This window comes from Pseudoalteromonas sp. MEBiC 03485, assembly GCF_004195145.1.
Classification (GTDB): domain Bacteria; phylum Pseudomonadota; class Gammaproteobacteria; order Enterobacterales; family Alteromonadaceae; genus Pseudoalteromonas; species Pseudoalteromonas apostichopi.
Window position 1 is genome coordinate 2,966,052 of sequence record NZ_SGBT01000001.1, and the last position, 57,671, is coordinate 3,023,722.

The 57,671-nt window shown below is 41.1% G+C and carries 48 protein-coding genes and 11 tRNA genes (2 of these 59 cut by a window edge); 11 read left to right on the forward strand and 48 right to left on the reverse strand.

From position 1 onward, the window contains the following. The 5 genes from EVU92_RS13645 to EVU92_RS13665 all read right to left on the reverse strand — a co-directional run. Positions 1-920 carry the 5' portion of a branched-chain amino acid aminotransferase gene (locus EVU92_RS13645; protein ID WP_256854557.1) on the reverse strand. The gene continues 82 nt to the left of window position 1, outside the view, so the window shows 920 of its 1,002 coding nt (coding positions 1-920); it begins with the start codon at positions 918-920; the stop codon falls past the left edge of the window. 178 nt (positions 921-1,098) lie between these two features. Further along, positions 1,099-1,887, reverse strand: coding sequence for an SDR family oxidoreductase (locus EVU92_RS13650; protein WP_130051683.1), 789 nt, complete (start codon positions 1,885-1,887; stop codon positions 1,099-1,101). Between the two features lie 21 nt (positions 1,888-1,908). Next, on the reverse strand, positions 1,909-2,412 hold the full coding sequence (locus tag EVU92_RS13655) for an Mpo1-like protein (RefSeq protein ID WP_130051684.1): 504 nt from the start codon (positions 2,410-2,412) through the stop codon (positions 1,909-1,911). A 105-nt stretch (positions 2,413-2,517) separates the two neighbouring features. After that, complete coding sequence (locus tag EVU92_RS13660; RefSeq protein ID WP_130051685.1) at positions 2,518-2,922, reverse strand: hypothetical protein; 405 nt, start codon at positions 2,920-2,922, stop codon at positions 2,518-2,520. 54 nt (positions 2,923-2,976) lie between these two features. Continuing rightward, positions 2,977-3,639 (reverse strand): Crp/Fnr family transcriptional regulator, encoded by a 663-nt coding sequence (locus tag EVU92_RS13665; protein WP_130051686.1) that lies wholly within the window; start codon positions 3,637-3,639, stop codon positions 2,977-2,979. Between the two features lie 317 nt (positions 3,640-3,956). Between EVU92_RS13665 and EVU92_RS13675 the strand changes: the two genes are divergently transcribed. Both EVU92_RS13675 and EVU92_RS13680 read left to right on the forward strand, forming a co-directional pair. After that, on the forward strand, positions 3,957-5,246 hold the full coding sequence (locus EVU92_RS13675) for an amidohydrolase (RefSeq protein WP_130051688.1): 1,290 nt from the start codon (positions 3,957-3,959) through the stop codon (positions 5,244-5,246). Positions 5,247-5,363: 117 nt separating this feature from the next. Next, positions 5,364-5,993 carry a trimeric intracellular cation channel family protein gene (locus EVU92_RS13680; RefSeq protein WP_130051689.1) on the forward strand — a complete coding sequence of 210 codons (630 nt, stop codon included), beginning with the start codon at positions 5,364-5,366 and terminating at the stop codon, positions 5,991-5,993. On the opposite strand, the gene EVU92_RS13685 is transcribed toward EVU92_RS13680, so the two are convergent. The 8 genes from EVU92_RS13685 to EVU92_RS13720 all read right to left on the reverse strand — a co-directional run bounded on the left by EVU92_RS13685 (position 5,990) and on the right by EVU92_RS13720 (position 21,411). Next, entirely contained in the window at positions 5,990-6,445 is a 456-nt protein-coding gene (locus tag EVU92_RS13685; RefSeq protein WP_130051690.1) for a GNAT family N-acetyltransferase, read from the reverse strand. The two genes, EVU92_RS13680 and EVU92_RS13685, sit on opposite strands and share 4 nt — an antisense overlap. Next, the gene (gene recD / locus EVU92_RS13690; RefSeq protein ID WP_240701319.1) at positions 6,432-8,534 is read right to left on the reverse strand and encodes an exodeoxyribonuclease V subunit alpha; all 2,103 of its coding nucleotides are present in this window, start codon (positions 8,532-8,534) and stop codon (positions 6,432-6,434) included. Before recD ends, EVU92_RS13685 begins: the two co-directional genes overlap by 14 nt. Then, on the reverse strand, positions 8,531-12,106 hold the full coding sequence (gene recB, locus EVU92_RS13695) for an exodeoxyribonuclease V subunit beta (protein WP_130051691.1): 3,576 nt from the start codon (positions 12,104-12,106) through the stop codon (positions 8,531-8,533). The genes recD and recB overlap by 4 nt, the downstream gene beginning before the upstream one ends. After that, on the reverse strand, positions 12,093-15,416 hold the full coding sequence (gene recC, locus EVU92_RS13700) for an exodeoxyribonuclease V subunit gamma (RefSeq protein WP_130051692.1): 3,324 nt from the start codon (positions 15,414-15,416) through the stop codon (positions 12,093-12,095). The genes recB and recC overlap by 14 nt, the downstream gene beginning before the upstream one ends. A gap of 140 nt (positions 15,417-15,556) precedes the next feature. Next, on the reverse strand, positions 15,557-16,573 hold the full coding sequence (locus tag EVU92_RS13705; protein ID WP_233786805.1) for an alkaline phosphatase D family protein: 1,017 nt from the start codon (positions 16,571-16,573) through the stop codon (positions 15,557-15,559). A gap of 41 nt (positions 16,574-16,614) precedes the next feature. Beyond that, the gene (locus tag EVU92_RS13710; RefSeq protein ID WP_130051694.1) at positions 16,615-17,742 is read right to left on the reverse strand and encodes an alkaline phosphatase family protein; all 1,128 of its coding nucleotides are present in this window, start codon (positions 17,740-17,742) and stop codon (positions 16,615-16,617) included. A gap of 57 nt (positions 17,743-17,799) precedes the next feature. Further along, complete coding sequence (locus tag EVU92_RS13715) at positions 17,800-20,157, reverse strand: TonB-dependent receptor (protein ID WP_130051695.1); 2,358 nt, start codon at positions 20,155-20,157, stop codon at positions 17,800-17,802. 210 nt (positions 20,158-20,367) lie between these two features. Then, positions 20,368-21,411, reverse strand: a complete 1,044-nt coding sequence (locus EVU92_RS13720; protein ID WP_130051696.1) for an alkene reductase — start codon at positions 21,409-21,411, stop codon at positions 20,368-20,370. Between the two features lie 120 nt (positions 21,412-21,531). Between EVU92_RS13720 and EVU92_RS13725 the strand changes: the two genes are divergently transcribed. Both EVU92_RS13725 and EVU92_RS13730 read left to right on the forward strand, forming a co-directional pair. Then, on the forward strand, positions 21,532-22,113 hold the full coding sequence (locus EVU92_RS13725) for a TetR/AcrR family transcriptional regulator (RefSeq protein WP_130051697.1): 582 nt from the start codon (positions 21,532-21,534) through the stop codon (positions 22,111-22,113). A gap of 85 nt (positions 22,114-22,198) precedes the next feature. Then, on the forward strand, positions 22,199-22,597 hold the full coding sequence (locus EVU92_RS13730) for a DUF2750 domain-containing protein (protein WP_130051698.1): 399 nt from the start codon (positions 22,199-22,201) through the stop codon (positions 22,595-22,597). Between the two features lie 27 nt (positions 22,598-22,624). Here EVU92_RS13730 and EVU92_RS13735 read toward each other — a convergent pair whose 3' ends face one another. Further along, positions 22,625-23,509, reverse strand: coding sequence for an AraC family transcriptional regulator (locus EVU92_RS13735; protein WP_130051699.1), 885 nt, complete (start codon positions 23,507-23,509; stop codon positions 22,625-22,627). 229 nt (positions 23,510-23,738) lie between these two features. Between EVU92_RS13735 and EVU92_RS13740 the strand changes: the two genes are divergently transcribed. Continuing rightward, entirely contained in the window at positions 23,739-24,263 is a 525-nt protein-coding gene (locus EVU92_RS13740) for a hypothetical protein (protein ID WP_130051700.1), read from the forward strand. Positions 24,264-24,273: 10 nt separating this feature from the next. On the opposite strand, the gene EVU92_RS21620 is transcribed toward EVU92_RS13740, so the two are convergent. Continuing rightward, a tRNA-Ser gene (locus EVU92_RS21620) sits at positions 24,274-24,357 on the reverse strand. 113 nt (positions 24,358-24,470) lie between these two features. On the opposite strand from EVU92_RS21620, the gene EVU92_RS13745 reads away from it, so the two are divergent. Continuing rightward, positions 24,471-25,979 carry a P-loop NTPase fold protein gene (locus tag EVU92_RS13745; protein WP_130051701.1) on the forward strand — a complete coding sequence of 503 codons (1,509 nt, stop codon included), beginning with the start codon at positions 24,471-24,473 and terminating at the stop codon, positions 25,977-25,979. 38 nt (positions 25,980-26,017) lie between these two features. Here EVU92_RS13745 and EVU92_RS21725 read toward each other — a convergent pair whose 3' ends face one another. The 22 genes from EVU92_RS21725 to EVU92_RS13855 form a co-directional block, all read right to left on the reverse strand. After that, positions 26,018-26,494, reverse strand: a complete 477-nt coding sequence (locus EVU92_RS21725) for a DUF6538 domain-containing protein (protein ID WP_205987933.1) — start codon at positions 26,492-26,494, stop codon at positions 26,018-26,020. A 94-nt stretch (positions 26,495-26,588) separates the two neighbouring features. Continuing rightward, positions 26,589-26,676, reverse strand: a tRNA-Ser gene (locus EVU92_RS13755). 150 nt (positions 26,677-26,826) lie between these two features. Beyond that, positions 26,827-27,867: a quinolinate synthase NadA gene (gene nadA, locus EVU92_RS13760; protein WP_054561293.1), complete on the reverse strand. Its 1,041-nt coding sequence runs from the start codon at positions 27,865-27,867 to the stop codon at positions 26,827-26,829. A 129-nt stretch (positions 27,868-27,996) separates the two neighbouring features. Beyond that, a tRNA-Lys gene (locus EVU92_RS13765) sits at positions 27,997-28,072 on the reverse strand. Between the two features lie 53 nt (positions 28,073-28,125). After that, positions 28,126-28,201: transfer RNA gene (locus EVU92_RS13770), tRNA-Lys, on the reverse strand. A 51-nt stretch (positions 28,202-28,252) separates the two neighbouring features. Next, positions 28,253-28,328: transfer RNA gene (locus tag EVU92_RS13775), tRNA-Lys, on the reverse strand. 58 nt (positions 28,329-28,386) lie between these two features. Then, positions 28,387-28,462: transfer RNA gene (locus EVU92_RS13780), tRNA-Lys, on the reverse strand. Between the two features lie 57 nt (positions 28,463-28,519). Further along, positions 28,520-28,595, reverse strand: a tRNA-Lys gene (locus EVU92_RS13785). A gap of 56 nt (positions 28,596-28,651) precedes the next feature. Continuing rightward, positions 28,652-28,727, reverse strand: a tRNA-Lys gene (locus tag EVU92_RS13790). Between the two features lie 55 nt (positions 28,728-28,782). After that, a tRNA-Lys gene (locus tag EVU92_RS13795) sits at positions 28,783-28,858 on the reverse strand. 62 nt (positions 28,859-28,920) lie between these two features. Then, a tRNA-Lys gene (locus tag EVU92_RS13800) sits at positions 28,921-28,996 on the reverse strand. A gap of 168 nt (positions 28,997-29,164) precedes the next feature. Next, positions 29,165-29,926, reverse strand: coding sequence for a tol-pal system protein YbgF (gene ybgF, locus EVU92_RS13805; RefSeq protein ID WP_130051702.1), 762 nt, complete (start codon positions 29,924-29,926; stop codon positions 29,165-29,167). Positions 29,927-29,938: 12 nt separating this feature from the next. After that, positions 29,939-30,478, reverse strand: a complete 540-nt coding sequence (pal, locus tag EVU92_RS13810) for a peptidoglycan-associated lipoprotein Pal (protein ID WP_130051703.1) — start codon at positions 30,476-30,478, stop codon at positions 29,939-29,941. Positions 30,479-30,512: 34 nt separating this feature from the next. Next, positions 30,513-31,871 carry a Tol-Pal system beta propeller repeat protein TolB gene (gene tolB / locus EVU92_RS13815; protein ID WP_130051704.1) on the reverse strand — a complete coding sequence of 453 codons (1,359 nt, stop codon included), beginning with the start codon at positions 31,869-31,871 and terminating at the stop codon, positions 30,513-30,515. Between the two features lie 9 nt (positions 31,872-31,880). Further along, positions 31,881-32,819, reverse strand: a complete 939-nt coding sequence (gene tolA / locus EVU92_RS13820) for a cell envelope integrity protein TolA (RefSeq protein WP_130051705.1) — start codon at positions 32,817-32,819, stop codon at positions 31,881-31,883. A 1-nt stretch (position 32,820) separates the two neighbouring features. Continuing rightward, positions 32,821-33,246 carry a protein TolR gene (tolR, locus tag EVU92_RS13825; RefSeq protein ID WP_130051706.1) on the reverse strand — a complete coding sequence of 142 codons (426 nt, stop codon included), beginning with the start codon at positions 33,244-33,246 and terminating at the stop codon, positions 32,821-32,823. Further along, on the reverse strand, positions 33,233-33,937 hold the full coding sequence (gene tolQ, locus EVU92_RS13830; protein ID WP_130051707.1) for a protein TolQ: 705 nt from the start codon (positions 33,935-33,937) through the stop codon (positions 33,233-33,235). The genes tolR and tolQ overlap by 14 nt, the downstream gene beginning before the upstream one ends. A 939-nt stretch (positions 33,938-34,876) precedes the next feature. Beyond that, complete coding sequence (gene ruvB / locus EVU92_RS13835) at positions 34,877-35,881, reverse strand: Holliday junction branch migration DNA helicase RuvB (RefSeq protein ID WP_130051708.1); 1,005 nt, start codon at positions 35,879-35,881, stop codon at positions 34,877-34,879. Positions 35,882-35,888: 7 nt separating this feature from the next. Then, positions 35,889-36,509, reverse strand: a complete 621-nt coding sequence (ruvA, locus tag EVU92_RS13840; protein ID WP_130051709.1) for a Holliday junction branch migration protein RuvA — start codon at positions 36,507-36,509, stop codon at positions 35,889-35,891. A 1-nt stretch (position 36,510) separates the two neighbouring features. Then, entirely contained in the window at positions 36,511-37,035 is a 525-nt protein-coding gene (gene ruvC / locus EVU92_RS13845; protein ID WP_054561285.1) for a crossover junction endodeoxyribonuclease RuvC, read from the reverse strand. 137 nt (positions 37,036-37,172) lie between these two features. Further along, the gene (locus EVU92_RS13850) at positions 37,173-39,674 is read right to left on the reverse strand and encodes an FtsX-like permease family protein (protein WP_130051710.1); all 2,502 of its coding nucleotides are present in this window, start codon (positions 39,672-39,674) and stop codon (positions 37,173-37,175) included. After that, positions 39,664-40,383, reverse strand: a complete 720-nt coding sequence (locus EVU92_RS13855) for an ABC transporter ATP-binding protein (RefSeq protein ID WP_130051711.1) — start codon at positions 40,381-40,383, stop codon at positions 39,664-39,666. Before EVU92_RS13855 ends, EVU92_RS13850 begins: the two co-directional genes overlap by 11 nt. Between EVU92_RS13855 and EVU92_RS13860 the strand changes: the two genes are divergently transcribed. The 4 genes from EVU92_RS13860 (at position 40,384) to EVU92_RS13875 (ending at position 45,507) form a co-directional block, all read left to right on the forward strand. Continuing rightward, positions 40,384-41,001: an arylesterase gene (locus tag EVU92_RS13860; RefSeq protein WP_130051712.1), complete on the forward strand. Its 618-nt coding sequence runs from the start codon at positions 40,384-40,386 to the stop codon at positions 40,999-41,001. 105 nt (positions 41,002-41,106) lie between these two features. After that, positions 41,107-41,183, forward strand: a tRNA-Pro gene (locus tag EVU92_RS13865). Between the two features lie 706 nt (positions 41,184-41,889). Then, a complete protein-coding gene (locus tag EVU92_RS13870) occupies positions 41,890-43,122 on the forward strand; it encodes an anaerobic sulfatase maturase (RefSeq protein ID WP_130051713.1) in 1,233 nt (410 codons plus the stop codon). Positions 43,123-43,137: 15 nt separating this feature from the next. Continuing rightward, entirely contained in the window at positions 43,138-45,507 is a 2,370-nt protein-coding gene (locus EVU92_RS13875) for an arylsulfatase (protein WP_130051714.1), read from the forward strand. Positions 45,508-45,587: 80 nt separating this feature from the next. Here the strand turns inward: EVU92_RS13875 and EVU92_RS13880 are convergent, their stop codons facing one another. The 7 genes from EVU92_RS13880 to lrp form a co-directional block, all read right to left on the reverse strand. Next, positions 45,588-46,910 (reverse strand): AarF/ABC1/UbiB kinase family protein, encoded by a 1,323-nt coding sequence (locus EVU92_RS13880; RefSeq protein ID WP_130051715.1) that lies wholly within the window; start codon positions 46,908-46,910, stop codon positions 45,588-45,590. 160 nt (positions 46,911-47,070) lie between these two features. Beyond that, on the reverse strand, positions 47,071-48,375 hold the full coding sequence (serS, locus tag EVU92_RS13885) for a serine--tRNA ligase (RefSeq protein WP_130051716.1): 1,305 nt from the start codon (positions 48,373-48,375) through the stop codon (positions 47,071-47,073). Positions 48,376-48,384: 9 nt separating this feature from the next. Then, complete coding sequence (crcB, locus tag EVU92_RS13890; RefSeq protein ID WP_130051717.1) at positions 48,385-48,771, reverse strand: fluoride efflux transporter CrcB; 387 nt, start codon at positions 48,769-48,771, stop codon at positions 48,385-48,387. After that, complete coding sequence (locus EVU92_RS13895; RefSeq protein WP_130051718.1) at positions 48,764-50,101, reverse strand: replication-associated recombination protein A; 1,338 nt, start codon at positions 50,099-50,101, stop codon at positions 48,764-48,766. The genes crcB and EVU92_RS13895 overlap by 8 nt, the downstream gene beginning before the upstream one ends. A 3-nt stretch (positions 50,102-50,104) precedes the next feature. After that, complete coding sequence (lolA, locus tag EVU92_RS13900; protein ID WP_130051719.1) at positions 50,105-50,731, reverse strand: outer membrane lipoprotein chaperone LolA; 627 nt, start codon at positions 50,729-50,731, stop codon at positions 50,105-50,107. Continuing rightward, a complete protein-coding gene (locus tag EVU92_RS13905; protein WP_130051720.1) occupies positions 50,731-53,223 on the reverse strand; it encodes a DNA translocase FtsK 4TM domain-containing protein in 2,493 nt (830 codons plus the stop codon). The genes lolA and EVU92_RS13905 overlap by 1 nt, the downstream gene beginning before the upstream one ends. 141 nt (positions 53,224-53,364) lie before the next feature. Further along, the gene (gene lrp, locus EVU92_RS13910; protein WP_130051721.1) at positions 53,365-53,844 is read right to left on the reverse strand and encodes a leucine-responsive transcriptional regulator Lrp; all 480 of its coding nucleotides are present in this window, start codon (positions 53,842-53,844) and stop codon (positions 53,365-53,367) included. A gap of 142 nt (positions 53,845-53,986) precedes the next feature. Here lrp and ald point away from each other — a divergent pair, with 142 nt between their 5' ends. Further along, positions 53,987-55,108, forward strand: a complete 1,122-nt coding sequence (gene ald, locus EVU92_RS13915; RefSeq protein ID WP_130051722.1) for an alanine dehydrogenase — start codon at positions 53,987-53,989, stop codon at positions 55,106-55,108. A 94-nt stretch (positions 55,109-55,202) separates the two neighbouring features. Here the strand turns inward: ald and rluB are convergent, their stop codons facing one another. The 4 genes from rluB to EVU92_RS13935 form a co-directional block, all read right to left on the reverse strand. After that, positions 55,203-56,075, reverse strand: a complete 873-nt coding sequence (rluB, locus tag EVU92_RS13920) for a 23S rRNA pseudouridine(2605) synthase RluB (RefSeq protein ID WP_130051723.1) — start codon at positions 56,073-56,075, stop codon at positions 55,203-55,205. Further along, positions 56,072-56,662, reverse strand: a complete 591-nt coding sequence (gene scpB / locus EVU92_RS13925; RefSeq protein WP_130051724.1) for an SMC-Scp complex subunit ScpB — start codon at positions 56,660-56,662, stop codon at positions 56,072-56,074. Before scpB ends, rluB begins: the two co-directional genes overlap by 4 nt. 131 nt (positions 56,663-56,793) lie before the next feature. After that, positions 56,794-57,315 (reverse strand): EF-hand domain-containing protein, encoded by a 522-nt coding sequence (locus EVU92_RS13930; protein WP_130051725.1) that lies wholly within the window; start codon positions 57,313-57,315, stop codon positions 56,794-56,796. A 205-nt stretch (positions 57,316-57,520) separates the two neighbouring features. Further along, positions 57,521-57,671, reverse strand: the 3' portion of a protein-coding gene (locus EVU92_RS13935; RefSeq protein WP_130051726.1) for an exonuclease III. The gene runs 284 nt beyond the window's last position; the window shows 151 of its 435 coding nt (coding positions 285-435); its start codon lies beyond the right edge, outside the window; it ends in the stop codon at positions 57,521-57,523.

Below are 57,671 nucleotides of genomic sequence, written 5' to 3' on the forward strand. Positions count from 1 at the left end.
TTCTCACCCGGCTCACCCGAACCTACTTTAAACTCTTGGTCGTTATGAATAAGCGTACCAACCGAAGTAAGTACCGCAGCAGTACCCGATAACGCTGCTTCAGTTCCTGGCTTAGCAGCTCTTTCAAGCAACTCAGAAACGGTAAAATTACGCTCAGATACCGTCATACCTAAATCTTTCGCAATCGTTAAAATACTATTACGCGTCACGCCGTGTAAGAATGTGCTATCAAGCGCTTTTGTGATGATTTCATCACCATCAATTAGAATAAAGTTTGCAGCACCAGTCTCTTGAACATCGCCACCTGGGCAGAACAAAATTTGGTCTGCTTGATGTTCTGAACGAGCCTCTAAGATTGGGCCTAATGCACTTGCGTAGTTACCACCACTTTTAACCATACCCATGTGTGGAGCACAGCGCATGCCGTCTTCTTCAAGTAATACGCGTAATGCCGTTGCACCACCTGAAAAATAATCACCCACTGGCGAAAGTAATACATAAAGAAGTGAGCTCATTGACGGTGCAGCGGCTTTACCAATTGCTGCTTCTGTACCAATGTGAGTTGGGCGAATATACATAGAACCCGGAGGTGTTGGTGTTTCGTCTGCGTACTCTTTTACAATGTCTTTGATCATTTGCTCGAGCATGCTTTCTTCAAAGTCAGGTAAGTTTAGTAACTTAGAGCTTTGTTTCATACGAGCAATGTTAGCATCCATACGAAAGATATAGACCGAGCCATCTTCGTGACGAAATGCTTTTAATCCTTCAAAACAGGTGCTTGAGTAATGTAATACGTGAGCACCCGCATGTAATTCGATTTTATCAGATGGGACCAGCGCGCTTTCACTCCATGAGTTATCAGCAAAACGTGCTTGGATCATTTGTGGCATAAATACAGTACCAAATGCGGCCATTGTTATTCTCTCTTGTTTGGACTACTTTTACCCCATTGTAAGCTAATCTATCCCCGTTTAACCATAGCAAACTAGTGCCTTTTATAGATTATAGTGATAATAATTCGACCGTTTGGTACAAAAAATGTGCAAGCCATGTTGCACATGGTTTACTGAGAATCATTTACTAATAAATAATAGCGAATTATCGGTAATTCATTTTTGCCGTTAGCCGATTAAAGAAGCTCGGAAAGAAGCGTTTAATGGTCGGTGCTAAACCACTTATGCCTTCACCAATTACAACCTCATCTTTTTCAGCTTCAATGGCTTTAATCATTTTTGCAGCGGCTTTAGCGACATCCATGCCGTTCTCAATTGAATGCTCTGGCTTATTTTGTGGCTTACCTTGGCCATCTAATGAGTTATGTGCAATGGCTGTTTTAATTGAACCTGGGCAAATGGTCAGGCAATTAATGTTTTTATCAGCTAATTCTGCTCTTAAGCAATCCATGAAGCCGACTACCGCATACTTAGAGCCCGAATAACCAGTTCTAAACTTCGAACCAACTTTACCTGCGACACTGCTAATTGAGACCACCATCCCCATACCTTGCTTCACCATTTGCGGTACGACCGCCTTAGTTAAGGCAATTAAACCAAAGTAATTCACTTCCATCAGTTGGCGATAAACCGTAAATTCATTTTCTAAAAATAAGCTACGCTGCGACACCCCACCGTTATTGATAAGCACATCAACTTGGCCAAGTCGCTCTATCACCGTAGGCATATCTTCAAGTAAGGCTTCGGGTTTTGCCAAATCAAGGGGGACTACGTGATGATTACCACCGAGTCGTTTATTCAGCTTATTGAGTTTATCTTCATTGCGGGCAGACAATATTAGCGTTGCTCCTTTTGCCGCCAGTTGCTCACAAAGTGCTTCACCAATTCCAGAAGATGCCCCAGTTACCCAAACTGTTTTACCATTTAATTGCATATGTGTTCCTTATTATTGTTGTTATGCTTTGTTAGGCCCAGCATGTTGTTCGATATAATCAGCAATATCTTTATAAAAACCAAGCATAATCAAGAACTCGGCTAATACAAATAAAGGCCCTATTACCAAACCAATTAAATCGTCAACAAAGGCTGGCTTTTTACCTTCAAAATAATGACCAATAAACTGAAAAACCCAACCAACAACGAAACTGCCAATACTTACGGCTAGCCATAATTGTGTTGAAAGCGACACCACAGGCTCAGCAGCAATGCTTAACACACTTAAGCATACAGCCATAATTAACCCCATCGATAAACTAAGCATTAAGTAATAGAGACAAGTGAGCCCAATCACCACGGTTGCTAAAGAGATGACAACAGGCTCAGAGATAAGCGTGACGCGTTGCAATAAACAAATAATTGCAAACACAATTAATGGAATGCCAATAAAGTGGGTGTAAATATTGCGTTTAGAACGGTGATAAAGGGCGTAATTTGTCAGTTGTTGTTTTAATGTTTTCATTATATTTTCCTGCCAAAACTGTGTTCAAAACTCAGATTAGCAGATAATTTACTAGCAAGAATGTCAACTATCCGACATTTTAACTAGCTCTATTAAACTCGCATATCAAATCAGCGCATCAATTATCTTGCCTTTATCGGCCTCTGGCTGCATATCCATGCGTTCGCGTCCTTTTTGATATTCTTCATCAAGCATCGCTTGCAGCTCATTCATTTTTTCTTGCAGTGCTTTGGTGTCGGCACCTTGTTGCTGCATTTGTTCGGCAAGTTTTTCTATTTGCGCTTTTATTTCGTCAATTTTCTCTTTATCAACCCCGAGTCGCTGATAAACCAAGGCTTCTTGCGCCTGTGCTAGAAAAGAGCTGGGCTGTGAGTGCTTTTGCAACAGTTTTTGTGCTGAAGATGCAGGCGTATGCATGGCCTTCACACCCTCAGGGCGGGCCGTTTGCGAAAGCTTAGTAGCAGCCGAAGTGTGATAAGGGTTATATTGATTATGAAACGTAATTGCCACAAGTTGTCTTCCGTTTAAGCTTGATTACAGCTTTGTAGCAATTTTAGTTCCAAACTAGCATTGAGATTGCAATTTATCGATATCAATTATTTCAATCGTTTGATATTTAAGATTAATAATTGAATCAGCTTGCAGGGATTGCAAAATTTGATTAACAGTTTGCCGTGTTAGATAGGTCATATCGGCAAGTTGTTGCTGAGTAAGCGGCAAACAGTTTTGTAGTGATGACTGATAAAGCATGTATAAGCGCTTAATCACCTTTTGCTTTGCCGTTAGTAATGCGTGATCTTCTAATGAATCAAACAGATTTCGCACTTTGTTAGTAAGCAACAGCCCAAAATCATGCCAATAAGCGGGATGATCTTGTAATAACTGAGTTAATGCCCGTTCTGATACGTGTAAAAGCCTTACCGTAGTTTGTGCATACACATCGTGGGTGCGTTGACCACCATCAAACAAAGCAACTTCACCAAACCACATTGCACTGGTTACAAAACTGAGTACAGCTTCTTTGCCTTGGTTATTAACGCCAGAAACTCTAAGCACGCCATTAATAACACAATACAGACCATTATTTTCATCACCACGCAAAAACAATGCATCACCGGCATTTAAGGTGATTAATTTAGCATTTTTTACTAGCTTGTCCCTAAATAATTGTGCTCGATTTTTAAACCATTTATCTTGGTTAATAACCGAAAGGTCTTGTTCATTCAAGTGTTTATCCTTTACATTGGTGTAGTGTGCATATATCCAAGCCACCTCAAAATGCAGAATTCAGCGTTTCACAGGTGCTTAATATCAAGGCGTTACTTTGCAAGAATGGCATTCCCTTTTAAGAAGTAACAACGATGAGAGTAAGTGCCTGCGAAGCGCCCAAAGGGTTGGTTTAAAAGCGATTTATACTGCGTTATTGATTTTAACAATAGAACATCTATTACTTGCAATCAATGCCTTGCCTAAACCGCTTTTATTTCCAACTGAAACTCGTATTTTGAGGTTGTTTGGATATCTAAATAATAAAAGGATACGGGATGTTAAACAAACTACTTTCGACCAGCCTACTTCTCAGTGCTATTTCTACCCCTGCATTTGCTAGTGATATTAATACTGAACTTAAATCTGCAAATAAAAGCGTCAGCGAAAAAGTCATTAAATGGCGCCGACATTTACACCAAAACCCAGAACTTAGTAACCGTGAGTTTGAAACTGCCAAATACGTAGCTAAGCATTTACGCTCTTTAGGCCTTGAAGTGCAAACAGGTGTTGCTCATACAGGTGTCGTTGCCAAACTGAAAGGTGGTAAAAAAGGTCCGCTTATTGCGCTGCGTGCTGATATGGATGCATTACCTGTTAAAGAGCAAGTAGATTTACCATTCGCGTCAACTCAAACGGCTGAATACAAAGGTAATACAGTTGGCGTAATGCATGCCTGCGGTCATGATAACCATGTGGCTATTTTAATGGCGGCAGCGGAGTCTTTAGTTAAAATTAAAGACCAACTAGCAGGTGATATTCTATTTGTCTTCCAACCTGCTGAAGAAGGTGCTCCAGAGGGCGAAGAAGGCGGTGCTGAGCTTATGCTTAAAGAAGGCTTATTTAAAGAAAAGCCAGAAGCCGTATTTGGTTTACACGTAACCAGCTCACTTAATACCGGACAAATTGGTTTTCGTGAAGGGCCGTTAATGGCCAGCGCCGATAAATTTACAATCACAGTAAAAGGCCGCCAAACTCACGGTTCTCGTCCTTGGAATGGTGTTGACCCAATTGTAGCTTCATCACAAATTATTATGGCAACTCAAACCATTGCTTCACGCCAAGTTGATGTAACCAAAGCGCCTTCAGTGGTTTCATTTGGTGCCATTAATGGTGGTATACGTAACAACATCATCCCAGATCAAGTTGAAATGGTTGGCACAATTCGTACCTTTGACCAAGAAATGCGTGCTGACATTAAAAAACGTTTAGCTAAAACCGCTGAGATGGTGGCTGAATCTGGTGGCGCAGAAGCGCATGTTCACATTGACCATGGTTACCCAGTAACAGTGAACGATGTTGAACTTACCAAGAAAATGGCCCCAACACTTGCAGGTGTGGTTGGCAAAGAAAACCTGATCACAACCCCACTTATCACAGGTGCAGAAGACTTTAGTTACTACGCCTTAGAAACACCAGGAATGTTCTTTTTCTTAGGTGTAACACCAAAAGGTCAAGATGCTGTTACAGCGCCAAGTAATCATTCACCACACTTTTTTGCAGACGAGAAAGCTTTACAGCTTGGAGTAAATGCAATGACGCAATTAGTGATTGATTACCTTAAATAATCAATACTCTCATACCTGCGGGTAACATCATTACCCGCCCTATTTTCTTATCTGTTCAGCATCAATAAAGTTCATTTTGCTAAGGTTAACTTACTATCAAATAGGTAAGGAAGCCTCATGACATCAGAATACTTTCACTTTTTAAGCATTATCGGTGTAGCATTTTTTGCAATCTCTGGCACCTTACTGGGTCATGAAAAAAGTGTCGGTGGTTTTGGTGTGGTGGTGGTTGCCACGGTAACAGCAATAGGAGGTGGAACATTACGCGATATTTTGCTCAATAAGCCGGTCTTTTGGATAGCCCAACCAGATTATTTATATGCTACTTACATTGCCATTTTTGCCTCCATTTTATCGATTCGTCATTTACCCGATTTAAGTAACACCACCATGTTGTTAATGGATGCCGTAGGTATGGCAATTTTCAATATTATCGGTATAGAAAAGGCACTAATAGAAGGAGCTGATATGGTTGTTGCAATTACTATGGGCATGACCACCGGTATTTTTGGTGGCTTGATGCGCGATGTAATTTGCCGAGAAGTGCCTCTAGTTATGGGTGAAGAGCTTTATTCAACCGCTTGCTTATCGGGAGGGTTAACCTATGCTGCCTTATTCACCCTTGAGGTAAGCTATATTTGGTGCATTATTGGCGCATTTGCTGTGACGGTATTTTTAAGATTAGGCGCCATCCATTTTGGTTGGCAACCTAACCTGTTTCGTAAAAGCAGCTTTAAACGCTCTTAGCAGGTCATATAAATACACCCGTCGAGTGGCATGTCAGCTGGGTACTGGGTTTGTATAAAACCCAGTTTCTCATAGGCCGTTTTAGCAAGGGTATTGTGGGTATACACAAACAAAGACAAGCTATCGCACTGCAACTGCTGTTTACCCTGCTCTCCCAGTAAATTTATCAGCACTTTTGCAAGACCTTTGCCACGCTCGCTTGGCGCGATAACTAACCGCCCTAAATGACAACGCCCTTCACGTAAATAGTATTGACCAAACCCAAGCATCTGGCCATCGCCATTAACCAGCGCGTAGGAATTCAGCGCATCTAGGTTTAAATCTTTTTTAAAGCTTTGTGTATCAAATGGATATTTAAAAAATGGCCCTGACCAAATACGCAGTTCTGCCTCTGTGTTAAACCAACCCATTAACTCGTTGAGTTGGTCACTCGTTACTTTAACTAGCCTCATGTTTTAACCTATCGTATAAACCTGATGCACGAGTAACAGATTTATTCATTGCCATTAGCAATACATTTTTATCGGCCACCAGCTCAAATGTGGTTTTCGCGCGGGTGATCCCCGTGTAAACCAACTGTCTGTTAATCCCCTGATTAGCCTGTTTAATTGGCGGTAAAATCATCGCGGTGTAAGCAAACTCTGAGCCTTGCGACTTATGAATAGTCATTGCATATACTTTATCGTGAGCGGGTAAACGTGCTGGTGAAAAGGCACGAATGTTTTCTTGTTCATCAATAAACATGGCTTTTAACTGACCTTGCTCATCATGCATTAAAATACCTATGTCGCCATTAAACAGTTTTAACTGATAGTCGTTTTGGCTGATCATTATTGGCATACCCACATAGTGCCTTTGATATGGCGCAATTAAGCCTTGTTGAGTAAGTGCTTTTTCAATACGCTGATTAAGGCTATTTACTCCATAATCTCCCTCTCTGACGGCAGCTAGTAACTGATAATCCGCAAATGCTTTATGCACACTGGCTACACTTGCCCCTTGCTGGATAAGATGCAAATAATCGTGGTATTGCAAAGCCGCTTGCTGCACAAAATACTCAATCGGTTTACTGATTACACTGTAATTAAGTTTAAGGTCTTTAAAACCGCCTTGATTAATCGTTTGCTCAACGTAGCCCAGTAAGCCACTGTTATTGGTATTTACTGCTTGTGCTAATTGACCAATACCGCTGCTGCCATCAAAACGATAACTTTGCTGTAAAAACGCAATACAATCGTTAAGTACAAAATGGCTGCTCGCCGCGGGTATAGCGCTCTGATTATTAAAACAAACGCGATTAAGCTGCGCAGCTCTTTCACTGCTGTAATCAGGCATTTTGCCAAGCTCTAACCCTTGGCATAGGTCACTAAGAATACTGCCCGTATCAACCGAAGCTAATTGGTCTTTATCGCCAAGTAAAATAAGCCTTGCATGACTAGGTAGTGCTTCGATTAGTTTTGCCATAAGCGACAAATCAACCATCGATGCTTCATCAATAATCAGAACATCTAAATGCAGCGGGTTACGCTTGTTATGGCGAAACTTATTAGTATGCGGAATAACGCCAAGTAAGCGGTGAATCGTTTGCGCACTGTCTGGAATAAGTGGCGCGATATTCTCAGGGATCATACTGAGCTTTTGCTTCGCCCCTAAAATCGACTCGGTTAAACGAGCTGCCGCTTTACCTGTCGGTGCAACCAGCTTTATTGTTAGCGGTGCACTGGCATACAAAGATTGTAATATGGCTAGTAGCTTAGTTACCGTGGTGGTTTTACCGGTACCCGGGCCGCCAGTGATCACACTAAAGCCTTTTGTTGCAGCTATCGCACAGGCTACTTTTTGCCAGTTTAATGTTTTAATAGGATCGCTTGGATTGGTTGTATGTTCACTGTTTGGAAAATACACCTCAAGTAATGCCTTTAATGCAGCTTCATCAAGGGTGAGCTCTTTCGTTGCTAAATGATGTAAACGCGATGCCAGTGTGGTTTCGTACTCTGCCAAACGGGCAAAGTAAAGTTTATTAGCAAACAATAGCAGTGGCTTGTCGTCCCCTACGCACTCAGCATTCATTAGTCTATTAACGGCCTCAGTAAGACCAAATTCCATATCAAACGGCGTTAAAACCTCAGGGGCTGCGATACTGGCATCAGCTAAGCTTTGCTGTTTAATTTCAAACGGATTTTGCCAGTTTATATTAGCCAGCTCTAAACAGCTGTGCTGACTTTGCTGCGCTGCCGCAAGCAATAAAATCAGGTAAAAAACCTCACTGTGCGCTGTATCGTTATTCTCTATCAGTGTTTGTGAACCGGTTAAAAGCTCTGCGAGCTTAACATCAACCAAGCGAATACGTTTTGCCTCAAGCAAATAACTCAATAGAGGCTGAGTTTTAACTTCTATAGCAGGCAACGCTGAATCGTTTTCAACATGTTTCGTTGATTGTTCTGCTTGTTGATTTTTACTAGCCTGTTCATTACTGTTTGATTGCTTATTCATAGGCTCGTGGGGTTCATGATCATCAAAGCCGAATGTCATTTGACTCATAGCATGGCTCCTTGTGCGAATAAGCTATCAAGCTCAGATATTTGCTGTTTCGTTAGCTGATTAAAGTACACCCCTTGCCCTTCGCTCATACCACGTAAGAAGGTGTAGTAAACACCGCCTAAATGCGTGTCGCTATCGTAATCTTGAATACGTTGCTTTAATAAACGGTGTAGTGCCACGGTATAAATTAAATACTGCAAATGATACTGATGACTGGTCATAGCTTGCTCTAGTTGCTCATGTTGGTAGTCAGCCGCACTATTACCTAAAAAGTTCGATTTATAATCAAGAATATAATACTTACCCTGCCAGCAAAATATTAAATCTATAAAGCCTTTTAGTAAGCCTTGCACCTCACTAAAATCAAGCTGTCCTGGTAATTTAAAATGTTGCACCAACACTTGGTTAAGCTTATCGCTTGAAAGCGATAACAACGGTAAATTAAATTCCATTTCGACCAAACACGTATCAGGTTCAAGTACTGATAAACTAAGCCCTTTATCGTTTAATGGGCAGTTCAATGCTGCTAGGATCCACTGCTCTGTCATTTCCTGCCAGCTATCATCAATATGGTATTTTTCAAATAATTTTTTGATCACTTTATCAAGTGCATGGTCGTCTTGCTCAGTGGCTGGACGCTTTAACGCATAAGGGTCGGTAAAGTCCAATTGCTCAAATATTTCATGTAAACAACTACCCGGCTTTGCGCCTTTAGGAAAGCTGTAAGGTGTTATAGCATTTGCATTTTGGGCTAAAAACTCATCTTTTGCGTGGTCTTCATCACTGCGCCCAAGTTCAATGTGGTCAGTATGCTTTTTCAGCGTTAAGCTACTAAAGCTGGTTGAGCGCCAATCACGCTGGATCTCTGGTTTTACAGTATTTACTTTATAGACTTGTTCTCTGTCAGAACTGCCTAATCTTAGCTTTTCAAGCTCATCTGCTTGGGTAAATACCTCATAGTGCATGTGCGCTGAGCCATTACAAAATTCTTGTAACAATGCTCGCCATTCATCGCCCGATTTAACATCTAACCCTGCAAATAATACGTGGCCAATGCTAGTACTTTGAATGCCCGGACGAGCACTGCGACCTTGCGCAATGTTATACATCCCCACTGAGCAAAAATGCACGGCACGAGTCAGCGCCACATAGAGCAATCGTAAATCTTCGGCCAAGCGCTCTTGCTCTGCTTTTTGCATTGCATCATCACTTTTAGCAAGATCATAAATCAACTTACCGTCTTTATGATAAAGGGCTTCTTTGCTTTCGCGATAACCACAGGCAAACGGCATGAATACAATCGGGTACTCTAAGCCTTTTGAGGCGTGCATGGTGACAATTTTCACCAAATTAGCATCGCTTTCTAGGCGTACTTGCACCGCTTCACCATCTTGTTGACTGACTTTTTGTGCAAACCAACGCAGCAATCTATGGGTTCCCTCAAGCTCAATTTGCTTTTGCTGTAAAATTTCCCCTAAATGGCGGAAATCGGTAAGCCAGCGTTCAACATTGTAACCTAAGCCTTGCCAACGCGCTGCGAGTTGATTATGGCTTAATAAACGTTCGAGCATCGCCATGGCGCCTTGTTTATGCCAAATATGGGCAAGCTGAGCAAAAAAGTTTAGATGCTCTTGCCATGCACTTTCATTTTCGTGAAGTTCATAAATGCGGTTGTAGCTTAAGCAAAACAATGGCCCGGCAAGTACACCACGCAGTAATGACTCATCATACTGACCATGTAATGCTGTTAAAAAGTTAAGTAAATAGTGACTAAGCTCTTGGTTAAACACACTATCACGCGACAAATACACGCTGGCAATGGTAGCTTCTGCAAGTGCGGCTTTCATCAGCTGTGCTTCGTTTCGATCTCGCACTAACACACAGATATCGGCAGCAGTAAGTGGTTTTCCTGCAATAGTCGCATCGCCTGCATCAGCTTGCTTGAGTAGCTCAGTGATTTTTTTCGTATACTGCAAAGCTAATGCCTGTTGAGCCACCCCTTTGCTAGTTGGCTTGTTGTTCGCTTCTGCGTATTCATCAACAAAAACCGAAAATTCAAACGCTCTGGGCATTTCACCGTTTATTAAAAACGCTTTGTCTTGCTGTTTTCCTTTTGCATTAACCTTTTGAAATGGGATTGCGTCGTTGTAAATAAAGCTATTGTCATTTTTAGCAAATAAGCGGTTTACGCTATCAACAACCCCTTCACTTGAGCGGTAGTTGGTATCTAGGGTGTATTGTTTGTCCTCTGAAACAGCTTGTTTTGCGCCTATATAAGTAAAAATATCTGCACCACGGAAACCATAAATAGCCTGTTTAGGGTCGCCTATCATGGCAAGGGTGGTGTTTTTAATGCCATAAATGCGGCTAAAAATGCCATATTGAACGGGGTCGGTATCTTGGAATTCGTCAATCATGGCAACCGGAAACAAGGCGGCAATTTTTTCACTTAACGCTTTGCCTTGCTCACTTAAAAGCGCCTGATGCAAGTTACTTAATAAGTCATCAGGGGTGATCACGCCTTGCTCTTGCTTACGTTTAACTAATGCATTTGCCACCCATTTAGCAGCATATTGCACTATCGCAATATTCAATCCGTTGTTGATAAGGCTACTCAGTTTGGCCATTTCATCAAACTGAGCCACCATTGCATGACTAAGTAAACTGCCGTTTTTCTTGTAATTTGCAGGATCGTTTAAACTCTCTGAGCCCCATACTTCAAACGAGTATTTACTGGTACCAAATACAAAAAACAACTCATCATTGTTTAGGTATTCTTCAAGCGCTGCAAGGCTGTTTTTTCGACCTGGGGTTTTTGAGCCACTTAAATCAGATGCTTTTACAGCATTAATAAACTCACTCTCAAGGCACGCCTTTTTAAATGCCGGTACTTTTGCCACAAAGTTGTCGCGCGCTTGCCATATTTCATCAAGGTCATACTCGGGGGTAATTGTTGCCCCTTGTTTGTTGAGTAAACTCACTACCTGTGAATACAGTGATGCAGGCACTGGGAAAATATCGGTAATTGCTTGCGTGCGCTCTTTTGATTGTGGGTAGACAAAGGCACGCCAAAAGTCATTGAGGGTTTCTTGAATAAGCTCACGCTCATCTAAAATAAACTCTAAGTTAAACGCCACACCTGATTCAAAAGCATGTTGTTTCAGCATTCGCTGACAAAAGCCATGAATAGTGAATATAGCGGCTTCATCCATCGACTTTGCCGCGGCGTCTAACAAATCAAATGCCGCGTGTTTATCAGTCACCTCGTTAATCACTTGCTCAATCAGCTCATCATCGGGCTTTTTGCCAAGCAGAGCATCTCTGGCATTGATTATACGCGCCCGCACACGGTCTTTAATTTCTTGCGTTGCGGCCTCTGTGAAGGTCACCACCAGTATTTGCTCAACACTAAGCGGCGTATTCAATTGTTCATTTTCACCGGTCGCTTTTTGTAAGCCCAACAAATACCGTAAATACAAACCAGTGATGGTGTAAGTTTTACCCGTACCAGCACTGGCTTCAATAAGGCTTTGCCCACACAGCGCCATACTCATTGGATTAAGCGTTTGCATGATCTGCCTCCTGTGCTAATTCAACTAGTGGCGATAACAGCAGCTCGCTCCATTTAATAAACTCTTCTTCACAGTCTTTTAGGCTCTTTATGGTTAAACGAATATACGGGTTTTCGCCTTCACCCATGCCTATGTATTGCGGCGCGAATTTATTGTTTGCTTTGACCATATCTTTATCTGTTTTTATATACTCGTAGCCACTGACTGGGAAAAACGCCACTGGGCGAGTTAAAAGCGTTTCATAGAGCAAGAACCAATCGTTTAAATACTTGCGGGCATCGTCTTCTGACAAAGGTGAAAAACTAATTTGCTTGTCTAAACCAAGAATGAGGGTTTCAACTGACTGGCCCATTATTTGCGCCGCTAAATGATGCACAAAGCCCCTAATAACATCTTTTGCTTTAATACTGGCGGTGCGATAAAACACCTGTTTTTGACCATATATATGATTTAACCAACCTTCTAATCTGGTGTTGGCAATTTTAATCTTTACTTCAACGGGTAATGCTTCATCACCTTGAATATGAGCTTTTACTTGCCCTGCAAGAGCATCGACTCGGTGCTGCATACTTTCGAACACTAAGTCACCAACGTGTGCTTGCGGTAATTCACCACGCTGCATAATTTGCGCTTGGTTTAGAGGCATTTCTTGAATACTGGCTTCGAGAATTTCGTCTAGATAAAAGTAGCGACGTAACGCGTCTAAGCTAAACGGCTCTTCATCTTTAGCAATATCGTTAAATTGCGGCAAGCGTAAACCCAAGCTTTGCTGATAAAAGCTCTCGTGAGGCTGGCAAATACTGCGAATAAACTGACTTAACTCAACGCTACTTTCTGGCTGAACATTAAGCGCTTGCTGAGGCTCAGGATTGACACTTTGAGTTGGCATCCAAACAGGATTATAGCTATGTAATTGTGTTGCTAATGGTTTGTCTGCTTTTTGCTTATCATCAGTTTTCTCTGTCAGATAATAGGCTGGGTTGAATGGCTGTAAGTGCTGATAATTAATCAGCGCCTCTGGAAGCTTTAAGTCTGTTTCTTGATCTGCAAATTCAAAACTACGTGCTATGTATTCTAGCAGTTCGCTCACTAAGGTTGACGGCATTCTTGGTTGGTTATCAAAGCATGAGCGACCAATATAACTGATGTATAGATTCTCACGAGCACTTAAAATCGCTTCTAAAAACAGGTAACGGTCGTCGAGTTTACGAGAGCGGTCCCCTTTTTGGCGTTTTGAGTAAGGTACTAAGTCAAAACCAATTGGCTGAACTGTTCGCGGATAATCGGCATCATTTAAACCCAGCATACACACTACTTTAAATGGCACAGCCCGCATTGGCATCAAGGTACAAAAGTTAACTTGTCCCACTAAAAAGCGCTGCCCTACGCCTTTTTCTTGAATACCTTGTTTAACAAGGTAACTAACAATGCGCTGCGAAACGTTTTGTTGATAATCGCCATTTTCATAATGCTTGATCAGCGTATCAAGTACTTTTTGTAGAACTAATAAATCCCAGCTTTGCTCTCCTTCATCACTGTATACTTCACCTAATAACTCTTTTAGCGTTTCTGCTTTTTCATTGAGTGGTGCATCAGCTTGTAGCTTGGTTTTATAACGTGCCAGTACGTCAATAAATTCAATCAGTTTATTCAGCGTGTTTAGTGCCATGCCTTCCACTTCATCGGCACTGTAAATGCCCGAGAAAGGCAACTGTTCATCACGTTGTGCAACACCCAATAGCAAGCGGTTTAAACCGTGTTGCCAGGTATTTAAATCAATCGCAGGTAAGCCAAAACTGTCTTTGTGAGCTGCATCTAAGCCCCATTTTACGCCAACACGTTCAAGCCAAAAACCAATTTGCTCATATTCATGCGGTTCGAGATTAAATTTCTCGGCAATTTGCGTGACTTGCAGTAAATCAAGAATGTCAGACACACCAAAGCGTGAGTAAGGTAAATCGGCTAAACTTGCAAACGAGCTCAACACGGGCTTTTCTTGTTCTATAGCTAAATCAGCTAACGCATAAGGAATAAAGCGTCGCCCCTCTGCACCACCAAACACCGCTTCAATGTACGGGCTGTATGTGCCAACATCTGGCATCATTACAATAATATCTTTAGGTGTTAACTCTTTATTTTCATTAAATAAATTAAGCAAGTAATCGTGTAGTCGTTCTACTTCACGAAGTGGCGTGTGACAATCGCTAAGCACAATGCTGGTATCATCTGACTGAATTGGCAGTTTGCCTTCGTCATTGATGAACCATTCTTTATCAGGCGTTAGTGACTCACCCTTAAAGGCTAATTGGTAAATCTCAGACTGAATTTGTGATAACAAACTGTCATCAAAATCGTTATCGAATCCGTCAAGCCACTGCGCATCTAATTGCAGTAACTGCTCAAAATAGTCTCGGCCTAATTTACCCCACGATGAGAGTAACGGGTTACCGATAAAAAAGTACTCGTGATCAGGGTTTTTCGCACTGTCTTCAAGTGCTTGTAACTGCGGGCGTTTAGCATATTTAGCGGTAATTTTGGCTGCTGTTTTTTCATCGAGTGTATCGCCCCAGTAATGTTCACTAGGGTTAAAGAAAAACAAAAATACCTGCGTTTTTTTCGCAATGGCCTGAAACACTTCAAGCTGGCTACTCGCAATTGCAGAAATACCAAATAAACTAATACGCTCAGGTAATAGGCTTGCGTCCATTTTTTCAAGGGCTGCAAGGAGTTTGTCTTGCATATTTGCGCGGTGATATTGGCTTTGCCCTAATTCTTTACTATGCGCCACCAGCTTACGCCAAAGATCTGGTTGCCATGGTGCAATGCCTACATCAACATCATCAAGCTCATCGATGCCCTGCTCCCAAGTTGCAATCCAATTAGGACGATACATTAAATATTGGTCATAAACGTCGGCAATTTTCTCGCACAAGGCAAACGTTTTTTGCCCTTCAGTGTCACCATCTAAATAGGTTTTGAGTGGTAAATACAGCGGCTCATCAATGCAGTTTGGTAAAATCGCAAACAGCTTCCAAGCAAGGTTAGCTTTGTTATACGGTGATTCACTTGGTACATCGGGCAACAATTGCTGATAAAGCTGCCAAATAAAACTCGAAGGTAGCGGAAAATCAACCTGAGCAGCAATCCCTAAGTGTTCACTTAAGCCTATTTTTAGCCACTGCGACATACCCGGTGACTGCACAAGCACAATTTCTTTTTTAAAGGGGCTCGTTAATGGATTAACTTTAAGAAGAGCGTGAAACCGCGCTTGCAGTGCTTCCATGCGATTTGATTGAATTATATTCAGCACTTTACACTGTCCTTGCTTGAAACTAACTAATTGACACAGTGTAAGATATTTTAATTAGATGGGATAGAGAGAAATACCCGCAAACAGGGCTTAATCCATGTTTGCGGGTATTAGATGCGGGTATGCGCTGCAGGCAATATTTACTGGTATGGGCTTATCGTCGATAACGCGAACTCGGTGTGCATTATCTCATCACCCTTGATACCTTTAAGCGCAATGCGAATGGTAGGGTCTGCTTTTTGCCAATCAATTGTTAAATCGCCGTAGTTAACCTCATGAGTATAATCACCTACACGGTGTTTATTAGGGCTAACATCTTTCCACTTTTCTGTAAGTCCTGAGCTGGTCATCTCGTACAATGGGTAGTCAAGGTTTTGTTGATACTTTGACAGCTCACCCCAGTGGGTATCACCACTGACAATAATCACACCGTTTACTTTATGCTTTTTGATAAGCGCAAATAAGCGCTCACGATCAGCAGGATAATTAGCCCATGACTCCCAACCTGTAAAATCAGCCAATAGCTGTAAGCTTGATGCAATGATTTTTATCTTTTCATCAGACTTGAGCTCTTGTTCGAGCCATTGCCATTGGTTTTCACCTAGCATAGAGGCATTTTTATCGGTTGTTGGGCTATAAGGCCCTTGTTTTGCGGGTTTTCGTTCAAGTTGATAGGTCTTCGCCGATACATGATTTAAAGGCGCGCGATTAAAACGTAAGTCAGGCATGATGACTTTTACAGTTTGCTCACCTTCGCCGTAAGTGTACGAGGTGTAAATGCCATCTTCACGAGTTCTACGAGCTGAATCCGCTGGCTCTTGCCAAAAGTCGAGCATAATTTTTCGTGACTGCTGTTTTTTTGGGTATTCGCTGCCAGCGTCATTTTCGCCATAATCATGATCATCCCACATGGCAATTATTGGCGTATTCGCACGTAATGTTTTAAAGCCCGGCTTTTGCCCTAAGCGTTGATATTTATCTGCAAGCACCGACATATCTTCGGTATCACCATAAATATTATCGCCAAGGAACATAAATAGATCGGCTTGCTCTTTGTTAATAGCATCAAAAATAGGAATTTGCTTGTCTTGATGGCCACACGAGCCAAACAAAATTTTACTTGGCGCGGCAATCGCACTCACACTACTAACCAGCATTAACCCTGATAAGGCGCTTCTAAAAAAGCTAAGTGTAAAACTCATTTTAAGATCTCCTTAATCGGCGCTGCCATTTTCGGGTTAACTTGCTGACTGTTGACGCCTAAAATGCTCAGTACAGTTGCAGCCACTTGCGCTTGTTTGAGCTCATTGTTTGGCTTAATTAAGCCAGTTGCTTTTATATCTGGGCCAATTGCCGCTAGCCAAATATGCTCAGAGCCAACAATGCCGTTTGGAAAACGTTGCTTACCTTGCTCTGAACGTGCCAAAGCACGCTTCGAACTATGATGTTGCCAATCATCAGCATGGCTGCCACGGCCATGATCGGTAGTAATAATCAATGTGGTATTGTCTTTATAGCCGGGCGTTTGTTGTATTGTTTGCCAAAGGTCACTAATAAACGCATCACTTTGCTTAGCTGATTTTAGATAGGCATCGTATTTACCGTTATGGGCAAAGTCATCGGTTTCCCCCAAGCTAATAACAAGCAAACGCGGCTGTTTATTTAATAAATATTGTTTGGCAAATCGGTAGGTAAAGCTGTCGAGGCGAACATTGTGCCAAGGACTCGGAATTTCGCTTTGCATTTGGTTTAGTAAACTAACCTCCTCTGATTTCACCGCATCAAAGGATTCAAAGCCAGCATTAACAAAAACCTTACTTCGCTCGCGGTTTACAATGTAAGGAAACACATCCCAGCTGCCAAAAAGTGCGGTTTTACCTTTAAATTCAGGCTGAGTATTTAAACTCTCTAAAATGGTTTTATTCGGGTTAGAAACTTTATCGTTACTATCGATATTTTCATCTACAATGCCGGTTAAAATTTCACTGTAACCTGGGTATGAGAAGTACCATGGGTTACTTACCGACATCAATGAACCTTGAGTTCTATCGCCAATCAAAACGCCCTGCTTTGCCAATGTGTCACTAAAAAATGGCATTAACGCTTTAGTTCGCCGTGCTTGGTCATTTCGCCAAAAAAGCGCCTTTAGTTCATCTGTATCTTCTACAAAATCACTGTTATTAATTAAATTTTTATCTGCCCCAGAGAACACTTCTTGCCAGCGAAGCCCATCAAGAGTTACAAGCACAACATTGTCAGCAGCTTTACTGCTTAAGCTTAATAGTGATGCTGCAACCACTGCTGTGGCTAAAATTAATTTTTTCATATTTCACCTGCAAAAAAGCCCACCAAAGATGGGCTGTTTAAAACGTTAGCTTATTATTTAAAACTGCGCTGTAAGTGTTAAAGCCGCAGTACGTGGTGCACCAATAAAGTAGGTTGAACCATTACCTGTGCCACCTGCTAGGTATGATTTATCAAACAGGTTATTCACCACAAATGCAAGGTCGAGTGATTTGAATACACCTGAATCAAGGCTAGTGTTATAACCAATGTTTAAATCAACCAAGGTGTAGCCATCAACCTTGTTTCGCGAACGGGTTTGTTCATCAGTCCATGCACCTAAACGCTCACCTGTGTATTTAGCCGATAAACCAAAGCGGAAATCACCACTGTAATAGTCTGCCGATACCACAAATAAATCTTGTGCCGAGTCAATGACTTCATCACCCGCTTTGAAGCTTGCAGATGCTTCCTCAAGTAACTCACCATCACTGTTGTAAGCACTTGGATCGTTCGATTGATACTCAGAGTTATTGTACGTATAAGATGTGTAAAGGTTCCATTTGTTAGTCAGCATATAACTTGCTGATAGCTCAACACCCGTTGACTCAATACCACCTACATTGATGTAAGATCCGTTCGTGCCAATGGTATAATCAATACCATCTGTATCACTGCCCGGGGCAATAAAGGTAATACGGTTATCAAACTCAATGCTATAAGCTGTTGCTGTTAAGCGTAAACGGTCATCACTGTAACGTACACCTAGGTCGATGTTTTCAGCTGTTTCAGGTTCAATCTCGGTCAGTGTCGAGGAATCACGTTCAAGTACACCATCTTTAATTGCCGCAAAGTTTTCGCTGTAGCTGCTAAATAGCTCTGTGCTTGCTGATAGCTGATACAACACACCACCGCTAAACAGTACGTCTGAATCACTGTCGATTTTATCTGAGTATTCATCTTCAAAATGGTTATAACGCTGAAGCTCAACAAGGTACTGTTTAGCACCTAAATTAAGTGTGAAATCACCTAAACTGATTGAGTCTTGCACATACCATTTAAAAGTATCCGTTTCGAAGGTGTTTTTGTACTGAGTCCAATATGGCGTATGATCAAAATGATGATAGATACGGGCATCAATCACTTTATGCCAATCTCGTGATTCATCACGATCTGTTTGTTCAAACCAAAAGCCAGCTTCAATGTCATGATTGCCAAGAGTAACTTGGTACTCGCCAGTCATACCTAAGCGGTCTTTTTTGTAGTGAGTATGACGATAAGACATAACCGGAATGGCATCATCAGGGTAACAGGCCGGGTTTAAGCCTGGGCCTGAAGCCCATGGCCATTCTAAACTTGCCGTACAACCTGCTGCAGGTGCAAGTGGGTTGCCATCGCTGTCGGTAAAGCCGTAGCTGCCAGCATTTTCACCACCAATTGATGTTGGGTTGCCATCACCATTAACAGGTGACGTTAAATAAGGCGGAATCCAATCACCACGACCCGAGTTTTTATGGTAATAAGGCGATAAGCTTAAGTTTGAAGTGGCACTTAACGCGTAATCAAACTTTACATAAGCAAGGGTATTTTCGCGTAATGTACCCCAGCCCTCAGCAAACATTTGATCAAAATGAGGCACACCGGTCCAATTCCATGTTAAACGATCCCAATCAGGGTTTTGTTCAAATTCGCTAATGCTGATGCTGTTATAGTTAATTTCGTGAACATCATCATACGAAACACGACCTGTTATTGTCAGGTCGCTAAAGTCCGATACAAATTTAGCCTCAATGTGCTGATTGTCCTTACCGCCATTGCTGCCATCACCAATCCAACGGCTAGTATCTGTTTGCGAGTAGCTGATATAGGCTTGCGTGTTATCGAACACCGTGCCGGTTTCATGTTTAACAAAGTAGCGGCTAGCATTGTGATCGCCTGTAGTGTAAGCAAACGTGGTGCTTTGCTCTGTACTCGGTTGTGCACTCACAAAATTAAAAGTACCGCCTAGCGCTTCTAGTGATGCAGAGGCAATATCAGAAGTACCTTGCCCTACCTCAACAGTTGCTAAATTTTCACTATCTAGATAACGATTTGCTTTTGCACCGCCACCATAGTTAGAACCACCATTAGGAATACCATCAATGGTCATACCTAATTGCTGCTGATTACCATCAATACTAAAACCACGCATAGTAATAGTGGTTGACCAATCGTCACCACCAAATGCATCACCTTCGTTGATGCTAATACCCGGTAGGTTATCAATTACGGCTAACACACTTGATACTGAACTTTGTTGCTCAAGCATGGCAGGTTCGATGACGTTATTGGCATAACTGGTTGGCTTTGCAACCACCGTAATTTCTTCAATTTCGTTATTCGTGTTTGCATTTGCTGATGTTGCTAAAAGCGTTGCTATTAAAAGGCTTAGCTTTGTTTTTTTAGTTACTGTGCTCATTGTTTTTCCAAGGTTACGTATTTGTAAGCGGGCACAGTATGCAGAGTGCGTATGACATTTAGGGTCAAAATTTTTGACACAATAATTAAAAAATTAATGCATTTAGATGGCAGATTTAAGACTTAACTGATTAATAAATAAGAAAGTATTAGAAAAGCGCCCAATTAAACTAACAGGACGCTTTTTGGTTGGATAATGTTATTAGGTGTTTTAAATCAATTCAGCCAGCATTTCTTCACTGTATGGTGTTAATTGCTCACCATTTTTAACTTTGCTGATGTAATCCGGATTCGCAATAAATGGACGACCAATCGCAATTAAGTCAAATTGGTTGTTATCGATAGCTTGATTAGCTGACTCAAAGGTATAGCTCCCTACACCGACTAAAGTACCTTTGTATGCACCGCGCATATATTCAGACGTTGTTTTATTGTCTAAGCTTTCAAAGCGCATGCTGTCATCAAAAATTCCAGCATGTAAGTAAGCAAGTTTACGTGTTTCCAGCGCTGATAATAAATAATCAAATACAGCTTTATCACCTTCGCTTTCAGTCATATTAAAATACGCACCAGGCGATAAGCGTAATGCTGTTTTATCTGCACCAATTGCTGCAATCACTGCATCGACGACCTCTAGGGCAAAACGTGACATGTTTTCTGGTGTTTGACCATATTGGTCTTCACGTTGGTTTGCAGCAAAATGTAAGAATTGATCAATCAAGTAACCATTTGCACCATGAATTTCAACGCCGTCAAAACCCGCTTCAATGGCGTTTTCGGCCGCTTTTGCGTAATCAGCAATTAAACCTTGGATGTCTTCAATAGTGGCAGGTTTTGGTGTAACGTAAGTCAGCTCACGCATTCTTGGTACCGACCCTTCAACGCCGATTGCAGATGGTGCCAGTACATCACCTCCAAAGAAATGTGGGTGAGCCACTCGCCCTACATGCCAAAGTTGAGCAAACATTTTGCCACCTTTAGCGTGCACAGCATCCGTGACCTTTTTCCAACCTTGAATTTGCTCACTGGTAAATAGGCCCGGTGTGTTTGGGTAACCTTGGGCATCTGGACGAATAATGGTTGCTTCACTAATAATTAAACCGGCATCGGCACGGCGCGCATAGTAATCAGCCATCGCTTGGGTTGGCACTAGGTTATCGTCACTCATACAGCGAGTAAGCGGTGCCATTAGTACGCGGTTTTGTAATTCGATACTGTCATTTAACTTAAACGAAGAAAGTAAATCGGTTTTCATGGTTCTATCCTTATCTTGAACATACATTCAAGATAAGGGCGATATAAACTAACTTCAAGGTTTATTTTGAATAATCGTTCAAGATTACGTAAACTTCAATTGTAAATAATAGGAGCATTAATGAGAACTGCTGAATTTGATACTGAATTTGTACTTCGCCAAGCTATGCATGCGTTCATGCAATTTGGCTATGCAAAGACCAGTATGCAAAAATTAAAGGAAGTGACTCATCTTCACCCAGGCTCTATATATGCCGCTTATGGCAATAAAAAAGGTTTGTTTTTGGCTGCCACCGAGCAGTATCAAAAAGATAGAAACCAACAATTTACGGCACTTTTTAATGATCAACAGTCAGTGTTATCAACCCTCAAACATTACCTGACTGTGATTGTTGATGAATGTATTGAAGGTGAAGTTGCCAAGGTGTGCTTACTTACAAAGAGTATTTCTGAGGTTGAAGGCAACGACCCACAAATTTGCAATGTGCTACGTGGTAATTTAAACGCATACGAGCATGCCCTCGCACAGCAAATTCAAAAGGCCCTTGATAATAACGAATTTGCAAGTAGCAAGTCAGCTCAGCAACTGGCACGCTTTTTAGTCATGGGCATATACGGTATTCGTACCTATGCGCTGACAAATCAAGACCCAAAATCTCTGCAACAACTTGCTGACGATCTATTTGCTGCATTAGTAAATTAATTTAGCTAATAACTTTACTTGTCATATTAATTTATCACCTTATGATTAAGGTGTAGCTGTGTATAACTAAAAGAGTGAGCCTGTCATGAATAATGCAACTGCCAAACGTGTTGAAACTGAATTTGATGCTGTACTCGCCTTAGGCGCTAAGAAACGACTCGCTTATATGTTTGAAACGGTTCAAGAGTTTAAACAAGTGTGGATCCTCAATGATGAGCATGGCTGTGTGATGCTCTCTAATGAAGACGATGACTGCGTGCCTGTATGGCCTAGTCGCGAATTCGCGCAAAGCTGGGCAACCGGTGAGTGGCAAGACTGTACGCCAAAAGCCATTCCAGTCAAAGACTGGTTAAGTCGCTGGACTTCGGGACTCGAACAAGATGATTTATTGATTGCTGTGTTTCCGACAGAGCAAGATGACGGCACGATTTTATTCCCCGATGAATTTGACTCACAACTAAGAATGCCAAAAAGACGTTTTTAAACTAAGAGAGCCATGTGCTCTCTTTTTTTATGCTGTTTGGTGCTGTCGTATAGCCGAAATATCTTTTATGGGGGGTTTACCAAAAAAGCGCGTGTACTCACGACTAAATTGAGATGGACTTTCATAGCCTACTTTTAGTGCTGCAGAACCAACATCAATTCGTTCATTCAACATTAATTGCCTTGCCGCTTGCAACCGCAAGTTTTTTACGTATTGCAACGGGCTCATCTTTACCACATCACGAAAGTGCAACCTAAATGTCGAAGGACTCATGTGTGCATCACGAGCCAAATCATCTATTGAAAATTGACTAGTAAAGTTTTCTTTTAACCAACACAATGTTTTCGCAATTTTCTGGTGCGCAGAGCCAGACATCACAATTTGCCTTAAATACGGACTATGAGGACTATTTAACAATCGCAATACAATTTCTTTTTTAATAAGTGGCGCAAGATTAGCTTTTAATTGAGGTTCATTGTCTAGATTGAGAAGCCGATGAAGTGCATCAAGCAAGCCATTATCTGTGTCAACCACAGACATTGCTTGGTGTTTAGGGAACTTGTCTTGCCCTGTAAATTCCATTTCAGCAACGATGTGGCTGATTTCATGAACATCTAAGCGTAAATAAAGGCCATAAAACGGCTGCTCTTTACTGGCACGAGTAATATGCGACGCAACAGGCACATCGACTGATGTTACCAATGATTGGCCGTCAGTGTAATCATAACTATGCTCACCTAGCACAACTCGTTTTGCACCTTGCAAACTAATACCAAGTCCTAATTCATACACGCAGGCCATCGGTAATGAAACTTCGCTTCGTCTGAACACTAATAACTCTGGAATAGATGTTTCAAAACTACCATCTTCTATCGCTATCGCTTTCACTGTTTCAATTAATGCCTGACGCATTTAGATTACCTCTTAAATATACTCAATTAAGTGTATCACCGTAAATTAAGGTTAGGACCATTTAAGGTAACAGTTCGTTGTTTTAGGCAAAAATTAAATCATTTATGGCAAGCAGAAACCGCCATGATCAACCATAATGTATTTTCAAATTTTCGATTGCATGCTCTTTGCAATCAGCTTCTACTGCAAAACCTCAATATATTCAATACCTAAAATCAAAAGAGAAATTATGAACTTAAACAACACGGATTTATTTGTGTTTGTCGCGATCGCTGCTTTGGTCACCGTTCATGACAAGCCTTTGTTAAAACGAGCATGTCAGCACGCACTTAATGATGGCGTATCAATGCAAGTGTTATGTGATATTTTACCGCATATTAGTGTGTATTCTGGGGTGCCAAAATCGTTAATGGCACTAGAGGTTTTAAAATCAGTTGATGATATTCAAGGTTCAAATGCATTGGTAATCAAACGCACAGAGCAACAACTAAAAACAGCGCTCACATTTGGCCAGCTTCCGTTTGGTTTAGACCAGCAAAACAACAGGGTATGTGAGCTTGCCTCTTTAGGCGCATTATTTGCGTTAGAGGATGCCAGCAGCTTAGTTAGCGAGCAACTTAAACGCTGCGTATTACTAGGCTATAGTCGTGCGCAACTTGAATTATTAGTGATAGAGCTTGCCAGAAAGGTCAGCAGCAATATAGCCATGCGGGCCAAGTGTAATCTCGAAAAGCACTTTGCTATGGTGGGGTAAATTTAAGAAATGGCGGTGACGGAGAGATTCGAACTCTCGACTGACATCAAAAAAATAAAAGCCTTTTAACTCACAAACTTAAATATATAGCACCTCAAGCTTTTGTACCAGATATTTGTATCATTTAGAAAGAGTTATTGTAAGGTTTTCATAGATTCATGTTAGAGTTCATATAGTTAAAAATAATTACTAAAACAAGGAAGTGTTATGTGCCCAAACATCCCCTCCCCTATTACTAGTTGTAAATACGAAAAGTGGCATCAAGAGTACACTTTTGAAAACTGTAAACTAAACAGAGCTGAATACGGTGAGTTTTTAGCGAGCTATATCACTGGAGAACATGACGGTTTCGTTCTGAACCTTAATGGGCAGTGGGGGACAGGGAAGACACAGTTCTTAAGACGCTTTTACTCACTTCTATGCTCAAAGGGACACCCCACAATCTATATTGATGCATGGGAAAGCGATTTTTCTGACGTACCTTTATCTGTAGTATCTAGCGAGCTAGTAAGTCAACTCTCTAAAATAAACGAAGGAATTGGAGACGAACTTGATGATATTAAGAACTTCTTAGGTAAAGCATTAAAAGGTGCTGTAATTGCAGGTGCAGGAATGCTGACGAAGCATTGCCTTGGTGAAGCTAGTCTTGGTGTTGAGGCTGCAAAATCAATGTTTGAGAAAACAGACGAAGGTTACCTAGATGAAGTTATGAAAAACCATGCTGATCAAATCAATGCCATCAAGGAAATAAGAAATCATTTGGCACAATTAGCAGATGTGCTTAAACAGAACTATAAATATGAGTTACCTGTTGTTGTATTAATTGACGAATTAGATAGATGCAGACCCAGCTATTCTGTGGAGATGCTGGAGGTCATTAAACATTTCTTTACAACAAAGAATTTTGTTTTCGTTGTAGCGACTGACACAGAGCAGATTAAACACGCCATATGCGCTGTTTACGGCTCAGAGTTTGACTCGTCAAGGTATTTAAGGAGATTCTTTCATAGAGAAGCACGCCTAAGTACACCAGATCTGAAGAAATATATCGACTTAATGGACTTAAAGCTTCCTGAAGATGATGACACAGTCATCTTGTATCCCGTGCTCCCTAGTTATTATGTTGAGGACACTTTCAGAACATACATTTATTGGATTGTAACTGGCTTTGGATTGGACGTAAGGGCGATAGACCAGTTAGTTGCAAAGCTCAATGCCTGTCTTAGAGTAGCTATCAAAACCTATCATTCAACTGAGTATACTCAATATATAAACTTTTTTACGCTAACAATTGCGTTAGTAGAATTCGAGATGAATCAAGAAAGCTTTGAGGCTCGCAGTGACACTTATAAGGCATTGTACGGTAAACACCAATTCAATCTTTCTAATGATATTTTACTTGATAATGACGTTGTTTTAGAAACAAATAAAACCACAAAATTGTCAGAACTCTGTCCTCTCATGCAGCACTTTGCCCATAGTTATTTATTTGACACATCTAATATGAATTTAGACAAAGGAGTATTAAGTATATTAGGTAGCAACAGCAAATCAGCTATACCTAGAGTGGACGGTAAAATTGGAGAAACCATAACCAACTCAATACGAGATACATTTAGTAAATACTCCACTAGAGATAGAGCCAAACAGAAAGTTAAATTATGGCTATGGAAAGACTACAAAACGATAGTGAAACTTGCGGGTGAACTCGAATGAGTAATGAATAATGAGTGACTAGAATTTAATACTAGGGCTTAAAAGCATTGCTGCTCTGAAGCTGAGTCGAGATCTTTGCCTGAAATTGATAAAGTGTCAGAAAGTCCAAAATCTGTTTCATATCTAACTACTTCTGTCGTTATCTTTCCTTTAGCATTTATTGTATCTTTTAAACCATTATTAAAAGTTTTAACTAAGTGATAATTGTGTCCCTTTGAATTATCAGCTTTAACCTTTGAATATTCGTACCAACGTTCTGCAATGATCACACAATCTTTGTAATTAAGCGCAACATTAGCCTCACCAGTGAGTTTTAACTTGGCTAATTCAATCTTATGCAATGCTTGTTGATAATGCTCACTGTGTAAACGTTTTGCTTCGCTTAAGTTAGTAGTACCTAAAGATGTCTTAAATTCACGTTTACCTATAGTTGAACGGAGGTCTTTAGGAACTCCCATTCTAAAATAATAAATACCCGATTTTGGGTTTCTTTGTGGAGAAGCCGTAATTCCCATTTGTACTAACCTTTTGTACCAGTTTGAAGATGTAGTGATTTTCCTGCAGGCCAATAAATATGGGCATCACAGGATAAAAGGCTTTGAGGTAGGATGGCGGTGACGGAGAGATTCGAACTCTCGATACGTTGCCGTATACACACTTTCCAGGCGTGCTCCTTCAGCCACTCGGACACGTCACCTAAGGCGCTTATAGTTTAGCGCGGCGTTATAGTATGAAAACAACCCTATAGACGCAAGGGCTTTTTAAAATGCGGTGGTTAAGTGATTAGTAATCAAACAAAAAAGGCAAGGTATAGACCTTGCCTTTTGTATATATAGACGATTCGCTCTTAACGTTGAAGCGTTGCTGAGAAATCTAACATACGGTTAAGCGACTTTAATGCGCCTTCGCGTAAATCCATATCTACAAATACTTCTTTACCCTCAGGGTCTGTCAGTGCTTCTTCAATCGCTTTTAAGCCGTTCATTGCCATCCACGGGCAATGTGCACAGCTTTTACAGGTTGCGCCTTCACCGGCTGTTGGTGCTTCAAAGAACTCTTTCTCTGGGCATAACTGCTGCATTTTGTAGAAAATGCCTCGGTCAGTCGCTACGATGAACTTTTTGTTGTCCATAGTTTGCGCTGCTTTGATTAGTTGGCTTGTTGAGCCAACCGCATCAGCTAAGGCTACAATCTCCGCAGGAGACTCTGGGTGAACCAATACAGCCGCATCTGGGTGTAAGGCTTTCATATCCTTAAGTGCTTTGGTTTTAAACTCGTCATGAACGATACAGGCGCCATTCCACATGATCATGTCTGCACCTGTGTTCTTTTGAATGTAAGAACCTAAGTGTTTATCTGGACCCCAAATGATTTTTTCGCCTTGCTCATCAAGGTGCTCAACGATTTCTAGAGCACATGAAGAAGTAACAATCCAATCTGCACGGGCTTTCACAGCTGTTGATGTATTTGCATACACTACTACCTTGCGATCAGGGTGCTGATCACAAAACGCTGAGAATTCTTCAATTGGGCAACCTACGTCTAATGAACAAGTTGCAGCAAGCGTTGGCATAACAACTGTTTTATTTGGCGTTAGGATTTTTGCTGTTTCGCCCATAAAGCGAACACCGGCTACCACAATTACATCTGCGTCGTGCTTAGCGCCAAAACGCGCCATTTCTAGCGAGTCGGCAACACAACCGCCTGTTTCTTCAGCTAGTGCTTGAATTTCAGGATCAGTGTAATAATGGGCAACAAGAACCGCGTTCTTGTCTTTTAATAATTGTTTGATACGTGCCTTATACTCAGCTTGCTCGTCTTTTGATAACGGAGCTGGCTTTGGAGGGAAGATATAATCTTCAGGCATAATTTGTTCAGCTAGACTCATTTCTCGACCACTTAGTCCACAGTGCATTCATGGCGCGAATTATACGAGAATCTTAAGCTAAAGAACAGTATTGCTGTGTGCTGTTAAGATAAATAAAGGATAACTTAGAAAGAAAAGATAAATCAGGAATGGTGGGTCATGATGGACTTGAACCATCGACCAATGGATTAAAAGTCCACTGCTCTACCAACTGAGCTAATGACCCGCTCTGGATATTAAGATGCGTAAATCCGCCGATTTGAGATACCATTTTAGAAATGGTGGGTCATGATGGACTTGAACCATCGACCAATGGATTAAAAGTCCACTGCTCTACCAACTGAGCTAATGACCCGCTCTGGATGTTAAGGTGCGTAGATCCGCCGATATAGAACCATTCGAAGAATGGTGGGTCATGATGGACTTGAACCATCGACCAATGGATTAAAAGTCCACTGCTCTACCAACTGAGCTAATGACCCGCTCTGTTGCTTATAAAAAGCTGCGTAAATCCGCCGATATAAGACCATTCAAAAAGAATGGTGGGTCATGATGGACTTGAACCATCGACCAATGGATTAAAAGTCCACTGCTCTACCAACTGAGCTAATGACCCGCTCTGATGCTTATAAAAGCTGCGTAAATCCGCCGATATGAGACCATTCAAAAAGAATGGTGGGTCATGATGGACTTGAACCATCGACCAATGGATTAAAAGTCCACTGCTCTACCAACTGAGCTAATGACCCGCTCTGACGCTTATAAAAAGCTACGTAAATCCGCCGATATAAAGCCATTCAAAGAATGGTGGGTCATGATGGACTTGAACCATCGACCAATGGATTAAAAGTCCACTGCTCTACCAACTGAGCTAATGACCCGCTCTGATGCTTATAAAAGCTGCGTAAATCCGCCGATAGAAAACCATTCAAAGAATGGTGGGTCATGATGGACTTGAACCATCGACCAATGGATTAAAAGTCCACTGCTCTACCAACTGAGCTAATGACCCGCTCTAATGCTTTTAAAAGCTATACGTAAATCCGTCGATTAAAGATTACCATTCTGAAAGAATGGTGGGTCATGATGGACTTGAACCATCGACCAATGGATTAAAAGTCCACTGCTCTACCAACTGAGCTAATGACCCGCTCTTTTTTCCGCATTTCGGCTGTTGTTACCAATCGCCTGCTGCGGGCGCTTATAATACTTATTTAAATGCTGAGTGCAACAGAAAATATCTCTTTTTTTAAGTTTTTATGTCTAGTTGCCTAATTTTAGACCGCTTATGTCAAAAAGCAGTCTAATCAGGTCAAAACTACATTTGCGACAGACGTTCTGTGGCTAATTTTGCAGCGGTGGTACTTGGGTACTGATTAATTAAATCATTAAAGGTTTTAAGGGCTTGTTCGCCTAAACCTTGCTCCGCTAATAAGTTTCCTAACTTTAACATCGCATCTGGGCGTTTATTAGAATTAGGGTATTCATTCACAACTACTTTGAAATGCTCAGTCGCACCTGCTTGATCGTTTTGAATTGTTAATAGCTGACCTAACCAATAATGTGCATTAGATGCATATACTGAATTAGGGTAAGTAGTTAAGAATGTTTGGAACTCCGGAATTGCTTGCTCATAACGTTTATCTTTCATTATTAACGCCACTGCACGCTCATAGGCTTCATTTTCAGATAAATCTGAACTAATTGCCTGTGATGCACCTACATCCGTATAAGAGTTAGTAGGTTGAGTTTGTGCGGCAGCGGGCTGGCTATAAGCTTGGCTGACTCGGTTTTCAATCTCTTGATAAAGCTCACGCTGACGCTGAAGTACTTTTTCAAGCTTGTAACTTTGCTCTTCAGTAATACCACGAACTTGGCTCACTTCGTCTTGTAAGATATTGAGCTGTTGCTGAAGCTCAGCTTGCAATAAATTACGTGACTTCATCATGTTTTCTAATGCGATTAAACGCTTTTCAATGCTCGATTGCGAGCTTGCAGCTTCTGAAACAGGAGCGGGAGCAGCCCATAACTGGGTGCTCCCGCTTAAGATCATTGCTGCCAAAATAATTTTCGGCTTCATAATGACTCTTTATTAGTAAACTAATACTGCGCGACGATTCTTCGCGAACGCTTCTTCAGTGCGAGACTTAACCATTGGCTTCTCTTCACCATAGCTCACTACTGACATTTGGCTAGCAGAAACACCTAAGCTTTGTAGGTATTTTTCTACTGCTTGACCACGATGCTCACCAAGTGCGATGTTGTACTCAGGCGTACCGCGCTCATCAGCGTGACCTTCGATTAGTACTTTAACTGATGGGTTTTGTACTAAGAATTCTGCGTGTGCTTGTAAAAGCTCCGCGTATTTGCTTTGGATTTTTGCGTTATCAAAACCAAAGTAGATGATTTGCTCTTGACGTAACGCTTCGTACTTTTCACGAAGTGCTTCTTCAGCTTGTTGCTCTGGAGTAAGCGTTGCAACTTCAACAGTATCAGTGTTTGATTGCTCAACCATACCTTGGTTAGATTGGTTTGCAGCACCCTCATCAACACCTGAAGAAGAGCTACACGCCGCTAATGTCATCACTGGCACAGCAATAAGCAGGCCTTTTAAAGTTTTATTAAGTTGCATTGAATTGATTCCTATATTGAGTAAACCAGTAAAATTACTGTAAATAAGGCGACCAAGCTGGCGCCTTAACTTGTCCATCTAGCACAGGTAAGCGAGCTTTAAAGCGACCGTCCATAGACACTAACGCCAACACCTGTTTATTATTATGAAGCGTGCTGTAGATAATCATCGAACCGTTTGGAGCGATACTCGGCGATTCATCTAGGCGAGTTCTTGTTAATACTTGAAACGCACCTGTAGCTAGCTCTTTTTTAGCAAGATGGTATTGACCGTTAGTACGATTCACCATCACTAATTCTTTTCCGTCTGGTGAAATCGAACCTGCTAAATTCATATCACCATCAAACGTCATACGTTTTGCTCTACCAGTTTGCAAATTTAACTTATAAATCTGGGCATTACCACCCCTTTCAGACGTAAACACGATATCTTGCCCATTTGGATACCAAGAAGGCTCTGTATCGATACTACGATGATTTGTTAAACGCTTTTCTTTGCGAGTTGCAAGGTCTAAAACATAGACTTCTGTTGCACCGTTACGGTCTTTTGAAAGTACTAATAATAGTTTTTTTCCATCAGGTGAAAACTGTGGTGCACCATTAATACCTGGATGGCTTGTGATTAACTCACGTTTGCCCGTATACAAATCTTGAATGTAAATTTGGCTTTGACGATTTTCAAAGGTTACATACGCAAGCTTAGTACCATCTGGTGACCAAGCTGGGGACATAAGTGGCTCTTTAGAACGAAGCAATACTTGCTCATTGTAGCCATCATAGTCAGCAACAACGAGTTGATAAGGCTTCGGTTCATTATCACGTACAATAACGTAAGCAATTTTTGTTAAAAACGCACCTTTTTCACCCGTAAGCGCTTCGTAAACTACATCGCTAATACGGTGCGCATAACGGCGAAACCCTGTTTCAGATATAACACTCTCACGAGCATCTAATACATGGTCTTGGCTCTTCACTAATTGACCATTACTCATCATTTGCGTTTCGCCGCCTGTAATTTGACCACGGATCACATCGATAAGCTCATATTTTACTAAGTAACGTCCACCCGGTTGTTGCTCAACTTGACCAACAAGTACCGCTTCAACACCTTGATTGACCCATGCACCATAATCTACATCAGCATCTTTGCCGGGTAATTGAGGCATATTTGTCACATCAATAGGTTTAAATTTACCACTACGCATCAAATCAGCTGCAATAACGGTGCTCAATTTTTCAGGGATGGGACCAACGCCCTGGTATTTAAATGGAACAACCGCTATTGGGCGTGCTCCATCAATACCTTCAGTGATAACAATTTCTAGTGCAGCACTGGCAATGCCATGAAAGCCCAGTAATACAATAAAACATGCTGTTTTTATCTGGTTGAACATATCATTCCTTTAGAATTCTGGCTTAATTGTTAAGTTAATATTTTTCAGTTGCTCGAAAACATCTTTATCAGGCGAAACTGGTAGTGTATCGGCCATACGGACAGCACGAAGAGCAGCTTCACACACTAATTTATCACCACCAAGTGATTTTACTTGAGTTACTAACCCGTTAAAACCAAGGCGAATATTAACGCGACATTGCTTATTCTTCATTTTTTCATCAATAAGTAAAGTTTGTTGAATACGCGCCATAATTAACGCTTTATATTTATCAACTTCACTCAAGACTTGTTGCTGACGTATTTTATTTCGTGCAGCCTGCTCAGCAGCTAACTGCTCTTGCAGCATTTGTTCTTGCAATGCCTGCTGACGTTTACGCTCTGCTTCAGCTTCTTTACGTTTACGCTCAGCTTCAGCTTCAGCAGCTTTACGCTTGCGCTCTGCTTCAGCTTTCTTTAACGCATCTTCTTCAGCTTTACGTTTTTCAGCTGCGGCTTTTGCTGCGGCTTCAGCTTCTTGCTTTTGCTTTTCAGCTTGCTTAGCTTTGGCACGTTCTTTCTCTTGTATTTCACGTGCTTTCTTCGCTTGAGCCTCAGCTTCTGCTTTTTCTTTCTCTTTCGCTCGGCGTTGTTGCTCTAACTTTTTAAGACGACGGTCTTCAGCTTCGCGTTGCTTACGTGCGTCATTTGCACGACGTTCAAGATCTCGAATTCGCTTTGCTTCGGCTTGTTTTTTTGCTTCTTCTTGCTTTTTAAGTTCAGCAATTTTCTGCTCAACCTTTTGTTGATCAACCGTTACTGCAGAAACCGCTTTTTCTGGTTCAGGCATAGCCGGATTCAATGTCACTTCCATTACCTTAGGAGCTGGCATATGAAAGTTCGCTGATACGACTAAGAAAACAATAATACCAAGGTGCAATAGAAGCGACTTTATTACTGATTCACGCATACTAACCCTCAAATGACTCAGTCATAAGACCCACTGAAGGCACACCGGCATTTTTCAAAAAGTCCATTAACAGCAACACTTCTTGATAAGAAACACGACCAGAACCTTTTATCATAACCGGAGTATCAGGGTTTTTCTGAAGTTGTAATTTTATAACAGCAGCTACATCAATTGCTTCCATAGGAGCTTCTGGATCAGTGCCGATACTTACATAGTACTTACCTTCAGCATCAATTGACGCAATGATAGGTGGTGTATCTTTGGTATCTACAAGATCCGATTCTTCCATTTTCGGCAAGTCCACTTTTACACCATGAGTAATAAGTGGTGCAGTTGCCATAAATATAATAAGTAGTACCAACATTACATCAATGTAAGGAACTACATTTATCTCACCTACTGGGCGACGTTTCTTACGCTGATACATTCGCTTTAGCCTCTATTTGCGCAGCTGCTTGGCGGTGTAAAATATTGGCGAACTCTTCCATGAAGTTAATGTAATTACCTTCAAGCTTTTCTACTTTATTTGCAAAACGGTTGTACGCAATAACTGCAGGGATTGCTGCGAATAAACCCATCGCTGTTGCGATAAGTGCTTCGGCGATACCCGGCGCAACCATTTGTAAAGTTGCTTGCTTAACTTCACCTAATGCAATGAATGCGTTCATGATACCCCACACCGTACCAAAAAGGCCGATATAAGGACTAATTGAACCCACTGTCGCTAAAAACGATAAACTTGATTCTAGTTTTTCAACTTCGCGTGACAAAGCCACACGCATTGAACGATGTGTGCCTTCCATTACGATGCTTGCACTTTGCGGTGAATTTTTCTTATGTCGTGCAAACTCCTTAAAACCAGCAACGAATAATGCTTCAACACCTGATGCGCCACCAGGACGAGCTGAAACTTCATTATATAATTTACTTAAGTCTATTCCTGACCAAAACTTTTGCTCAAAGCGCTTAGCGCCATTAAGTGCATCAGAAATCGCTTTTTTACGTTGAAAAATAATTGCCCATGACATTACCGACATGCCGACTAATGCCAACATTACTAGCTGGACAAGTACACTGGCTTCTAGAATAAGATCTAAAAAGTTAAGCCCTGATCCCACGTTAAACTCCTAAAAATAGATTTCTATGTAATTTGTTATATTTTTTACACTTGTATTTATTGACCACAAACATGGCCAAAAGTTATAACTAGTGTATCTAGTCAATTATGAACTGACAACGCTCTTGCTGTGAATTAGCGGCAAATAACGGTAAAAAGCAATTTGCTTAGTTATTTTTTAGCCAGATTGATTTTTACAAATACTTTTATGCATATTTTTACCTTAATAATAAGTCACTAGAGTGACGCTTAAAAGCAACCAAAACAATCAAAAACACGACGTTTATTCATAAATTACGCATAAACACCCAAAAGTACTTTTGCAAATCTACTACAGAATACTTAAACTAATCCTGAATACAGAATATGAATTTTATAAAAACCACTCTATTCATGCAGTTAAAGAGAAAATAACCACAAAGCGAACAAAAAGAAAACAATAGAATTTTTTGCTCACATTAGTTTTTTTAATCTGAAAATTAAATTTTTCTAGTTTGAAGAAAAATCCATCATTGCGTATTATTTACCTATACCGAGCTAGCAACCTCATGAAAGTTTCTTTCATTAAGCTCCGTTTTTAGCAATATGAAGTTTCGTATTGCTCTAGGTTTACTGAAATCAGGATAAAACCTTCTTTTAGTAGACCGTAGTTCCCTGAATTACTTCCTTCAACTTGTTGTTTGCCCGCATCCTTATGCGGGCTTTTTTTTGCCTGCGCAAACGTCAACGAGAATACCTATCAAAAACTTAACAGCATGTGAATTACAGGTGTTAGATGACTCTTGCCGGTATGCGGTATGCGGTATGCGGTATGCGGTATGCGGTATGCGGTAAAATCTATATTGCCATTTAAAAAGTCAACTTATCTCTATTAAAAAGCAGCCCTCTCGAGCTGCTTAATACTTATAACTTAAAGCTTTTGTAACTAACCTGAGTTTTGTTATTTATCTGGGGTTAGTCCAAAGTGCAAGTAAGCGATGTCTGATACAAGTCGTCCGCGCGGGGTACGTTGTATAAAGCCTTGTTGAATTAAAAACGGTTCTATTACATCTTCTATCGTTTCTTTTTCTTCGCCTATTGCAGCTGCAAGGTTATCAAGGCCAACTGGGCCGCCCATAAATTTTTCGATAATAGCTAATAGGTATTTTCTATCCATGTAGTCAAAACCGCTTTTATCGACATCAATCATATCGAGGGCTTGCTCTGCAACCGATGCGTTAACTTTACCGTCAGATTTAACTTGCGTGTAATCACGAACACGGCGTAACAAACGGTTCGCTATTCGCGGTGTGCCACGTGAGCGCTTGGCTATTTCTGTGGCACCTTCATTGCACATAGTTAAATCTAAAAATCTTGCTGAACGAGCAACTATTTTTGATAAATCTTCAACCGAATAAAATTCTAAACGCTGCACTATGCCAAAACGGTCTCTCAGTGGTGAGGTGAGTGAACCTGCACGGGTTGTCGCACCTATTAAAGTAAATGGCGGTAAATCAAGTTTAATTGAACGTGCGGCTGGGCCCTCACCGATCATAATATCCAGCTGATAGTCTTCCATTGCTGGATACAAAATCTCTTCGACCTGCGGGCTCAAGCGGTGAATTTCGTCAATAAACAGTACGTCACCTTCTTCAAGGTTAGTTAAAAGAGCAGCTAAATCGCCAGCTTTTTCGAGTACTGGCCCTGACGTTGTTTTAATATTAACGTTAAGCTCGTTGGCAACAATGTTTGCAAGTGTGGTTTTACCAAGACCCGGTGGACCAAATATTAATAGGTGATCCAGGGCTTCGCCACGATGGCGAGCCGCCTCGATAAATATTTCCATTTGTTGCTTAACATGCGGCTGGCCAGTGTAATCTGTTAACAGTTTTGGCCGTATGGCACGATCAACACTGTCTTCGTTACTTTGTTCACTCGCATCTATTAAGCGATCTGCTTCTATCATGGTTTACTCACAACATTGATTTTAGAGCTTCTTTAATTAGAACCTCTGTCGTCATATCTGGTTTGTTCACTGCTTTCACCGCTTTTTGTGCTTGCGGCAGCTTATAACCTAACGCCACAAGTGCAGATACTGCATCATCGGCAGCATTATTTGCCACTAGGGTATCATCACTTGCAGGCTCAATGACGGCATTATCGCTAAATGGTGTAAATAAGTCATTACCCCAATCTTTCAGTCTGTCTTTCATTTCGAGTACTAAGCGCTCAGCAGTTTTTTTACCAACCCCCGGAAGTTTAACCAGTGTGGTTGCATCTTCATTGTTTACACAACTTACAAATTGCTGTGCTGACATACCCGATAAAATCGCAAGACCTAACTTTGGCCCTACGCCATTAGCCTTTAATAGCTCTCTAAATAAAGCGCGCTCTGTTTTATTGTTAAAACCAAATAATAGCTGGGCATCTTCACGTACCACAAAATGGGTATAAATAATCGCTTGCTCACCTACTGCGGGTAAATCATAAAAGCAGGTCATAGGCATTTGCACTTCGTAGCCTACACCACTTACTTCAATAAGAATTTCTGGCGGCTGTTTTTCAACAAGTAAGCCATTTAATCGACCAATCATATTACTTCCTTAATCGTCCTCTTACGGTTTTGCTCGCACTGCCCGCAAGTTTAATTAAATTTTGTTCTGAGTGTGCATGACATATAGCAATTGCTAGAGCGTCAGCGGCATCGGCTTGAGGTGTGCCAGGCAGCTTTAAAATATTCTTTACCATATGCTGTACTTGAGACTTATCGGCTCCGCCATTACCCACAACAGCTTGCTTGATTTGCCTTGCTGAATATTCATAAACTGGCAGCTCAGCCATTGAAGCGCCAACAATGGCAGCGCCACGAGCTTGACCAAGTTTAAGTGCCGAATCAGGGTTATGTGCCATAAACACTTTTTCGATAGCAAAGCTGTCTGGGGAGAATTGCTCTACCAATTGACTGATCCCTTGGTAAATCATTTTTAAACGAACAGGAAAATCGTGATCTGCCAATTTTATGCAACCACTTCCTAAATAAGTGAACTTAGCACCTTGGTGAGCAATCACGCCGTACCCTGTTAACCGTGAACCAGGATCAATCCCTAAAATTATCGCCAACTAACTGACCCATCTATTATCATTATTATCTGTGTTAATAATGCCAGAGCACTGTATAAATTACCAGTAACCAATTGCAATTCATAAAAAATGCCCGCAATTGCGAGCATTTTATAAACACGTTTTTAGTTAGAATCTTATGCCAGTGAGCGTAATAAGCCTTGGGTATTTTTTCGCATTGTGCGCGCTATCATCAAATAACCCAAACATGCCACAAATAAGCCTCCTACTGCTGGGCCAATGACCCAAATATGAGGATGGAATTTACCAGCTAAATCGAACATTTGTTTTTGTACTATCAACAGAGCGATGTCACTGACAATGGCAGCCACTAAGCCTGCCGTAACCCCTAATAGTAAAAACTCATATAAGGTGGCATTTTTAATTAAACGCCCTTTAGCACCTAAAGTTCTTAAGATGACAATCTCTTGCATACGCTCACCTAAACTTGCTTGTACTTGTGAAATAAGCACTAAAGCTCCACAGGCAACGACAATTGCTAGTACAAAACCAATCGCTAACGATACTTGCTCTATTGTTGATCGAATCTGTTTAATAAAGCTTTCAACATCAATCACATTCACTGTTGGGTATTGACGCATTAACTCATTAAATTCGCGTTTTTTATCCGCTTTTACATTCACCGATGAAATATAAGTAGCAGGAAAACTGGCTAGCACATCAGGACTTAAAATAATAAAGAAGTTAGGTTTGAGTGTCGTCCAGTTAACTTTTCGAACACTGGTAATTTTTGCATCGAAAGACTGTGCACCTATTAAGAAAGTAAGCGTATCACCTATTTTTACATCTAAGCGTTTAAGCATAGACTCTTCAACCGATGCCTCAGCCACTGAGTTTTCACTAAACCATGTACCGTCGATAAGCTCGTTTTGATTTGGTAAGTCCTTGCGCCAAGTTAGATTTAGCTCACGGCCAATGCCAGAGCGAGCTTCTTCGTCTTTCTTTTCGTTATCTTCTTGCGATACTTCGCGGGCAACCAGCTCACCATTAACGGCGTTTACACGGCCACGAACAACAGGGTAAAAATCAGACGTTGGCATATCATTTTGCGCTAAGAAACTAGTAATAGGTTCTAGTTCTTGCTCAGTAATGTTCACTAAAAATGAATTAGGTGCATTTTCTGGAAGCTGTGACTGCCAATCCGAGATCATGTCGTTCTTCAATACAATTAAAAACAGTAACAATTTTATAGCCAATGCAAAGCTAATTAATTGTACGGCATTAACGTTGGCACGCTTTTGAATTGATGCTATCGCCAGTGACCAACTATTACCTGGGCTTAAACCGAGTTTGCGACCACCGCCAAAAATAACCTTTGATAAAGCAAATAACACCGCAATTAAAAATGCAGTTGAAAGAAACAAAATGGCACTTATTTTGATGTTATTACTAAATAACCACATGAGTAAAAACACAGTAAGCGCCGACATAGCCAAGTGCACTTTACTAACCAATAAACGGTCGCCTAAATTACGGCGCAGCACGCGCAGCGGAGGAATATCAAATAAATCGAGAAGTGGTTTAATAGAAAACATTACCGCACAAATCACGCCGGTACTAATAGCAATAATCCACGGTTTAGCAGATGCACTTGGTAGTGCTGTGCCCATGGTTTGTGCTAAATAATCTGTTGCAACTGCTTGTAAGCCATAACCAATCAGTAAACCAACTATGACCGACATTGAACAAACAAGGCTCAAGTGAAGTAAATAGATTTTACGTATCATAGCGCGGCTTCCGCCCAGCGTTTTCATCATGGCAACCGAGTCATATTGACGCTCACAATACCGTTTTGCCGATACCGCAATAGCAACAGCGGCTAAAATAATGCCAAGTAAACCAGCTAGCAATAGATAGCTCTCGGCACGATTTAAACTATTAGAAATAGGAGACTGGCGGTCTTTAACACCATACCAACGCTGGTTTTCTTTCATTTGTGGTTTTAACCACGCATAGAAGGTATCTAAATTGTCTTTGCTGCCAGCATAAAGCTGACGATAAAACACTCGACTACCCGGCTGAATTACCTCTGTAACGGCTATGTCTGCTTCATTAATTAAGATTCGCTGGCTGCTTGAAAACACATTAAACGGTGCATCAGGCTCTTCGGCTACAACATGACTAGCAGTAAACGTAGCAGCGCCAAGCTCTACTTTATCGCCCACTTTAATGTTTAACGCATAAAACACTGATTCACTTAACCACACTTCACCACGACTTGGGATATCAGCAGTTACTTGTGGTTGATCAGTCAGGCTAGTTTTTACTTTTAACTCGCCTTTTAACGGATAGGTGTTTGATACCGCTTTCACCGAGCCAAGCTGCATTTCGTCACCAGCAAATAACATGGTATCGAAATAGGTTATTTTAGCGGTACGTAAGTTTTCTTGGTTGGCTTTTTCTAAAAACTCGGCAGGTAAAGCATGGTTACTTGCTAAAACGCGATCAGCAGCAATAAAGGCACTGCTTTTTTCTTCAATACTTTGACCAATTCGGTCGGTAACCATAGACAGTGTTAAAACAGTGAGAACAGCTAAGGCAATTGCTGCACTGATCACTGTTAACTCACCGCGTTTAAACTCACGTGAAAACAGTTTTAGTGCTAATTTAGCCCACATTCGCTTGCACTCCTTCGCTTTCTTTTACAGTTACTAACTGCCCTGCTTCAATGTGTAAAATTTGCTGACACTTTTGTGCAAGCTGCTCATCATGCGTTACTAAAATAAGTGTCGTGCCGTGCTCTTTATTTAATTCAAATAATAATGACTCAATTAATTTACCGTTTTTGCTATCAAGGTTCGCTGATGGTTCATCGGCAAATAAGATTTTCGGTGTACCAATAAATGCACGCGCAATAGCTACACGCTGCTGCTCACCGCCAGATAATTGCGATGGGTAATGGCCAACACGGTGACTTAAACCTACTTTTTCAAGTAGCTCAAGCGCTTGCTGTTTCGCGTCTTTACTACCGGCAAGTTCAGCCGGTAGCATCACGTTTTCAAGTGCTGTTAAGCTTTGTACAAGCATGAAAGACTGAAACACAAACCCCACTTTTTCGGCGCGAAGTGCCGCGCGTGCTTCTTCGCCTAATTCGTGCAAAGCAGCACCATCTAAATAAATACTGCCGCTAGTTGATTGGTCAAGTCCGGCTAACAAACTTAATAAAGTAGACTTACCCGAACCAGAGGTGCCCACTACTGCAACTGAGTCACCCGACTTGACATTAAAGCTGATGTCACTGAGGATGGTCAGGTTGCCCTCAACCGTGGTGACCGTTTTAGAAAGTCCTTTAACTTGAATGATGTTTAATTGAGAAAGCGCTGACATATGATGCATCCAATCCTACGTTTTATATTCGTTTTACTGTTAGTAATCAAACCACTTACGGCAGCAGCTGACAACACAATTTTAATTTTAGGTGACAGTTTAAGCGCCGCATACGGCCTTAAACAAGAACAAGGCTGGGTTAAATTGTTACAAGATAAGTACGATGAAAAAGACCAATCTGTATATTTAGTAAACGCTAGTATTAGTGGTGAAACTACCGGCGGCGCCTTAAGACGACTCGACGCGTTACTAAGTGAATTTGAACCCACTCATGTGCTTATTGAGCTTGGCGGAAACGATGGTTTACGTGGTTTCCCTATTAAACGCCTGCAAACTAACCTACGTGATTTAATAGCGAAAAGCCAACAAATTGGGGCGAAAACCGCCATAATGGAAGTACAAATTCCACCAAACTATGGCCCTCGTTATACCAAACTTTTCACCGATAGCTTTAAAACTATTGCTGATGAAACAGATTCTGAACTCATGCCTTTTTTCATGCTTAATATTGCAGGCCGTCCTGAGCTTATGCAAAACGATAACCTCCACCCTAACGCCGATGCTCAACCATTAATACGCGACTTTATGTACAAAACGATCAACGATTGGCTAGATTAACCACTAGCCCATTGATTTAATACCGATTGCCTGAACAATAAACAGGCAATCGAACTGCGCTGATATTGATTTTTATAAAAAAAGCCGTACTATGGCTTGCAACGTCGGCATATAGCGCAGCTTGGTAGCGCACTGTCATGGGGTGTCAGGGGTCGCAGGTTCAAATCCTGCTATGCCGACCAATTTTTCCTTACCCTACTCAATAAGTTACTTAAATTTTCATATCCTTTTATCGCACCTTAAATAAACATCCCTTTATTGATATCGCACATTTATCGCACCATATTAATCTAAACTTATTTTCTCATTTTTAGGTTTGATTAGGTGTTGATTGGGGGGGATATATAGGAAGACAGCTAATGGCACCTTTGTTACCTTCCTCACGATAGAATTTATAAAAAGCTTTTCAGAAAAAAAATTTGTAATAGAGGGGCAATGAACTGTAGCACCTTATATCTGAGCTTATGCTTTTAAAAATTAGGATAGAACTGCTCCTAACTGATAGGTTTGAACGAGAAGCAGACAGCCACTCTAACACGCCTTTGGACAAAAATGAGTTACGCCTCAGGTTCCGCTCATGAAATTTCGCGACTTTCAAGTTTGATTAAGTTCTATTAATTGGACTTCCCTGTGTATTGCGCACATCCAAATTTGTAAAACTCTGGAAACCCACACTGCCTTTTACTTTAAAAGGTTTTTCAAACCCTCAAAAATAACTAATCAATTTGGGCTTTCTGAGGGCTAGAAAAGTTTTTCTGAACTTTCTTCTTTCCATACATCAATTTATATAAATGCTGTGAATAAAAATTATAATTTATATATATATCAGTTGAATAAAAATAAATTCGTACTAACCTTAAAAGGTACATACATGATAATGGAATATTTATGAGTGGACTTCATACCACCGTCAAGGTTGTAGGTTCAAAATGTAATTACGATTGTGAATATTGTTTTTACTTAGAGAAAGATACCCTTCTGAAATCTAATAAGTCGATGCAACAGGATACTCTCGAAGCATACGTACGTAATTACATTAATAGTCAAAACACACCCGAGGTTGAATTTGCTTGGCACGGCGGTGAACCCACATTAGTTGGGCTTAATTTTTTTGAAAAAGCTGTCGAATTTCAAAGAAAATATGCAGGCCAAAAAGTTATTAAAAACACCATCCAAACTAATGGCTCCAAATTGAATAACGATTGGTGTCGTTTTTTTAGAGAAAATAACTTTCTTGTAGGAATTAGCTTAGATGGCCCCGAATGGCTACAAGCAAAATACCGTACTAAACAAGGTAAGAGCGCATTCAACGAGATCCTCAGTGCGATTAAGCTTTTACAGAAAATGAATGTGCAATACAACGTATTAGCTTGTGTTACTAAAGAGTATTGCCAACATGGTGAAGAAATTTATACCTTTTTTCGTAAGCATAAGATTAAACATATTCAGTTTTCCCCAGTTGTAGAATCACTCCCCTCAAAAGATGAACAATCTCGAGGTCAGCACTTTGCCAGTAATCTCATTTTTTCTACTGCTAAATCCTACCAACAAAATAAATATAACCCACTTTCTTGGGCTGTAGATGCAAAGGAATATGGAAAGTTTCTTGTCGATATATTTAACCTTTGGATCAAAGAAGATGTAGGTAAGGTTTTTATTTTAAACTTTGAGCAGGCGTTAACTCAATATATTGGTAACCCCTCACCTAACTGTATTCACGCAAAAAATTGCGGCTCATCTTATGCCGTAGAGGCTAATGGCGACGTTTATTTTTGTGATCATGTTGCTTATCCCGAGTCAAAAATAGGTAATGTGATGACGAGTTCTTTTCAAGATATTGCTTCAAATAATAAAGATATTTTCAATAAAGAATCTCGTTTATCTGAACGATGTAAAAAATGTAATGTTCGTCAGTTATGTAATGGGGGTTGCCCTAAACATCGTTACCTTGCAGATACTGGCGAGTATGAGAATGTTCTGTGCGACGGGTATTTTCATTTTTTCAACTCAATCCAAAAGTATTTACATGCTATGACTCAATTACTGGCTAACGGTTACCCTGCTAGTTATGTCATGCAAGCATTAAATGGTCCGTTAATTCTGAAATCTTCTAACAATTAAAAGGGATAAAACTAAATGGATATAATTAAAAAATCAGTGGTTTTAACTAGCGCACTCACTCCATATATAGCCAGTGCTGACACACCTGATAGAACTCAGCTTCCAATTCCGGATGTAAGACCTCAAACTTACTCTCAATTAGATGTTAGAGATGTACAGCGACCAGATCCAACATCCCGTGTGAAAGCACCAGATGGAGCCCCCAATGTACTTGTAATATTACTCGATGATGTTGGTTTTAGTCAGTCATCACTGTTTGGTGGTGCTGTTGACATGCCAACGCTAAGTGCGCTGGCTAAACAAGGCTTAATGTATAACCAATTCCATACGACTGGCGTTAGCTCTGCTACGCGCACAGCAATATTAACAGGACGTAATCATCACCAAAATAACATGGGCTCTATTGCCGAGACGGCAACAGCTTTTCCTGGAAATACCGGTGTAAGACCTAATTACATCGCAGCATTACCTAAAATTTTGAAATACAACGGTTATAGCACGGCTATGTTTGGTAAAAACCATGAGATCCCAGCATGGGAAACAGGTCCAGCTGGGGTTCAAACCTTATGGCCAAAAGAAGTCGGGTTTGATAAGTTTTATGGCTTTTTTGGTGGGGAAACGGACCAATATCAACCAGTATTAATTGATGGTATTACTCGCATAAAAACGCCACGTAAGAAAGATTATCACTTTACTGAGGATATGACAGACAAAACCATTGAATGGCTAAATTTAGAACAAAGTTATAATGCCGATAAACCCTTCTTTATTTACTATGCGCCTGGCGCCGTACATGCGCCGCATCATGCTCCCAAAGAATGGATTGATAAGTACAAAGGTAAGTTCTCAATGGGCTGGGATAAATTGAGACAAGAAACATTTGAGCGACAAAAAGCAAATAACATTATTCCGAAAAATACGGTACTGCCGCCCATGCCAGATTTTGTTCCTAGATGGGATTCGCTCACTGCTGACGAAAAGCGTGTATTTGAACGACAAATGGAAGTATATGCTGGCTATTTAGCACATACGGATCATGAAATAGGTCGAGTTGTTGAAACACTTAAGAAAAATGGCGAGTTCGACAACACCCTAATTTTCTACATCGTAGGGGACAATGGAGCAAGTGCAGAGGGGAATAGAAATGGTAGCTTCAACTCGCTAGCTTTCTATAATGGCATTGACGAACCGTCTTCATATGCTCTGAAAAATATCGAAAAACTCGGTGGGCCAGAAAGTTTTCCACATTACGCTTCAGGTTGGGCTGTCGCTGGTGATTCGCCTTTTGTATGGACTAAGGGCATGGCATCAGATTATGGCGGTACACGAAACGCCATGGTAGTAAGTTGGCCTCATGGCATTAAAAAGAATGGTCAAAACATCCGTAGCCAGTGGTCACATGTCGTTGATATCGCTCCGACAGTATTAGAAACAGCTAAACTTCCTTTTCCTAAGAAAGTCGAAGGTATTAAGCAAATCCCTATGGCTGGGGTGAGTTTTGCGCAATCATTTAACAACCCCGATGCAGAAACAGATCACAAAGTTCAATACTTTGAGCTTGCTGGTAATCGAGCTATTTACAAAGATGGCTGGTTAGCAAGGGTTACACATTGGGCATTAACCGAATCATCAGCGAACTTCACTACCTTGCAAAAAGATGAGTGGGAGTTGTTTGACACCACACAGGATTGGTCTCTTTCTAACAATTTAGCTGATAAGTACCCCAAAAAACTCAAAGAAATGAAAAAGCTTTTCGATAAAGAAGCACAAGAGAATCATGTTTACCCAATTGATGACCGCACGCTTGAGCGTATGAATGCAGAAATAGCTGGCCGACCCGATGCGATGTTTGGTAAACAGAGTTTGACTTTATATGAAGGGGCTAAAGGTATTCCTGAAAACTCTTTTTTAAATATCAAAAATAAATCTTTTGATTTAGTTGCAAAAGTCATTACTGATGATGTGAAAAACACCAATGGTGTTGTTATTGCACAAGGCGGTAACTTCGCTGGTTGGACTTTATTTGTTAAAAACGGAGTACCAACATTCGAGTATAATTGGTTGACGTATGAGTATACTAAAGTCTCTGGTTCGGAACTCAAAAAAGGTGAAAATGAGATCAAAGTTGAATTTCGTTATGATGAAGATGGCAAAGGGGGTAAAGGGAACGCCGCAGGTTTAGGAAAAGGTGGTAATGTATACTTATACGTTAACGGCAAACTTGCAGCTAAAAAGCTGATCCCAAATACAATTGCCAGCTTATTCTCACTTGATGATGGTGTGGGTATTGGTGAAGATGAGGGTGGTGCCGTAAGTCTTGACTATGAAGCCCCTTTTACTTTTAACAAAAAAATAGAACAGGTAACGACTTCTATTGTTCAATAGATAAGATGCAATAGATAAAGGTTAACTCTAAGAGTCCCGCATTTCATTTGCGGGACTTTTGATTAACCTACTTTGATATATTATCTACTCTTCTGCCGCTTAAACTCTTCAAAAATACTGTTTACATTCACTTTTGCGCCTAGCTTTGCAGCGATTAAAAACAGGCCTGCGAGTTTTCTGTGAACAAATAAGGCATCTACAGGGGGCGCGTGCCAGTGCTCAGAGGCTGTACTCATTTTTATGCCGAGTTCTTTAATGCGTTTTGGTAAGTCGCTATTTGCAAAATCATACTCACCTTGATGGCGCAGTGGCTCGCAGGCAAGTAGAAATATCTCGACAACATTATCTATATATTCTTGAGCTAGCCCTTGTTGAAAATAGCCAATATGCTGTGCAGCTGTTGCAACCCCTGCTCTGTCATTATTTATTGCAGCAGATAATAACTGTAAGTAACCATCACTAATATGCTGAGGTAGCTCACGGGTAGCGCCAAAGTCTAAAAGCACTAAGCGTTGATTGTCGATTTGATATTGATAGTTGGCAAAGTTTGGATCTGTTTGAACTAGTTTAAAGCTAAATAATTCACGTAAAAATAGGCTTAGTAACTGTTCAACCGCTTTATTACGTAGCGCTTGCTCTGTGGTTGCCAGTTCATCTAGCTCTTGTCCTTCAACAAAGCTCATGACTAACACTTGAGAAGAACTAAGCGAATCTACCACATTTGGAATAAGGTAATTGTCGTCACCCTTTAAACACTCGCTGTAGCGTTTTAAATAATTAGCTTCTAATTCGTAGTCAGCTTCGTTTATAAGCTGTTGTTTTGCTTCATCGATAAGAGGCTGTATTTCTACCTCTTTGGGTAATAAGCCACTGAGCTTAAGAAGGTAAGCTAAGTTATCAACATCACTGGCGATACCTTTTGCAATACCTGGGTACTGAACTTTAACTGCTAGTTTTTCGCCCGATTCTCGGTAAGCAATATGCACTTGCCCTATCGATGCTGCAGCAAATGGTCTGAGTTCAAAGTGCGATAAGTGCTCTAGCCATGCATCGCCCCAATGCTCACGCATTACTTTAACTAGCTGCTTTTGCGGCATAGCTGTCGCCTCTGCACGCAGCCTTGCTAAGATTGCAGATAGCTCAGGTGTAAGTAATTCGCCACTGTCCATAGACAGTAGCTGCCCCAATTTCATTGCTGCGCCACGCAGGTTTGCAAGTTGCTCTGCAAAGCGTTGAATATTTTTTGGCTGTAACAATAACTCTTGTCGTGATGTTTGCTTACCCATAGCCCATGCTTTTGTGCCTTCAAACAACATATTACCCGCGACTTTACCAGCTAAAGAACCAAGCCGAGCAGCGCGTGAAAACCGTGATGTTGGCACAGACTTTTGTTTATTACTCATATTGCTTCACACTATTAACTTAATGCTTTGAATACGTTGATTGTCGAGGTTTAGATCGACTTTAGCTTAATCGCTTTACTCTCTTTTGTTCTATTTAATTTAGCCAACAAAAAAGCCGCATGGTTTCCCGATGCGGCTTTAAAGCTCAGAATAATTAAAGTTATTTAATAACTTCTAAGCCACCCATATATGGGCGTAATACTTCTGGAACAACAATCGAGCCGTCAGCTTGTTGGTAGTTCTCTAAGATTGCTACAAGTGTACGACCAACCGCTAAACCTGAACCGTTTAGTGTGTGTAGTAACTCTGGCTTTTTCTCGCCTTGACGACGGAAACGCGCTTGCATACGACGCGCTTGGAAATCAACCATGTTTGAACATGATGAGATTTCACGATAGGTGTTTTGTGCAGGTAACCAAACTTCTAAATCGTAAGTTTTTGCTGCGCCAAAGCCCATATCACCCGTACATAAAATTACTTTACGGTAAGGAAGCTCTAATGCTTGTAAGATTTGCTCAGCGTGACCTGTTAGTTCTTCTAGTGCTTGCATTGAATCTTCTGGTTTTACAAGTTGTACTAATTCAACTTTGTCGAATTGGTGTTGACGAATAAGACCACGTGTATCACGACCATAGCTACCAGCTTCACTACGGAAACATGGTGTGTGAGCAGTTAAGCGAATTGGTAAATCGCTTTCGTCGTAGATTTCGTCACGGGCACTGTTTGTAAGCGGTACTTCAGCAGTTGGAATTAAGCTAAAACCAGGTTGTTGCTGACCGTCGTCATCCACTAAACCTAATGTATGGAATAAGTCACCGGCAAACTTAGGTAATTGGCTTGTACCGTATAAGCTTGCGCTATTTACTAGGTAAGGCACATACATTTCTGTGTAGCCATTTTGCTCTGTGTGCGTATCAAGCATAAACTGAGTAAGAGCACGGTGCATACGGGCCACTTGGCCGCGCATAACAGTAAAACGTGCGCCACTGATTTTAACACCCATTTCAAAGTCTAGGCCGTTTACGTCTTGACCAACATCTACGTGATCTTTTACTTCAAAATCATATGACTTAGGCGTGCCCCACGTTAAAATTTCAACGTTTTGCTCTTCGTCTTCACCAACTGGCACAGACTCATCAGGTAAGTTTGGAATAGCTAGCGCGATTTGCTTAAGCTCTTCTAATACAGCGTCTTGCTCTGCTTTAACGCTGTCTAGTTGGTCACCAAGAGTACTTACTGAATCAAGCAACTGTTGTGCTTTCTCGTGCTCGCCTTTCGCTTTTGCTTGGCCGATAGCTTTGGAACTTGCATTACGCTCGCTTTGAAGTTCTTGCGTTTTTACTTGTAATGTTTTGCGTTTTTCTTCAAGTGCAGTTACCGCTGCAATATCAAGTTCGAAACCACGTGTTGCTAAACGTGCAGCCGCTTGTTCGATATCTTGACGTAAATATTTAGAATCTAACATGTTTGATTTTTAACCTTTTTGCATTACCAGCTGAAGGCCCAGCCAAGCCATAAATATACACACCACCACGTTTAAGGTGATATTGAGGGCCATTTTAAAAAAGTGACCTTGTTGCATTAGCAACAACGAATCCATTGAGAATGTTGAAAAGGTGGTCAATGCACCTAAAAAGCCAATACCAATTAAGGTTTTAGCGGGGCTAACAGCGATTATTTCTTTTTCAATCAAGCCGTATAATATGCCCATTAACAATGAACCAAGAATATTAACTGTCAACGTGCCAAAAGGGAATCCCCTACCGAGCAGTTTTAGCATGGTTTCGCTAAGAAAATAGCGCAAACACGCCCCAGAAGCACCACCCATTGCAATCATCATGTAAAGTTTCAAACTATTCATAACGTTTAATATCACTTTGCTCGTTGCGCTGGGTTAAATATTCCAGCTTTTGTTTTATTTTTTGTTCAAGCCCGCGATCTGTTGGGAAGTAATACTGACGATCATGAATTGCTTCTGGGAAATACTTCTCTCCAGCAGCAAATGCGCCTTCTTCATTGTGTGCATAACGATACTCTGCACCATAGCCTAAATCTTTCATTAGACTCGTTGGCGCATTACGTAAATGCTCTGGCACAGGATAACTCGGTTCATTTTTAGCATCTTGCATTGCTTGATTAAACGCCATATACACCGCGTTACTTTTCGGTGCGCTGGCTAAGTAAATGGTGGCCTGAGCTATAGCGCGCTCACCTTCACTTGGACCAACACGTTGAAAAATATCCCATGCATTTAGTGCTACTTCCATTGCACGTGGGTCGGCATTACCGATATCCTCTGTGGCAATCGCTAATAAACGCCTAGCCACATAAAGCGGGTCGCCGCCACCTGCTAAAATTCGGCAGTACCAATATAAAGCGCCATCAGGAGAACTACCACGCACCGATTTATGAAACGCTGAAATTAAGTCGTAGAACTCATCGCCGCCTTTGTCGTACTTGGCTAAGTGAGTTGGTAGAACTTGGCTTAAAACATGTTGATCAACAAGGTATTTGCCCTGCTGCTCAGTGGTTAAATCAACAGCTTGTTCTAGTAAGTTAAGCACTTTACGAGCATCGCCATCACTTGCTTGGCAAAGTGCTTGTTTGGCGTTATCGGCAATTTCAATGTGTTTTTGGCTTAGCTCAACGTCTTCGCGTAAAGCGCGCTCAATCACAGTAAATAAATCGGCTTGCTCAAGTGCTTTTAATACATAAACACGGGCACGAGAAAGTATTGCGTTATTAAGTGCAAATGATGGGTTTTCGGTGGTCGCGCCAACAAAAATAAAAGTACCATCTTCAATATGTGGTAAGAATGCATCTTGCTGAGATTTATTAAAGCGATGCACTTCGTCGACAAACAGTAAGGTGCGTTGTCCTCGCCCTGCAAGATTTGCTTTTGCTTCGCTTACCGCTTCACGAATGTCTTTGACACCTGCTGTGACCGCCGACATTTGAATAAGGCTTGCATCGGCATGGTTCGCAATAATTTGCGCTAACGTAGTTTTACCAACGCCTGGCGGCCCCCACAAAATGAGGCTGTGGCATCGACCTGCAAGAATGGCTTGGTAAAGAGGTTTATCGGGGCTTAAAAGGTGCTGCTGACCTATGTAGTCATTGAGTGTTTCGGGTCGCATGCGCGCCGCAAGTGGGCGCACATCAGGACCAAAATTAAATCCGAGATTACTCAAGCCTTAATCACCTTGGCTTTGGTCGTCAACTTCAACGCCCTCAGGAATGGTAAATTCAAAGGTTTGAGTTGCAAGTGCTTCGTTTACTTTAGCATCTTTAAAGGTAAATAAAGACTGCTGACCAGAGGTATCTAATACTGTCAGTGATGCTAGTCCTTGCTCTTGAGCATTAAAGCTAATGTCTAACTTTTCAACTTGGCTCTCAACACCTTTGTTTGGTGTTACGCTAAAGCCTGCATCGGTTGCCACAACTTGGTATTTAGCCCACTGCTCAGGATCTTTAGAGGTCAACAATACAAACGGTGTTGAATCAATCAAGCTGTGGGTATTCATAATCGTTACTTGCTCAGCAAAGCTATCGAAGTAATAAGTTTTGTCGCCATTCGATACAAACAAGGTATCGTCTGGGCTTTGCTGTTGCCAGCGGATCATCATAGGTTGTTGAAGAGCAATATTCCCTTCACCTTGCATGATAGCTTCGCCTTGCGAATCGGTAACTTGCTGCGAAAACTCTGCTTTAAAACTTTTAATCGCAGCCAGTTGTTGTTGCAATGCTTCGCTGTCGTCTGCAAAACTTTGACCGCTTAATAAACAACCCATAATTAGGGCTAGGTATTTAATTTTTTTCATTAATTTGCTCCACCATTTGGCACTAAGACTTCGCGGGCACCGTTATGTCCTGGTGCGCTAACAATGCCTGATGTTTCCATTTGTTCAACTAAACGAGCTGCGCGGTTATAACCTACACGAAGCTTACGCTGTACACTCGATACCGACACTTTGCCGGTTTCAATTACAAATGATACTGCTTCATCGTAAAGCGGATCTGACTCTTCATCACCGTCTTCACTGGTTTCTCCTGGTAGTAGAATTTCTTCTGTGGCATCGCCACTCAAAATTTCATCTATATAATTTGGTTTGCCACGTTTTTTCCAATCATCTACGACCGCATGAACTTCGTGGTCGTCAACAAACGCGCCATGCACACGCACTGGTACACTAGTACCTGGTGGTAAGTAAAGCATGTCACCCATACCAAGTAAGTTTTCAGCACCTTGCTGATCTAAAATGGTACGCGAATCAATTTTACTTGAAACTTGGAACGCCATACGTGTTGGAATATTCGCTTTAATCAAACCTGTAATAACGTCAACCGATGGGCGTTGTGTTGCTAACACTAAGTGAATACCTGCAGCACGGGCTTTTTGTGCGATACGTGCAATCAGCTCTTCCACTTTTTTACCCACGATCATCATCATGTCGGCAAATTCGTCAATAACCACCACAATACTTGGTAGTTTATCTAGCTCTTCAGGGCCATCGGCCATACCGTCGGTATCTTTAAACAGTGGATCTAGAATTGGTTGACCCGCTTCTTTGGCATCCAACACTTTTTGGTTGTAACCTTTTAAGTTACGCACCCCAAGTGCCGACATCAGCTTATAACGACGTTCCATTTCGCCTACACACCAACGCAATGCATTGGCTGCTTCTTTCATGTCAGTAACAACTTCACATAATAAATGTGGGATGCCTTCGTACACAGAAAGTTCAAGCATTTTCGGGTCGATCATGATCATACGAACATCATCAGGGCCCGATTTGTATAGTAAGCTTAATATCATTACATTAACGCCCACTGACTTACCTGAACCAGTTGTACCCGCAACAAGTAAATGTGGCATTTTGCCAAGGTCAGCACACACTGGCTCGCCAGCAATGTCTTTACCTAACACCATAGTCAGTGGTGATGGGTTTGATTCAAATTTAGGTGCGTTAATAACTTCACTTAAACGCACGATTTCACGATGTTTGTTAGGTAACTCTAAACCAACATAAGTTTTACCCGGAATAACTTCTACAACACGTACGCTTACTGCAGAGAGTGAACGCGCTAAATCTTTAGCTAAGCCAGTGATTTTAGCTACTTTAATACCCGGCGCTAAATCAAGCTCAAAACGCGTTACTACCGGACCTGGGTATACACCCACAACCGCAGCTTGAATGTTAAAGTCAAGTAATTTGGTTTCAACTAAACGAGAAATACCATCTAATTCTTCTTGTGATAATGGGTTTTTCGCTTTATCTGGACGATCTAATAAATCCAGCGATGGTAACGGATTTACAGGCGGTTGCTCTTCGAGCAAGGCTTCGAATTTTTCTTTCGCTGTTGGTGGTGGCTGATACGCAGGTTTTGGTTTAGGCATTGGGCGAGCAGGCGAAACAACCGTTGTTACAGGCTTTTCTTGCTCTACTACAGGGCTCTGATCAAGCGCATTAAGTGCCGATACGGTATCGAATGATTCATCATCAAGAGCACTGAATCCAATTTCTTGGTCAAGAATATCATCAAGCTCATCAAAGCCTTTGAAGTCTTCATCTGCTTTTTCAGCAGACTTTTGCTGTTGCTTGGTCGCTTTTGGCTCATCTTCATCAGCATCATTGAAGCTAATAGCTGGCTCGTTTTCTGGTTCTACAAAGTTGGCGTCAGGCTCTGTGGTGGCGACATCTTTAACTGCTTCTTTTTCACGGTGCATCCAAGCAGAAAATTGCTCACGTAAAAAGTAGAATAATTTCATTACCCACTTGCCGACAAAATCGACAAATTGCACCCAAGAAATCCCCGTTAATAGGGTTAATCCAGCAAAGAAAAAGCACAGTAATAGAATCGAGGTGCCGGTAAAATTAAAGGTCGGCATCATTGCTGTTGCAATGACATCCCCTACTACCCCACCAGATGAGAAGTTATAAATATCGTCGAAGTTAATGCTGCTAATGGCAGTCGCTGAAGTAATAAACAGCGCAAAGCCAATGACACGTAAGGCAAGTGTGGTGTAATCAAGCTGAAAAATACGATGTGGCTGTTTAAACAATAAATAACCAAATAATTGAATAGCAACAGGGACTAAATAAGCAAGCCAGCCAAAAGTGAGTAATAGGATATCTGCAACCCAGGCCCCCGCAGTGCCGGTAATATTCTTAACATTAACAAATTCACCGGTTTGCGACCATGAAGGGTCCGCAGGATCAAAACTGATTAATGCACATAAAATAAATACTGCAGCAAAGGTGCTGATGATTAGCCCCGTTTCTAACAGTCTTTGAACACCATTTAGGCGCATAGCTCCCTATTCCTTATTATTCTTTACTGATCGATTAGCAGTGAAATACCTTAGCAGGAAATGCCGTTTGATGCACTTTATCTTAGCCTTGATGGACTGATAATGAACAAGTTTTTGTTACTCTATGTGTATTTTAACAGTTTAAGCAATATATGGGCGAATAATGACCCCTTCTTCACCTTTTACTTCTTCCATTACCACATACGTTCGGCTTTCACTGACATTAGGTAGTTTTAGTAGAATATCGCCTAGTACATTTCGATATTCCGACATATCATTTACCCGCGTTTTTAATAAAAAGTCGAAATTACCCGACACCAAGTGACATTCAATAATTTCGTCGTGCTTTTTAACAGCGGCGTTAAACTCTTCGAACACATCAGGTGATGTTTTGGTGATGGTCACTTCTACATAAACGGATAAACCCTGCCCAAGCTTAGCAGGATCTACTACCGCTTTATATCCGAGTATATACCCCTCCCTTTCAAGCTTTTTTACACGCTCTAAACACGGGGTGGCACTTAGCCCTACACGCCTTGCCAGCTCTACGTTAGAGATCCGACCATCGTGCTGTAATTCCATTAATATTTTACGGTCTATTCTGTCGAGTAATTGATGCATAAGCCAAACCAGAGTTTTGCACTGTTTTTAAGTTATTTTTAGATTATATCACTAGAAGTTCATTAAAAAAAGGTGAGACACACTGGCTAGTCATGAATATAATAGTCAAAAATTTTATCCCGTTCTATTAAGGCGAAAAACTATGATTATTGGTGTACCTAAAGAAATCAAAAACCATGAATACCGTGTAGGTATGGTTCCTGCGAGTGTTCGTGAACTAGTAAACCATGGCCACCAAGTGTTTGTTGAGACTGATGCTGGTATGGGCATTGGCTTTACGAATGAAGATTATATTGCGGCTGGTGCTGAAATTTTACCAACAGCAGCAGACGTTTTTGCTAAAGCTGAAATGATCGTTAAAGTAAAAGAGCCACAAGCTGTTGAGCGTGCTATGTTACGCGAAGACCAAATTCTATTTACTTACCTTCACTTAGCACCGGATCTTCCACAAACTGAAGACCTTGTTAAAAGTGGCGCAGTATGTATCGCTTACGAAACAGTAACTGATTCACGTGGCGGTTTACCACTTCTAGCTCCTATGAGTGAAGTTGCAGGTCGTATGTCTATTCAAGCTGGTGCACAAGCGCTTGAAAAAGCAAACCACGGCCGTGGTATGTTACTTGGTGGTGTACCAGGTGTTGAGCCAGCTAAAGTAGTTGTTATCGGCGGCGGCATGGTTGGTCGTAGCGCAGCGCAAATGGCTGTTGGCCTAGGTGCTGATGTTGTTGTTCTTGACCGTAACATCGATGTATTACGTGCATTAGATGCGCAGTTCGGTAATAAAGTTAAAGCTATCTACTCTACAGCTGACGCGTTAGAAAAACACGTACTAGAAGCTGACCTTGTGATCGGTGGCGTATTAATCCCTGGTGCTGCAGCGCCTAAACTAGTAACGGCTGAGCACATCAAAGCAATGAAACCTGGTTCTGCAATCGTTGACGTTGCAATCGACCAAGGTGGTTGTATCGCAACTTCTAAAGCGACAACTCATGCTGATCCTACTTTCATCGTTGATGAAGTTGTTCACTACTGTGTTGCTAACATGCCAGGTGCTGTACCACGTACTTCGACGTTTGCACTTAACAACGCAACATTACCGTTCATCATCAACCTTGCTAACAAAGGCTACAAGAAAGCGCTTCTTGACGATGCAAACTTCTTAAAAGGCTTAAACGTGATCAAAGGCCAAGTTACTTATAAAGAAGTAGCTGAAGCTTTCAACATGGAATATGTTGACCCACGTACAGCTGTTGAAAATGCTTAATTAGCATTGTGAAACAAAAAAGCAGCGATATCGCTGCTTTTTTTATGCCAGTTTGCAAATAAATCGCTTTATCTGCAAACCGCTATATTATTGATTAACGACGTTTAGTTTGTTTAGCGCGTTGATTGTGCTTTTTAACCGCCTTACGAATTTGGTTAATTTTAGCACGCTTGTCTTTACGCTTTTCAGGAATAACCGACAGCTTAGTTTGCGTTTCGCGGCCTAGTTGTACTGTTTTACGTAAATAGTTTACCGTATCTAAATCAAGCTCAGCCCAACCACCTTGCGGTAAGCGCTTATCAAGCTCTAACTTACCGTAACGAATACGGATAAGACGCGATACTTCAACATCTTGTGATTGCCATAAACGACGTACTTCGCGGTTACGACCTTCAGTTAATGTGACATTGAACCAACGATTGATCCCCTCACCACCCATAGGTTTGATGTTCAAGAATTTTGCAGGGCCATCATCAAGTTCAACACCTTTTGTTAAAGTGCGCAGCGTATCATTAGTTACTTCGCCAAATACACGAGCAGAGTATTCACGCTCTACTTCGTAACTTGGGTGCATTAAACGATTTGCAAGTTCACCGTCATTGGTGAACAGCATTAAACCTGCGGTATTAATATCTAAACGACCTACCGCTATCCAGCGCTCGCCATCAACACGTGGTAAGCGATCAAATACCGTACGGCGGCCTTCCGGATCTTTACGTGTACATAACTCACCTTCTGGTTTGTTATACATAAGCACACGACAAATACGGTCAGCTTTGTCTTCAATTTTTACCACGTGACCGTCAACACGAATCACATCGGTTGTTTCTACACGGTCGCCTAAACGCGCCACTTTACCATTCACGCTCACGCGGTTGGCATCGATGTATTTTTCCATTTCACGACGTGAACCCACGCCTGCACGGGCTAATACTTTTTGTAACTTTTCAGTTTCTAAATTACTCATTCAGATAGTTCTCTCACAGAAGGATCGCTCAATAGCTGGTTGATTTTACTCTCCTGAAGTTCAGGTAATGGTGGTAATTCATCTAAACCAGCTAATGAAAAATAGTCTAAGAAAGCGGATGTTGTTGCATACAAAGCAGGGCGACCTGGCACTTCTTTGTGGCCCACAACCCTTACCCACTCTCTTTCTAATAAGGTTTTAATAATCCCTGAGCCAACGGTTACTCCCCGTACTTGTTCAATTTCACCACGGGTAATAGGTTGCCTGTAGGCAATCAAGGATAAAGTTTCTAATAGTGCTCTTGAGTATTTAGGTGCGCGCTCTTGCCATAAGTTTGCCAGCCAAGGTGCTAAACTCGCACAGGCCTGAAATCTATAACCGCTACCTACTGCAACAAGCTTGATACCTCTGGTTTGATAATGCGTTTGAATCTGTTCAATTGCATTATTAATGCGTGGCATAGATACGCTTAAATCAGCTAATACTGTTTCTTTTAAATGCCGTTTAGACACGGGTTTTCCAGCAACAAAAATCGCAGCTTCTATGATTTCGACTAACTGTTCATCACTGATACGTTTTGTGGCCATCGTTACTAAAGGTCATTTTAAATCACTAACGCTCTATTATGACAGAAGTCAGCCAAGGTTGGAAAAATTATTATAAAAAAGCCAGTGTAAAACACTGGCTTTGGGGGATATTTCAAAAATGAATAATGAAATTAGCTGTTTTTAACCATTTCAAGGGCATCATCTTCGGCAACATCGCTGCCATATTTGCTAATGTAGTTGATAAATTCAGTACGACTTACACGCTTATCTTTGTTGCTATCCATATAGCCAAAATGATTTGCGATGTCGTCGTCATCTGCTTCTTCAATTGATACATAACCATTTTTATCGTTATCTAACGATTTAAAGTCATTTTCGATGCGGTCAAATCTAGCGATTTCTGCTTTAAATGCTGATTCAGACACCTCGCTATCAGTTGCCACTTTACCTGTATTTAACTGCATATAAGTATTAAATTCAGTGCGGCTAATTTGCTCATCCATGTTGGTATCGATATTTGAAAAATGATCCCAAATTGCATCGTCATCAGCTTCTACTTTAGAGATATAACCGTCATTGTCATTATCTAGGCTACCAAAATCACTGTCGATTTTTGCTAAAGAGTTACTTGCAGAACATGCTGATAGGCTTAATGCTGCCAAAATTGTTGATGCTAGAGTTAACTTGTTCATAAGACATTTCCTTGTAGTCGATTAGATTCACTTTGACTATTACAAGTTGAATGCCAAAATGTCTTACTGACTAAAATCAAGCACTTACAAAATAGTTAAGCTAAGGTTAAGCCTATGATTTAGCAAGCTTTTCATAGCTTGCTGTAATTTTTTCATAAAAAAAGCGCTCATAAGAGCGCTTTTCCATATAGCCATAATATCGCTATTAGATAGCTGCGTTTTGGTAACGCTTAACGAAGTCTGTTACAGCTTCGCCATTACATTTTAAGGTGTTTAAGTTACCAATTTTTTCACGCACAGGTGTTAAACCTTTTTTAAGTGCTGTGATACAAAGTTGAGTTTCTTTTTGCTCATTT

Bases quoted from the DNA above. Each gene is read 5' to 3' on its own strand.
- EVU92_RS13870 (WP_130051713.1), top strand. From the start codon at position 41,890: ATGAGTGGACTTCATACCACCGTCAAGGTTGTAGGTTCAAAATGTAAT.
- recB (WP_130051691.1), bottom strand. From the start codon at position 12,106: ATGCAAACGCTTAATCCAATGAGTATGGCGCTGTGTGGGCAAAGCCTT.
- EVU92_RS13875 (WP_130051714.1), top strand. From the start codon at position 43,138: ATGGATATAATTAAAAAATCAGTGGTTTTAACTAGCGCACTCACTCCA.
- EVU92_RS13650 (WP_130051683.1), bottom strand. From the start codon at position 1,887: ATGCAATTAAATGGTAAAACAGTTTGGGTAACTGGGGCATCTTCTGGA.
- tolR (WP_130051706.1), bottom strand. From the start codon at position 33,246: ATGTATCAGCGTAAGAAACGTCGCCCAGTAGGTGAGATAAATGTAGTT.
- EVU92_RS13850 (WP_130051710.1), bottom strand. From the start codon at position 39,674: ATGTGGGCTAAATTAGCACTAAAACTGTTTTCACGTGAGTTTAAACGC.
- ald (WP_130051722.1), top strand. From the start codon at position 53,987: ATGATTATTGGTGTACCTAAAGAAATCAAAAACCATGAATACCGTGTA.
- EVU92_RS13715 (WP_130051695.1), bottom strand. From the start codon at position 20,157: ATGAGCACAGTAACTAAAAAAACAAAGCTAAGCCTTTTAATAGCAACG.
- pal (WP_130051703.1), bottom strand. From the start codon at position 30,478: ATGCAACTTAATAAAACTTTAAAAGGCCTGCTTATTGCTGTGCCAGTG.
- lrp (WP_130051721.1), bottom strand. From the start codon at position 53,844: ATGCATCAATTACTCGACAGAATAGACCGTAAAATATTAATGGAATTA.
- recD (WP_240701319.1), bottom strand. From the start codon at position 8,534: ATGAGTCAAATGACATTCGGCTTTGATGATCATGAACCCCACGAGCCT.
- EVU92_RS13905 (WP_130051720.1), bottom strand. From the start codon at position 53,223: ATGCGCCTAAATGGTGTTCAAAGACTGTTAGAAACGGGGCTAATCATC.
- EVU92_RS13705 (WP_233786805.1), bottom strand. From the start codon at position 16,573: ATGCTGGTTAGTAGTGTGAGTGCGATTGCCGCGCCAAGTAAAATTTTG.
- ruvB (WP_130051708.1), bottom strand. From the start codon at position 35,881: ATGATAGAAGCAGATCGCTTAATAGATGCGAGTGAACAAAGTAACGAA.
- EVU92_RS13735 (WP_130051699.1), bottom strand. From the start codon at position 23,509: ATGCGTCAGGCATTAATTGAAACAGTGAAAGCGATAGCGATAGAAGAT.
- EVU92_RS13680 (WP_130051689.1), top strand. From the start codon at position 5,364: ATGACATCAGAATACTTTCACTTTTTAAGCATTATCGGTGTAGCATTT.
- tolB (WP_130051704.1), bottom strand. From the start codon at position 31,871: ATGTTCAACCAGATAAAAACAGCATGTTTTATTGTATTACTGGGCTTT.
- EVU92_RS13930 (WP_130051725.1), bottom strand. From the start codon at position 57,315: ATGAACAAGTTAACTCTAGCATCAACAATTTTGGCAGCATTAAGCCTA.
- tolA (WP_130051705.1), bottom strand. From the start codon at position 32,819: ATGCGTGAATCAGTAATAAAGTCGCTTCTATTGCACCTTGGTATTATT.
- EVU92_RS13860 (WP_130051712.1), top strand. From the start codon at position 40,384: ATGATGCATCCAATCCTACGTTTTATATTCGTTTTACTGTTAGTAATC.
- ruvA (WP_130051709.1), bottom strand. From the start codon at position 36,509: ATGATTGGTCGATTAAATGGCTTACTTGTTGAAAAACAGCCGCCAGAA.
- EVU92_RS13710 (WP_130051694.1), bottom strand. From the start codon at position 17,742: ATGAAAAAATTAATTTTAGCCACAGCAGTGGTTGCAGCATCACTATTA.
- nadA (WP_054561293.1), bottom strand. From the start codon at position 27,867: ATGAGTCTAGCTGAACAAATTATGCCTGAAGATTATATCTTCCCTCCA.
- lolA (WP_130051719.1), bottom strand. From the start codon at position 50,731: ATGAAAAAAATTAAATACCTAGCCCTAATTATGGGTTGTTTATTAAGC.
- EVU92_RS21725 (WP_205987933.1), bottom strand. From the start codon at position 26,494: ATGGGAATTACGGCTTCTCCACAAAGAAACCCAAAATCGGGTATTTAT.
- EVU92_RS13675 (WP_130051688.1), top strand. From the start codon at position 3,957: ATGTTAAACAAACTACTTTCGACCAGCCTACTTCTCAGTGCTATTTCT.
- EVU92_RS13730 (WP_130051698.1), top strand. From the start codon at position 22,199: ATGAATAATGCAACTGCCAAACGTGTTGAAACTGAATTTGATGCTGTA.
- EVU92_RS13685 (WP_130051690.1), bottom strand. From the start codon at position 6,445: ATGAGGCTAGTTAAAGTAACGAGTGACCAACTCAACGAGTTAATGGGT.
- EVU92_RS13855 (WP_130051711.1), bottom strand. From the start codon at position 40,383: ATGTCAGCGCTTTCTCAATTAAACATCATTCAAGTTAAAGGACTTTCT.
- EVU92_RS13745 (WP_130051701.1), top strand. From the start codon at position 24,471: ATGTGCCCAAACATCCCCTCCCCTATTACTAGTTGTAAATACGAAAAG.
- EVU92_RS13720 (WP_130051696.1), bottom strand. From the start codon at position 21,411: ATGAAAACCGATTTACTTTCTTCGTTTAAGTTAAATGACAGTATCGAA.
- serS (WP_130051716.1), bottom strand. From the start codon at position 48,375: ATGTTAGATTCTAAATATTTACGTCAAGATATCGAACAAGCGGCTGCA.
- EVU92_RS13655 (WP_130051684.1), bottom strand. From the start codon at position 2,412: ATGAAAACATTAAAACAACAACTGACAAATTACGCCCTTTATCACCGT.
- scpB (WP_130051724.1), bottom strand. From the start codon at position 56,662: ATGGCCACAAAACGTATCAGTGATGAACAGTTAGTCGAAATCATAGAA.
- EVU92_RS13725 (WP_130051697.1), top strand. From the start codon at position 21,532: ATGAGAACTGCTGAATTTGATACTGAATTTGTACTTCGCCAAGCTATG.
- EVU92_RS13880 (WP_130051715.1), bottom strand. From the start codon at position 46,910: ATGAGTAATAAACAAAAGTCTGTGCCAACATCACGGTTTTCACGCGCT.
- rluB (WP_130051723.1), bottom strand. From the start codon at position 56,075: ATGAGTAATTTAGAAACTGAAAAGTTACAAAAAGTATTAGCCCGTGCA.
- ybgF (WP_130051702.1), bottom strand. From the start codon at position 29,926: ATGAAGCCGAAAATTATTTTGGCAGCAATGATCTTAAGCGGGAGCACC.
- EVU92_RS13740 (WP_130051700.1), top strand. From the start codon at position 23,739: ATGAACTTAAACAACACGGATTTATTTGTGTTTGTCGCGATCGCTGCT.
- crcB (WP_130051717.1), bottom strand. From the start codon at position 48,771: ATGAATAGTTTGAAACTTTACATGATGATTGCAATGGGTGGTGCTTCT.